We start from the raw sequence: 56,647 nt of genomic DNA on the forward strand, positions 1-56,647 counted from the left end.
TCCGCCCCGATGGCCGTAAACGTGGGCATCGCCTGCCTGTTGCCAGTGCCCTCGGGGCGCAACGCCCTGCGCACCTGCCGGGCTGAAACCCGACCCGCGGCCATCTGCAAAGCTACAGGCGCTGGCGTGGCAGGTTGTGCAGCAGCAGACGAAAGGCGACGCCGCTGCCATCGGCGAGGTTTGCCGCGCTGGCGGCGCCACCGTGGCGTTCGGCCACCAGGCGCACCACGTACAGGCCGAACCCGAGGTGTGGCGCATCGCCCGGCGTGGCCTTGTCGCGCAGGCTGACCAGCGAGTCGAACAGGCGCCCGGCCATCGCCGCCGGCAGCAGCGGGCCCTGGTTGGCCAGCTCGATTTCCGCGCCACCCTCCACTGCGCGCAGGCTGAGCCGCAGCCAGCCCGCGGCGGGCGTGAACGACAGCGCGTTGTCGAACAGTTTGTCCAGTGCCTGGGCCACCAGTTCGGGCGCGCAGTGCAGGTGCAGCGGTGCCTCCGGCAGCACACAGTCGAAGCGGCGCCCGCCGGCCAGCGCGCGGTACGCCTCGCCGCAACCGTGCACCACATCGCGCAGGTCGACATCTTCCGGCTCCGCGGCGGCGATCGCGCGTTCCATCCGGCTCGATTCGCTCATCGCGCGCACCAGTGCGCCCAGGCGCGTCACGCCGTCGCGCGCACGTTCGAGGTAGGGCTGTGCTTCGGCGTTCAACTCGGCGTGTTCGAGATTGTCGAGCGAGGATTTGACGATCGCGAGCGGCGTATTGAGCTCATGCGACAGCTTGGAGGCCAGGGTGCGCAGGTAATCGGTATAGCCGCCGACGGCCTCGATCAGACGCTCGAAACTGCGCGCGAGGTCGCCGATCTCGTCCGGCGCATCGGTCATCGGAAAGCGCCCGCCCGCCAGCCGGCCATCGGCCAGCTGCGCGCGCTCAGCGGCATTGCGCAGGCGGCCCAGGCGCAGGCTGAGGCGGGTGGCGAACAACAGCAGGATCACGCCGGCCACCAGCAGCACGCCGAAGCTGGTCAACAGCAGCCCGAACAAGGCGCGGTTGGCCAGCAGCGGTACCGCGCGACTGGATTGTTCGAGCACCAGCACGCCAGCAAACTGGTTGCCGCTGCGGATCGGCACCGCCGCCGACAGCACCACGCTGCCACGCGCCTCGCCACTGCGCCACACCGCAACCGGGTGGCCGGCCAGCGCCTGGTCCACTTCGGGGGTGGTGAGCCGCGGCACGTCCTGCGCCCACTGTGCGGCATCCTCCAACTGCGTCGACAACAGCGAGCGATACACCAGCGAAGCGAACCAGCCGGGTTGGCCGTGGGCTCCGGGTGCGCCGTCGAGCTTGCCGCTGCGGGCAAGCAGCCAGCCCTCCGGGGCCAGCACGCGCGCCTGTACGCCGTCGGGCGCGAGGCCGGCGAGCTCGCTCGCCAGTCGCGACGAGTACGCCGCCAGCGGCCGCACCTCGGCCGCCATGCGGTCGCCCCCGCTTTCAGCGACATAGGCACCGATGCCCAGCGCGCGCAGATCCAGCTCCCGCGGCAGGCGCAACTCGACGCGGAAGCCGCTGCCATCCTCCTGCCATTGCGCGGCGAGCGTGGCCGGCAGGCCGGCCACCGGGGTAGCCAATGCGGTGGCGGTGATCGCGCCCGGCGCATCGCTTTCCAGCAGGTAGTGCTGGGTGCCGGCCCCATTGACCAGCACCAGGTTCAGGTGATCGGCAGCCAGCGCATCGCTGCCGTCGAGCGCGTGCGCGCGCGTGCGGTTGGCGTCGCGCACCTCCGCGTACAGATACAGCGCGTTGGCATCGTGTGCGAGCAACAGTTTGCCGCGGGCGCCGAACGTCTGTGCCCACGGCGTGAGCGGCGCCCAGTCGTCGCCATACCCGTCGACCGTGATCGGGCCGGAGGTCGGCTCGACGTACCAGACCGCCGCGCCCTGCACCGGCACCGCGCGGGTCACCACCAGGCTGCGCGCCACCGCGCGCGTCGAGGCCAGCAACGCCTGCGCCTGCCCCTCGCGCAGCAGCGCTTCCATCTGCCGCACGTACAGCCAGCCCGCCACCGGCAGCGCCAGCGTGCACAAGGCCACCAGCAACAGCTTGCGACGCAGGCTCATGGGTCAGCGCGCGGCCGCCTTGGGCGCCACGTAGTGTTGGTAGCGCGCACCTTGCGCCACGCGCATGAAGTCGTCCAGCAACGCACGCTTGATCGTGTCGCCATCGGCAAAACTCATGGACCAGCTCAGGCGCACGCCGCTGGCTGCGCCGGGGTCACAGAACACCACCACGTCGTCGACATGATCGCTGCCGGCATACACCACGCCTTGGCACGGCATGTGCGCGTTGTGCACGGTGATCAGCGTGGCCTTGCCCGCCGGATCGCGCTGCAAATAGCGCTTGCGGTCGGCGGCCAGCTCGGCATCCAGCGTGGCGAGCTTGCGCGGCCAGACATTGAGCACCATCACGCGCTCCGGGTTGCCGGTCCATTCGCCCTGGTAAAGCACGGCGTTGACGCCGATCGCGCGCGCATACAGGCAGCAATCGCGCGTCCAGCCGCCCGGGCTGGCCACCGCCACCGCCCACGCCGGCGCAGCGCCATCCTTCACCCCGTGCGCCAGCACGTCATCGCCCGCCGCCCACGCCGGCAGCGCCAGCGCGCCGGCGAACAGCACGCACCACCACTTGTTCCACTGCATGTCGAGCCCCTTCAGGGTTTCCAGCGATAGCCGACGCCGTGCACGGTTTCGATCGCGTCGAAGTCGGGCGCCACCGCGAGAAACTTCTTGCGGATGCGCTTGATGTGCGAGGTGATGGTGGCATCGTCCACTACCAGCTCGGCTTCGCGCATCAACTGGTCGCGGTTTTTCACATGCCCGGGAAAACGCACCAGCGTGTGCACCATCCAGAATTCGGTGACGGTGAGCGGCACTTCGGCGTCGTGCCAGGTGACGCGCATGCGCTCGGCTTCCAACTTGAGCGCGCCGTGCTCGATCACGGTTTCGGTGGTGGTTGGCGCCTTCAGCGACTCGATGCGGCGGAACAGCGCCGCGATGCGCGCCGCCAGCTGGTGCAGGCTGGTGTCCTTCGAGAGGTAATCGTCGGCACCGAGGCGCAAGCCGGAAATCACGTCGAAATCCGAATCGCGCGCAGTGAGGAAAATGATCGGCAGCGTGGCGGATTTTGCGCGCAGCTCGCGGCACAGGTCGAAGCCGCCCTCCGGCTCGTCACCCAACCCGATGTCGATGATGACCAGCTCCGGCAGCTTGATGGCGAACGCACTGGATGCCTGCTGCCGCGAGCCGTAGCCGCGCGCATCGTAGCCAAAACGGTTCAGCGCCTCGACGTAATTGGCGCGGATCAACGGTTCATCTTCGACGATGGCAATGCTGCGGCCCATGTCCACACCCGGTAGCGAAGACCCGCCAGCGTGCTATGCGCGAACGCATGGCGCAAGCGGCCGCGGTGCGCTGCCCGCGTTTTGCCACAACCGGACACCATCATGGCCGCATCCCGACGCCGCATGGGCCGCGCGCAGGCGTTCCATGTCAGCGTCGTTTTCAGGATCCGTCCATGACTCCCGCCAACCCTGCCGACCGCGACCCCAATGCCGAATTGCGCAGTTTCGAACCGCTGCGCGTGAGCCTGGCGCTGGGCGCGCTGCTGTTGGGCCTGCTGCTGGGTTTGTAACGCCGTTTTGCCGTGGTAGGCCGCGTACGGCGGTGTGCAGGGAAGCGCACCGCCGTGGCACCTGCCCCGCCCGACTCGTCGGTTCCTTCATCCCCTCCGTGCGAGGGGATTTTTTTTCGGGAACCATTTGCGGCGGCCGCAGTCAGAGATTGCGACTGGCATCGCCATTGCCGTGGAGACGCCAGCGCGACAATGTATCTCTCCCCGGTTGCCGCGCTGGTGTCACGACGCCAGTCATGGTGTCTCCTCGCACGTCATGCAATGACGTTTGCCCCGGCGCTTGCTCCAGCACGCCGGGGCTTTTTGTGGTGCACGTGGGTCGGGCTTCATCCCGACCGGTTTGTCACCAGCCGTGAAAGTCAGCCGATGGCCGCGCGCATGGCGGCGATCTCGGCGCGGTAATCCGGCGCACGGAAGATGGCCGAACCGGCAACGAAGGTGTCGGCGCCGGCCGCGGCGATCGCGCCGATGTTGGCCGCGGTGACGCCACCATCCACTTCCAGCCGCACTGCACAGCCACTTGCATCGATGCGGCGGCGCACCTCGCGCAGCTTCTCCAGCGTGCCAGGGATGAATTTCTGCCCGCCAAAGCCGGGATTGACCGACATCAGCAGCACCAGGTCGAGCTTGTCCAGCGTGTAGTCGAGCCAGCTGAGCGGCGTGGCGGGGTTCAGCACCAGCCCGGCGCGACAGCCGGCGTCGTGGATCAGGCCGATGGTGCGGTCGACGTGCTCGCTGGCCTCCGGGTGGAAGCTGATCGAGCTGGCCCCGGCCTTGGCGAAATCCGGCACGATGGCATCCACCGGCTTCACCATCAGATGCACGTCGACCGGTGCCGCAATGCCGTACTTGCGCAACGCCGCCAGCACCATCGGCCCCATCGTGAGATTGGGCACGTAATGGTTGTCCATCACGTCGAAATGCACCCAATCCGCCCCCGCCGCCAACGCCGCCGCCGTGTCCTCCCCGAGCCGCGCAAAGTCGGCCGCAAGGATGGAGGGGGCGATGAGCGGTGGTTGGTGTGACATGCCGGGATTCGCAATTTGAGATTCGGGATTCGCCGCATTATGCGGCCTCGCGACGGCCGCTGCTTTTCGAATCCCGAATCCCGTATCCCCAATCCCGGCTATTTGAACCCCCGCTCCGCCTTGATCCGCTCGTACGCCGCGTTGATCTCGCTGGCGCGGGCTTCGGCCTGCTGGCGCATGGCTTCAGGCAAGTCACCCAGGCGGTCGGGGTGATGTTCGGAAATCAGCTTGCGATAGGCGCGTTTTACCGCGCGGTCGTCGACGTTGCGGCCGATACCGAGCACAACGTAGGGGTCGGGGCCACCGGTGTTGCGTTGCGGCGGCACGTAGCCGCCGGACGAACCCTGGCCGCGGCTGCCGCGCTGGCCGGCGCCAGCCGCGTTCCACACGTAGCCTTTCATGGCCAGCAGCGCCATGAGCTCCATGTCGCTCACGCGCAGCGCGAAGGCAAGCTGGCGCAGGATTACCATTTTTTCCGGCGGCGGCTCGCCTTCCGCCAGCGCGGTATCGATCACCACGTCCAGGATCGGAAAAGCGTGATCGCGGCGCGGGCCAGCCCAGCGGCGCAGAGCGTCGATCGTGGACGCCACGTCGAAGTTCGGCCGCTTGCCGAGGTTGAAACTGGTGATCGCTTGCTGACGTTGCGTTGCGTTGAGGCCCATGCGGGTCATCACCCGCTCGGCCACCGCAATCTCGGCCTCGGACACCCGGCCATCGGCTTTCGCCACCGCACCCAGCAGGGTGTACAGCGGCGCGATGAAGCCACCGACATCGGGCACCGTGCGCGCGCGCTGGCTGCGACGCAGGTTGTCCAGCACGAACCCGATGATGCCGCCCACCGCGGCACCCACCAGCCCGTGGCCGAGCAGCAAGCCGCCGAGAGCGAACCAGATCGTGAACGAGTAGCCCATGTTCAGGCGATACTTTCGCAGCGGGCAGCGATGCCGGACACGCCACGCGTGCGCCGTACCGTGGCCGGCGGCGACATGCCGGCCACGCCCGATCCGCCAGCCGCCTCGCGCGGCGCCGCAATCCGCAGGGTATGCATCAACACCAGACCGGGTTCAAAGGCGTTGATTCTAGCAGCGGCTGGCCGTTTCCATCCGGCCGACGGCACGCGCTGCCGCTACAATAGGCGCTTCCTTCAACGTCACGGGACGCCGTCGTGCCTACCACTTTGCCGCAATCGAACCTGCCCGGCCTTGAGCTGCTCCACCGTGGCAAAGTGCGCGACGTGTATGCCTTGGACGGCCAACGGTTGCTGATGGTGGCGAGCGACCGGCTGTCGGCGTTCGACGTGGTGATGCCCAACCCGATCCCGGGCAAAGGCGAAATGCTCACCCAGATCTCCAACTTCTGGTTCGGCAAGACCGCGCATCTGATGCCCAATCACCTGCTCGACGTGCCGCTCGCCGAGGTGCTGCCTCCCGGCACCGACCTTGCGCTGTACGCCAAGCGTTCGGTGGTGACCCGTCGGCTCAAGCCGATCCCGGTGGAGGCGATTGCGCGCGGTTATCTCATCGGCTCGGGCTGGAAGGATTACCAGGCCACCGGCGCGGTGTGCGGCATCCAGTTGCCGGCGGGGCTCAAACAGGCGCAACAGTTGCCGGAAGCGATCTTCACCCCGTCCACCAAGGAAACCGTCGGCACCCACGACCAGAACGTCAGCTTCGAGGTGATGGCCGGCAAGGTGGGCCGCGAGCTGGCCGGCAAGGTGCGCGACGCCACGCTGGCGATCTACCGCTGGGCGGCGGCATACGCTGCCGCGCGCGGCATCATCATTGCCGATACCAAGCTGGAATTCGGTACCGACGAGAACGGCAAGCTGTATGTGATGGACGAGATGCTGACGCCGGATTCCTCACGCTTCTGGCCGGCGGAAAGCTACCAGGTGGGTATCAGCCCGCCGAGCTACGACAAGCAGTTCGTGCGCGACTGGCTGGAAACCCAGCCGTGGGGCAAGACCGCGCCGGGCCCGGTGATTCCGGACGAGATCATCGCCCGCACATCGGCCAAGTATGCCGAGGCGCTGGATCGCCTGGCCGGCATCCACCTCGGATGAGCGCATGAAGGCACGGCGACGGCTGGCGACAGCGAACGCCGCGGCCGTGGTCGGCACGGACGCGCCAAAGGCCAACTTCGAGCCCCATCGCGCGGCACCCAGCCTGGCGGTCATGCCGGGCGACGGCCGCGCTGCATTCCGTCTCTTGAGCCTGGCGCCGCAACGGTTTTCGGCGGGTGGCGCGTATGGCGCGCGGTCGCATGCTGGCACGGTACTGGCCGCCCGGTCTCGGCCAAACATCGATGCCGTTCGCATCGTCGGCATCGAGCGCCACGTCGCTGGCGTTCGGGCACTCCATTTGCGGTCGCGCGGCGGCCTGCACGGATGACGCTGCCGCCACCTCCCGATGCCCAGCGCATGCGCGACTGGCTTGATCACTGCGAGCGCGAGCACACGCACCCGATCAACCGTGCACTGCACGCCGTGTGCATGCCGCTTGGAGCGTGGGCGGTGCTGGCCCTGCTGTGGGCGATCCCGGTACCGCAGCGCTGGCTGCAGCCGGGGGCGTGGGCGGTGCTTGCCACCGTGCTGGCGTTCTACTGGTACTGGAAACGCTCACGGGTGCTGGCCGCCGCCGTGCTCGCCGGTTTCGCCGTGCTGCTGCTGCTCGCCCGTTATGCGGCGTTGGCGTTCGGCCACGACCAACTGATCCTGCTGGCGGCTACCGCACTAGTGCTGGCGCTCATCGGCCGATTCATCGGCCAACGGTTTGAAGGTCACCGTACCGGTTTCCCGCTTGACCCCGTCCACTGGCTGATCGGCCCCGCGTGGTTGATGGCCCGTCTGCTGCAACGCTTCGGAATCCACTGCCCATGAACGCTCTCGCTCTCGTCAGCACGCTGGTGTGGTGGGTACTGTTCGGCAGCATCGGGGCCGCCGCGATCGCCTTGCTCGCCTGGGTCGTGCTGCGCATCTCCGAACGCGCCAACGTGGTGTTCAATCGCGTCTATCTGGCCAGCCTGGTGTGGACGCTTTTCAGTGGCGTCCTGATCGTCGCCGTCGCCGCCCACGTCGGCCACCTGCATCCACCCTTCCGTCCGTTGCTCGGCATGCGCTTGCTGCAATGGGCGCTGGTGCTCGACATGCTGCTCGGTGCCGTTCTCCTCTGGCGCCTGACGCCACGCGTCGACGCCCACCGCATCCGCCTCGGCAGCGCGTGTCTGGCCGCTGCGGTCATCATCGCGATCGGCTTTGGCGCAGCCACTGCCCTGCTTTAGGCCCGCGGTGCCGTAATGCCTGCATTTCTGCCGCTTGCGCTCGATGCCCTCCCTTCAGGGCGGGATTCAGCCTGACGGCCCCGTACCGACCTTGTCGGACGGAAGTCCGCCCCACGCGGTACGGGCTCTACGCCGGCCGAGTTTCGGTGCAGCCGGAAACGGCTTGTGCTTCCCGGCAGGCGCCGCCCACACAAAAAAGCCCGCCTTGCGGCGGGCTTTTGGGGGTTTTGGCAGCCCCGGAAGGATTCGAACCTCCGAATGCCTGAGTCAGAGTCAGGTGCCTTACCGCTTGGCGACGGGGCTGTAAACGAAGTTTAGCGCTTGGAGAACTGGGTCGCACGGCGAGCCTTGTGCAGGCCGACCTTCTTGCGCTCGACCTCGCGGGCGTCGCGGGTGACGAAACCAGCCTTGCGCAACGTGACCTTGAGGCTCTCATCGTACTCGACCAGGGCACGGGCAATGCCGAGGCGGATCGCGCCAGCCTGGCCGGTGATGCCACCGCCCTCGACCGTGACCTTGATGTCGAACTTGTCGGTGTTCTCGGTCAGCGCGAGCGGCTGGCGCACGATCATGCGCGAGGTTTCGCGGCCGAAGAACTGGTCGAGCGGCTTGCCGTTGACTTCGATGGCACCCTTGCCCTTGCGCAGGAACACGCGGGCGGCGGAAGTCTTGCGGCGGCCGGTGCCGTAATTTTGTTGGATCGCCATGATGATTCCTTAGATTTCCAGCGCCTGCGGCTGTTGCGCGGCGTGCGGATGCTCGGCACCGCCGTACACCTTGAGCTTGCGATACATCTCGCGGCCCAGCGCGTTCTTCGGCAGCATGCCCTTGACCGCGATCTCGATCACGCGCTCGGGATGGGTGGCCAGCAGATCCTTGAGGCTGGTGGTCTTCAGGTTGCCGACGTAGCCGGTGACGTGGTGGTACATCTTGTCGTCCAGCTTGGCGCCGGTAACCGCCACCTTCTGCGCATTGACCACGACGACATAATCGCCAGTGTCGACGTGCGGGGTGAACTCGGGCTTGTGCTTGCCGCGCAGACGGCGGGCGATTTCGGTGGACAGACGACCAAGCGTCTTGTCCGTGGCGTCAACCACGAACCAGTCGCGCTTGACGCTCTCTGCCTTGGCGCTGAAAGTTTTCATTGCGGGATACCTGTCTGCCGCCAAGCAAGGGCGGGCGTACATTGATCGGTGAAGCAAAGGCGCGAGATGATAGCGGAGCTGTCATCAACCGCGCAAGCCCGTCGACCGACGGGTTGCGAGCTGCCAAGCATAACACACGCGCCCACGCGGCTGTGGCGCGCGCGGTTCGTCATCGAGGAAACCCCATGGATACCCGTACGCTCACCCCACTGGATCGCCTGCTCGCCGGGCTGCAACGCGCGCTGGAAACCGTGGCCGGTGCGCCATTGGCGAACCGGCCTTCGCCTGCCGCCGGCATTGCCGAGGCAGAGCTGGACGCGGGCGAGCGCCGGCGCGTGGCCGGGCTGATGCGCGTCAACCACACCGGCGAGGTGTGCGCACAAGCGCTGTACGACGGCCAGGCCGCGTTGGCGCGCAACGAAGCCAACCGCGAGCATCTGCTACATGCCGCGGCGGAGGAAACCGACCACCTGGCCTGGTGCGCGGCCCGCCTCGCCGAGATCGACGCCCGCCCGAGCCTGCTGAACCCGCTGTGGTACGCCGGCAGCTATGTGATCGGCGCCACCGCGGCGCTGGCCGGCGACGCCATCAGCCTCGGCTTCGTGGTCGAGACCGAACGCCAGGTCGAAGCCCACCTCGCCGAGCACCTGGAAAAACTGCCCGCGCAGGACGAGCGCTCGCGCGCCGTGCTGACGCAAATGAAGGCGGACGAAACCCGCCATGCCGAAAACGCCCGCGCCCGCGGCGGCATCGACCTGCCGTTCCCGCTGCCGCCGCTGATGCGGATGGCGTCGCGCGCGATGAAGGTTGTTGCGTATCGGGTGTAGCGACGGGATGGGGGATACGGGATTGGGATCCGTCAGAGCAGCGTCGGCGCGAGCTTGCCGCTTTTGCGAATCCCCAATCCCCAATCCCGAATCCCGAATCCCGGCTACATCAAATTCCGCCCATGAAACAGCTCTTCGATCTCGCGGCGCAGGAGCTGTTCGATCTTCTGGCGTTCCTTGAATGACAGGTCGTCAGCGTGGGCTTCGAACAGGTAGCTGTCGAGGTCGAAGTCCTTGATGTGCATCTTCGTGTGGAAGATGTTTTCCTGATACACGTTGACGTCGAACATCTCGTACTTCTGACGGATGTGGCGCGCCAGGTAGTCCTGCACCGAGTTGATCTTGTGGTCGATGAAGTGCTTCTTGCCGGTGACGTCGCGGGTGAAGCCGCGCACGCGGTAGTCGCACACCACGATGTCCGACTCGAAGCTGTCGATCAGGTAGTTCAGTGCCTTCAACGGCGAGATCACGCCGCAGGTGGCCACGTCGATGTCGGCGCGGAACGTGGCGATGCCGTTGTGCGGGTGGGTCTCCGGGTAGGTGTGGACGGTGATGTGGCTCTTGTCCATGTGCGCCACCATCGCGCCGGCAATGGTGTCGCGCCCGAGCTTTTCGACCACCGGCTCCTCGGAGATGAGGATGGTCACCGACGCTCCCTGCGGGTCGTAATCCTGGCGCGCCACGTTCAGGATGTTGGCGCCGATGATCTCGGCCACATCGGTGAGGATCTGGGTCAGGCGGTCGGCGTCGTATTGCTCGTCGATATACTCGATGTAGCGCTGGCGCTGGTCTTCCGACACCGCGTAGCAGATGTCGTAGATGTTGAAGCTCAGGGCCTTGGTGAGGTTGTTGAACCCCTGCAGGCGCAAACGGGGAAGCGGCTTGACCACGACGACTCTCCATGACTGCATGGCAGTCAGCAGATGAGGCGGGTTAGCACCAAGGGTCCCCGCGGAAAACCGGTCGACGGAGACCCTTGTCGCCCGTCGACCGACAAACACCCCGGCAAAACCGCGGCGAAGGACTGCGGAGTATGCGGCAAACGAGGGGAAAATTGAAACTGCGGCAGGCACTGCAGGTTTGCCATAATGGCGGGGATCGGCGGCGATCCAGGGGGTGGCGGGCGTCGATGTCACCTGCTGCTGCGACCAGGGCCTTGTCACCCTGGCTGGCCCGGTTTGCGCGACCAGCGCGAATCGGTGACCGACGAGGGCATATGACTGACCATCGACCGGCGGACGACGCCAAAGTACGGAAGGCTCCACGAGCCAACCGGAAGGAGAGCAAAACCGTGGCGCTACTCAAGTACCAGCTGCAGCAGGCGTTCGAGCAATCCAACGCGCCCCTGGCGTTCGCGCCCGACCCGGCGTCAATGGAACGCTTTCTCGGCATGTGCCACCGCCGCCGTTACCCGAGCAAGACCGCGATCATTCGCCCTGGCGATCCGGCGAACACTCTGTATTACGTGATTGACGGCTCACTCGTGGTGTGCAACGAAGACGAGCAGGGGCGCGAGCTGATCCTGGCCTACATCAACCGTGGCCAGTTCATCGGCGAAATGGGCCTGTTCGTCGAGCAGGCCCAGCGCGAATCGGTGGTGCGCACCCGCACCGTGTGCGAAATGGCCGAGGTGAGTTACGAGCGGCTGTTCCAACTGATGAAGGGCCCGCTGCAGGAAGAGTGCCCGAAGATTCTCGTGGCGATCGGTGCCCAACTCACCAACCGCCTGCTGCGCACCTCGCGCCAGGTAAGCCGGATGGCGTTCATGGATGTCACCAACCGCATCTCGCGCACCCTGCTCGACCTGTGCGAGGAGCCGGGTGCAATGACCCACCCCGACGGCACCCAGATCCGCATCTCCCGCCAGGAAGTGAGCCGGATCGTCGGCTGCTCGCGCGAAATGGTTGGCCGCGTGCTCAAGCAGCTCGAAGAACAAGGCATGATCGGCGTGTCCGGCAAGACCATCGTGGTGCGCGGCACGCGCTGAGTGTCACCCCAGCGCTGACGACATGGACACTGGGCAGGCCAACAAAAAGCCCTGCGCGTAGTCACACCCCATGGTATGCAGCGCATCGCGCTGCGCCTGCGTTTCAATGCCTTCGGCAATCACCTCGATGCCCAGTGCGCGCGCCAGCGCAAGGATGGCCACCACCACGCTGTTGGCGCCGAGCGCGCCGGGGCGATCCAGCTCGACGACGAACGCGCGGTCGATCTTGAGCATGCGCAGCGGCAGTGAGTGCAGGTAGCTCAGCGAGGAATACCCGGTGCCGAAATCGTCCAGCGCGGCTTGCACGCCGACATCGCGCAGACGTTCCAAGGTATCGCGCACGCGCAACGGGTCGTCGAGCAGCGCGCCCTCGGTGATCTCGATCACCAGCCGCCCGGGCGCCAGGCCGCTGCGTTCCACCAGTTGCAGCAACCGGCGCTCGAAATCGGCACGCCGCAAGTGCTGGGGCGACACGTTGATGGTGACGAACGTGGCTCCGGTGTCGGCCTGCGCCATGCGCCGGCAAACGCGTTCATAAAGCTGCCAGTCGATCGCTTCGAGCTGCCCGCTGTCCTGCGCCACCCGCAGGAACTCGCCCGGCAACAACAGCCCGCGACGCGGGTGATGCCAGCGCAGCAAGGCTTCGTAGCCAGCGACCGTGCCATCGGCGAGCCGATAGACCGGCTGGAAGAATGGCTCGAACTCGGCATGCGACAGCGCATGACGCAGCTCGGTTTCCTGCGTCAGCTCGTCGACGGCGCTGCGCGCCAGGCTGTCGTCGAACAACACGTAGCGGCCACGCCCCAGCTCTTTGGCGCGGTACAACGCGCGGTCGGCGTCGCGCAGCAGCGCATCCGCGCGCGTCCGGCCACCGCCCAGCGCCACACCGATGCTGGCGGATGGCTCCAGCTCGCGGCCGCCCACGGTCAGCGGCTGGTGCAAGGTCGCCAGCACGCGGCTCGCCACCTGCTCCGCCTCGGTCGCGTCGGTAACCGCGTCGAGCAAAATGGCGAACTCGTCGCCGGCCAGGCGCGCCACCACGTCGGGCGCACGCACACAGGCACGCAGACGACTGGCGATAACCTGCAGGAACGCGTCGCCGGCCAGGTGGCCGAGGCTGTCGTTGATCACCTTGAAGCGGTCCACGTCCAGATACAGCAGCGCGCTCTGGCCCGCCGGGCGCTGCTGCGCCAACCGCAAGTCGAGGCGCTCGCGCAGGTAACCGCGGTTGGGCAGGCCGGTCAGCGCGTCATGGGTGACATCGTGCTTGAGCCGCGCCTGGATGCGTTCGCGCTCTTCGATTTCCCGCCGCAACTCGCGCGTGCGGTTGGCCACGCGCTGTTCGAGATCGGCATACGCCCGTTGCAATTTTTCCGCCGCGCGCCGGCGATGGATGCTGCTGGCGATCTGCAGCGCGGCAAAGCCGAGCAACTCCTCGTCGGCCTCGTCGTAGCGCACGTCGGCGGTGTAGCTTTGCACCGCCACCAACCCGATCGCGGCGTCGTCCACCCGCAGTGGCATCCCCAGCCAGCACTGGGACGCCGGCCCGAAATGGTCGTGGTCGATTTCGCCACGCTGCGCCAGCGCCCGCATGTCATCGGGTCCACCCAGCAGCGGCTTGCCGGTGCGCAGCACATACTCGGACAGGCCGCGCGACAGCTCGCGCTCCTCTTGTTGCCGCACGCCGCCATCCACGTAATACGGAAACTGCAGGCGCGTGCCGTCGTCAGTCAGCAGGGCTATGAAAAAATTGTCGGCATTGATGAGCTCGCCCACCACGGCGTGCACGCGCTGGTAAAACTTCGCCTCGTCGATGTCAGCGGTGGCAAGCTGCGCCAAGTGGTACAGCGCGGCCTGCAGGCGCTCGGCGCGCTTGCGCTCGGCAACCTCCTGCTGCAGATCGGCATTGGCCGTGGCAAGCTCCGCCGTGCGCAGGCGCACGCGCTCTTCGAGCTCGTCGCGGCTCTCCTTGCGTTCGAGCGCGGTGAGCACGTGGCTGCCGACGAATTGCAACAGCGCGCGGTCCTCTTCGGTAAAGCGGATGCCGGCGCGGTAGCTTTGCACCACCAACGCGCCGAGCACCTCACCCTCGCGCCGCATCGGCACGCCAAGCCAGTCGACCGCACCGGGGCCCATCGGCACCAAGCCGCCGCGCAGCCGTTTGCCGATCGAAGCCAGGTCGCCCATCAACGAACGGCCGCCGGTCAAGAGGTGCCAGGTCAGCGTGTCGCGCATCGCATCCAGCGGCTCGTCGACGTTGAGCACCGGTGCATCGGTGTCTTCGCTGTCGGCGTAATACAAAAAACGCACGGTCTGCCGCTGCGGGTTGCAGCGCACGATGAAGAAGTTTTCCGCATACATCAACGTGCCGACGATGGCGTGCAGGCGCTCCAGCACCTCGCCCATGTCGAGCTCGGAGCCGGCAAGGTCGGAGATCGCAAACAGTGCGCGTTGCAGCGCCTCCGAGCGCTCCATCTGGCGTTGCGTCGCTTCGAGATCGTGCATGCGCAAGGCGCGTTCGAGCTTTTCGGTCACCAGCGGCAACCACGCTTCGATCGCGGCAAGCAGTCCGGCATGCCGGCCGGCGTGTTCCAGCTCGATCAGCAAGGTGGCGCGCCCGCGCGACAACAGCCGCACTGCCATCACCTCGCCAAACACCACCGAGGCTTCGCCGCTGCGTTCAAGCCGACCACGTACCATGGCCAGCGGCGCCGACAACGGCGCCGCCGCGTCGTCACGCAACGCGGCAGAGAACGGTGACCACACGACGCGCGCCGAGGCGCAACCCGGTTGCGCACACACCCGCTCACTCGCCAGCGCCGCAATGTCGCGCGGATCGGAGGCACTCACGAGACGCCTCAGCCACACAGCCGGTTCGACGCGCCCTGCAACTGGCACGACAGCAGGTGTCGCTTTCATGCTGCCTTCCTCGAAACCCATGTGCTTTGCGTACCCTTGCACGCGTTGAGCCCTATGTCACTGGAGACGCGGACGGCGACGCCGATTCAGCCATCCTCTGCGCCGGCTTTGGGCCGATGCAACCGCCAACCACCACGCAAACGACCTGAAAACGGCTTTGCCCCGCCTGCCTCGTTCCCACCCCGTACGCTCTCAATCGGTTGTCCCGCCCCATCCTGCATCGGCAAACCGACCACAGGCTTGAGATTCGGTCACGGTTTTGCACCTACCCGCGGGCTTGGCACCACCAGTGGTGCCAAGCAAAGACCGGGCCGAAAACCACGTGCCGGTAGAATGATGTGATGCTTGCCGACACCACCAAGGACGCGATCCGCGCCGCCTACGCGCGCCTCAAGGAAGGCCTGCCCGGCTTTCGCGCGCGTCCGGCGCAGACGCGGATGATCGCCGCGGTGGCCAACGCGCTGGCGGCGCCGCATGGCGTTGCGGCGATCGAGGCACCCACCGGCACCGGCAAGTCGATGGCCTACCTGATCGCTGGCCACGCCGCCGCCCGCGCACAGAAGAAGCGCCTGCTGATCGCCACCGCCACCGTGGCGCTGCAGGAGCAACTGGTCGAGCGCGACATCCCGCTGTACCTCAAGCTTTCCGGCCACAGCGCCAAGGTGGCGCTGGCCAAGGGTCGCAGCCGTTACCTGTGCCCACGCAACCTGGCCATGGCGCGCCAGGGGCTGGACGGCCCCACGCAAGCCGGGTTCGGCTTCGACCCCGAGCTGGCGTTGTGGCAAAAGCCGCCGAGTGAGCGCGACAAACGCGCGCTCGGCAAGCTCGCCAAAGCGTGGGACGCCGGCAGCTGGAACGGCGACATGGATGCCGCGCCGGAGCCGATCGGCGACGCGCTGCGCCCGCTGCTCACCACCAGCGCCGGCGGCTGCACCAACCGCAAGTGCGTGTATTTCATGCAGTGCCCATTCTTCACTGCACGGCGCGCGGTGGACGACGCCGAGATCATCGTCGCCAACCAGGACCTGGTGCTGGCCGACCTCACCATGCCGGCGGACGACGAAAGCTTCGGTGGCGTGATCCTGCCGCGCCCGGACGAAACGCTGTACATCCTCGACGAAGCGCACCACCTGCCGGCCAAGGCGATCGACCGCGGTGCCGCGGAGGTTCACCTGGCTGCCACGCTGCGTCACCTGAACCGCCTCGGGCGGCAAGTGCACGCGGCCTACTCGCTCACCGACAAGGAAAACCTCGGCCGCCTCACGCTGGATGCCGGCGACGCCAAGCTGCAGCAACTGAGCGATGGCCTGGAAGCGCTGGAGAAGGAAATCCGCCTGGGTTGGGTACCCGACCCCGGCGAGCTGGAACCGATGTACCGCGGCTCGCTCGGCTGCCTGCCCGCGGCATGGGTGGACCACGCGCACGCGCTGAGCCTCCTGACCGGCGAAGTGCAGCGCTGGCTCACGGCCGTGCGCCGTGCGGTGGTGGAAATGACCGATGGTGGGCCCACGCAGGATGCGCTCGCGCGCGAACTTGGCATCGGCCTCGAACGCGTCGCGCGGCAAGCCGCCTGCTGGCAGGCGTGGGCGGCGGAAGACGGCGAGGCCGCGCCGCCGCTCGCGCGCTGGGTCAGCCTGAACGGCGAGCAGCAACTCACCTGTCACGCCTCGGCAGTGTCGGCCTCCAGCCTCCTGCGCCACGTGCTGTGGGGCAACGCCAGCGGCGTGGTGCTGACCTCGGCCACACTCAGCAGCGGCGGCAATTTCCGCGGCTATGCCGACGCCGTCGGCCTGCCGAGCGACGCCGCCACCGTCAGCCTGCCCTCGCCGTTCGACCTGGCTGCGCAAGCACGGCTCGAAGTGCCCGCGCTCGATGTGCTGCCCACCGCGCGCGAGGAACATGCGCAAGCCATCAGCGACTGGCTCGACGCCCACCTCGACTGGGCCGCCGGCAACCTCGTACTGTTCACCTCGCGCGCCAAGCTCGACCGCGTGCTGCAATGCCTGCCACTGGACAAGGTGCGCAAGGTGCGCGCGCAAGGCTCGCTCGGCAAGGCGCAACTGATTGCCGAGCACGGCGCCGACATCGGCGCTGGCAAGGGCAGCACGTTGTTCGGCCTGGCCAGCTTCGGCGAGGGCCTGGATCTCCCCGGCAAGCTGTGCGAAACCGTGGTCATCACCCAATTGCCGTTTGCGGTGCCCACCGACCCGGTGGGGGCGACCTATGCCGAATGGCTCGAGTCGCGCGGGCGCAACCCGTTCATGGAAGTCTCCGTGCCTGACGCCACGCGCCTGCTCACTCAATACTGCGGCCGCCTGATCCGCACCGAAACCGACCACGGCCGGGTCGTCATCCTCGACCGCCGCATCGTCAGCAAACGCTACGGCGCCGGCATGCTGCGCGCGCTGCCGCCATTCCAGCGGGTGATCGAGCGGTGAGCATCCTGCACCTCGCCGAGTGCCCGCCGCGGCCGTGGAAAAACGGACTGGGGCGCACGCGCGAATTGGCCGTCCATCCGCCAGGTGCCGGCATGGACGATTTCGACTGGCGGGTAAGCGTGGCCGAGGTGAGCGCGGCGGCGCCGTTTTCGGCGTACCCCGGCGTGGATCGCGTGATCGCCCTGCTCGATGGCGACGGTTTCACCATGCACCTGGGTGATGGTCGCGAGCATGCGCTGACCATACCGTGCGCACCATTTGCGTTTGCCGGCGAGGCGCCGGTGACGATGACGCTGGCCGGCCAGCCGGGGCGAGACTTCAACCTGATGCTGCGCCGCGACCACGTGCGTGGCGGCGTCGAGGTGTGGCGTGGCGCCGGCACGCACGTGCCAAACGCCGATACCGTGCTGGTGTATTGCGCGCGCGGCCGCATCGACAGCACGGAGGGCGCGCTCGACGCGGGTGACGCCTGGCGGCCAGGTCGCGGCGCGCTCGTGCTGGATGCGGACGCCGTCGCGCTGGTCGTCCAAGTGATGCCCGCGGGTTGATCGCGGCACAATGGTGCCCCCTCACCGCGAGACGCCGCGATGGTCGCCTTCCTGCTCTGGCTGCTGCTGTTCCTGTTGTGCTGGCCGCTGGCGCTGCTCGCGCTGGTGCTCTACCCCGTCGTGTGGCTCGTTTGCCTGCCGCTGCGGCTGGTCGGCATCACCGTGGGCGCGGTGTTCGCCTTCCTTGGTGCACTGCTGATGCTGCCGGCGCGGTTGCTGCGCGGACGGCCGACGTGAAAGCAGGTGCCGCGCCCTGCCCGTGCGGCAATCCGGCGGGCTACGCCGCGTGCTGCGGGCCGCTGATCGAAGGCGAGCATCCCGCTGCCAGTGCCGAGGCCTTGATGCGTTCGCGCTATACCGCCTATGCGTTGGGCCGCGAGGATTACCTGCTCGCCACCTGGCACCCGCGCACGCGCCCGGCCGCACTCGGTCTTGCTGCCCAGCACCCCGCGCCCACCTGGCTCGGGCTGACGGTGAAACGCAACACCACGCGCGACGCCGACCACGCCACCGTCGAGTTCATCGCCCGCTACCGCGTTGGCGGTGCCAGCGCGCAACGCCAGCACGAAGTCAGCCGCTTCGTGCGCGAAGACGGCCGCTGGTATTACCTGGATGGCGTGGTGGATTGAGTGCTTGGAGCCGGGATTTGAGATTCGGGATTTGGGATTCACAAAGGCTGCCTGGTGCCGCGCGATCTTCCAAAACCCGATTCCCTATTCCCGATTCCCGGCTCCAAACCGCATCGTCGTTTCCCCCAGCGCCACGCCACCCGGGCCGAAACGGCGCTCGACGATGATGCCGTGTCCGGCGTGGTCGATCGCCACCACGGTGCTGGCGCGGGTGCCGTATTCGCGGGCACGGATGAAAGCCGGCGACAGGCGGCGTTCCAACTCGATGCCGACGCCGGTGTCGGGCAGCGCCACATCGGGTGCGGGGCGTTCGTCGGCCAGCGCCGCAAACAGCGGCGTGAAGTCGTCGCTGCCGGCAGCAACCCACGCTTCGACGCAGGCGGACAACGCGCAGGTCTTGGGCCACGGGGTGTCGAACGCGGCGTTGGAGAGTGCATGCACGCCGGGCGTCACGGCCTGCGCGCGCGGGCCGGGGCGGTTGCCGAGGTAGTAGCCGGCGCGGGCGTCGAAGGTCAAAAGGTTGAACGGGCGGTATTCGGCCGCGTGCACGGCGAGCGTTTGCGCGTGCGTCGCGGCATCGTCGTTGCCGGCGAGGAAATCACTCACCAGCAACCCGCGCGAGGCGCCGAGCTGCGGGTCGCGTGGGTCGCGCACGTTGGTCACCACACTCACGCGGCCGCCGTCGGTCACGCCCAGCCAAGTACCGCCGGCCTTGAGGTCGCGGCCGGCGAGGATCGGCAGGTCAGCCCAGCGCGCCAGCGGCGCACTGGGGCGCGCATGCTGCTCGTCGCGGTTGCCGGCCAGCACCAGCCGCCAGCGCGGATGAACCCGCCAGGCCACGGCAATCAGACACATCTCGGCACCTCGCGGGGAATGGCCTTCAGCATAGCCACTGTGCCGTTCAATGCCGCACGGCAGCGTTCGCCTTGCGCACCGCCTCCACGAAGCCCCTGAACGGAATGTCGGTAATGCCGACCAGGCCGAAATGCGAGTTCTCGCCATCGAGCAAGCGGCCGGTCACCGGCTCGTCCACGTACTCGAACCAGTGCACGCCCACGATGTCCGGGTCGCTCGCCGCCGCCTGCAGGTAACGCGCATAGGCCACGCCGCGCTGCGCCTCGGTCTCCACCGACACCACGCCGTTGCCGAACGGGCCGCGGTCATCCGAGCCGAAGCTGAACTCCGAGATCAGCACCGGCTTGTCGAGTTGCCGCATCGCCGCCGCATCGAAGCCGTGCTGAGGCAGGTCGGCATACACGTTGAAGCTCACCACGTCGCAGTACTTCGCGCACATCGCGATGGCCTCGGACGTTTTCATCGCGAACCGGCTGCCGAGGTAGAGATGGTGCGGGTCGTGGCGATGGATGGCCGCGGCGACGATGCGGAAGAACTGCCCGGCGTAGCGGCTCAGCCACGCGCTGTAATCGGCGGCAATGGCGGGATGCGCCGCATCCGGTTCAGGCGCCGGAAAATTGGTGGCGGCCAGTGCCTGCCACGTCGGGAGCGCGATGCCCCAAGCTGCGGCGAGCCGATCGGGCGTGCCGTACTTGGCCCTCAGATCGGCGATGAACGCCTGCTTGGCCGCGCTGCGCGCCTCGCCCCGCAGCGTGCCAATGGCCAGCGCCCAGCGCCCACCCGGGCCCCACGCCGCCCACGACAACTCGTTGCCGGCAAAGTAACCGAGCAGCCACGGGTCATCGCGCACGCCCTGGGCGGCCTTTGCCGCAGCGGCTTCCACTGCCGGTGCGAAGCGCGGGTCGAAGGGATCGGGCATGCGCCCCCACAGGTCGTGACCGGTGCTGACGTTGCCGAAGTCGCCGCGGAGCTCCAGCTCGCGCGTGTACGGCAATTGGTGCATCGCGCCCAGCGCAGGATCACTCCAATTGCCCAGCGTGTTGAAGCCCCACGCTTTCAACCGCGCCAGCGTGCGTGTGCGCCAGGCGGCGAGCCAGTTCTTGCCATCGACGCGGTACAGGTTGGCGGCGTAGAAATCGAACCAGCGACCGTGCTCGCAACAGCGGCCGGCACCCGCGCCGCGTTGCGGATCGCGGCTGTCGCCCGTGCCCCAGAACGCGGCCCACGCGCCAGTGTCCGGCGGCAGGTCGCGGAACATGGCTTCGCGGCCCTCGACGTAGGTGCGGGTGCCATCCGCCACCGTCGCATCCACACCCAGCGAGAAGAAGCCATGGCCATCCGGCGTGACCAGCCACCAGCGGCCGTCGGCCTTTTGCGCATGGAACCATCCGGTGCCGTTCAATTGGACGTCCAGACGTCCGCCGTAGCGATCCATGCGTGCCGTGGCGGCTGCGGGCAGCCGCTGATTCACGGCGGCGCGCAGTGCGGCGTCATCGGCGATCTTCTCCGGCCACTGCCCGCGTGTGTACTGGCCGTAGCGGTCCACGATGCCGGTGTAGGCCGCCTGCAGCAGCGGCGTGCCGCGCACCACGTCGAGTCGCCCCAGCAGGATGGATTGCGGTGCCTGCGGCGCCGGCATCGACACGCGCACCGCATGCACCGCAGCCGGATCGAGCTGGCCGCTGACGGCGGTAGCCAGCAGGATGCGCTGGCCGTCGTCGTCGAACGGCCGTGCCGGCCCCTTCTGCATGCCGAACGCCAGCGGCGAGGTGGCGGCCAGCGGCAGCACCAGCGTCTGTGCCGGGCCGGCCGGCAGGCCCACCGTCGCCTGCAGATGCTGGCCCTGGCCGCTGTCCACCACGAGGTCGAGCGTCACCGCCCACGGCATGGCGTTCTGCACGCGCAGGTGCAGCTCGCCCTGACTGCGCCAGTCCCAGGCGCCGTGCGCGGGTGCCAGCGTCAAGGCTGGTGCGGGCGATGGCGTGAAGGTGTAGCGACGCTGCGCAACGCCATCGGCGGCGGTTTCCGCCGCCGGTGCGGCGGTCACGTGCTGCGTCCCGACGCGCACGCCGGCAGCCGGCGCCGTCAGGTCGGCCACCTGCGTTGCGCCCGCGCCCATCGGCACCGCGAGGCCGAGCCCCGCCACCAGCCACCACGCCCATCGTTTCATCGCCGCCTCCGAGTCCCCGGCCAGTATGCGGCCGGTACGTCACGCCGCGCCGTGCTTCTGCCAACGTCGCCACACCGCGTACACCGGCACGCCGAGCGCAATGATCACCAGGCTCATGCCGGCATCTCCCGGCGTGGCGATGGCGGTCGCGGCGATCACGCCGAGCACGGTCACCACGAACACCAGCGGCAGCAACGGATACAGCGGCACCCGGAACGGAGCCGGCTCATCGACGAATTTCCAGCGGTACCAGAACAGCGTGCCGATGCCGAACGCATGGCCCAGCCACTCGCCCACCGTGGTGTAGTCCACCAATTGGCCGAAGTTGCCCCACAGCATCAGCACGATGGTCCAGCCGCCCAGGAGCGCCAGCGCCACGCGCGGCGCGCGGCTTTGCTCGTGGATGCGGCCCACCGCGGAGAACAGCGCGCCATCGGCGCCCATCGTCTGCAGCACGCGCGCGCCGCCGGCAATGGCGATGCTGCAATAGCCGAAGGTGGAACACGCAATGCCCACCGCCATCACGCGTTGCCCGGCGGTGCCGAACAACCGCCCCATGAGGTCGGCGGCCGGCGCGGAGCTGGCGGCGAGGCCGGCGTGGCCGAGGCCCGCCAGGTAGGCGACGTTGGCCAGCACGTAGGCGGCGACCACACCGAGCATGCCCAGCAGCAGGGCACGCGGCAGCGTGCGTTGCGGGTCGCGCACCTCGCCGGCAAGGTCGTTCAGATAATGGAAGCCGCCGTAGGTGAACAGCACCGGCAGCAGCGCGCCGACGAACGCGCCGTTCGACACGTGGTGCGCCGGATCGGGCGCCAGCACGCCGCCCAGATGGCCATGCGCCAGCACCAGTCCCACCGCCACCAGCATCGCCACCGCGGCCAGCTTCAGCACCGCGAACACGTTCTGCAGCAGCGCGCCGGCGCGGATGCCGCTGAAGTTCACGCCGACGATGAACACGATGGCCGCGATGCCCACCGGCGTCACCCACGGCAAGCCGAGCCCCAGCGCCTTGCAGAAATAATCGGCAAAGGTGATCGCCACCGCCGCCACGCTGCCGGGGTAGTTGATCAGCGCCATCGTCCAGCCGAACAGGAACGCCGGCAGCATGCCGAACGCTTCGCGCAGATAGAGGTAGATGCCGCCCGCCTGCGGCCGCCGTGAGCCAAGCTCGGCGTAGCACAGCACGCCGGTGAGCGTCAGCAGGCCGCCGAGCACCCACAGCACGAGCAGCGGCAGGCCGGAAGCCGTGCGCTCGGCGACCGTGGCCGGGGTGCGGAAAATGCCGGCGCCAATCACGCCGCCGACCACGATCATCGCGCCATCCCACACCCCAAGGCGGCGCAGGTAGCTGGCCTGGTTCGAACTCGTCATCGCGCCACCTTAGCGGCCGCCACCGGACCCGGCCAGCCTTGCCGCGCAGGCGCCGAGGCTTCACGCTGCGCTGCCGCCCATTTCCGCGGGAACCGCGCATGACGATCCACCCGGCCACCCGGCTGTTCCCGCTGCTGATCGTCGGCATCGGCCTCCTCGCGCTGCGCCAATACCGCAGCGCGCAAACCCTGCTGCAAGACTGGGCCCGTGCCAACCACCTGCGCATCCTGCGCAAGCGCCGCGGCATCCCGCCGCTCTCCATGTGGTTCACCACCTCGCGCAACCAGTACCTCTACCGCGTGGAAGTGCTCGACGAAACCACCCGCCGCATCCGCAAGGGCTGGATCAAGCTCGGCACGTTCTGGTGGGGCACGATGTCGCCCGACGCAGTCGAGGCGACGTGGGACGAGGAGTGAAACCCGGCGCCTGATGCGCCACACCCTTATGGGTCGGGCTTCAACCCGACTGGTGCGTGAGCCGCCGAATTGCCGAACGCCTGCCGGGCTGAAGCCCGACCCACAGGGCACCTGGGCGGCGCGGCGCCGCGCGCAGTCTAGAATTCCGGCGTGATGCCTACGCTGCGGAAAATCATCCACGTCGACATGGACGCGTTCTACGCGTCGGTGGAGCAGCGCGACGCGCCGGAGCTGCGCGGCAGGCCGGTGGTGGTGGCGTGGCGCGGCAGCCGTTCGGTGGTATGCGCGGCGAGCTACGAGGCGCGCAAGTTCGGCATCCATTCCGCGATGCCTGCGGCGCGCGCCGAGCGGCTGTGCCCGCAGGCGGTCTTCGTGCCGCCGGATTTCAGCCGCTACAAGGCCGTGTCGCGCCAGGTGCACGCGATCTTCGCGCGGCACACCGCGCTGATCGAACCGCTGTCGCTGGACGAGGCCTACCTCGACGTGACGCACGCGGAGAACGGCCTGCCTTCGGCCACGGCCATCGCGCAGGCGATCCGCGCGGCGATCCTCGAGGAAACCGGGCTCACCGCCTCGGCGGGCGTCGCGCCCAACAAGTTCATCGCCAAGATCGCCTCGGATTTCAACAAGCCGAACGGCCTGTGCGTGGTGCGCCCGCGCGACGCGCTCGCGTTCCTCGCGCCGCTCGCCGTGAACCGTCTGCCCGGTGTGGGCAAGGTGATGGAGCGCAAGCTCGCGGAGCTCGGCGTGCGCACGGTGATGGCGCTGCGCGGCGTGCCGGCGGACGCGCTGGAAGCGCGCTTCGGCCGCTGGGGCCTGCGCCTGCACGAGCTGGCGTTCGGCATCGACGAGCACCCGGTGGAACCAGACCGTCCCACGCTGCAGATCTCCTCCGAAGACACCTTCGAACACGACCTGCACCTGGACGAGCTGGAGCCCGCCATTCGTGCGCTCGCCGCGCACACCTGGGCCGCGCACGAGCGCGAGGCCCGCGGCCGCCACGGCCGCGTCGCGCGCACCGTGGTGCTGAAACTCAAGACCGCCGATTTCCACACCCTCACCCGCAGCCTCACGCCGGCGCAGCGCCCGGCTTCCGAAACCGAACTGGCCGACATCGCCTGTGCGCTGCGCGACCGCGTGCAACGCTCTCCCGGAGAACGCTACCGCCTCGTCGGCGTCGGCCTCAGCGGCTTCGTGGAGGTCGACAGCTATCAGGCGCAGGGGGAGTTGTTTGCCTGAAACCTCAAAACCGAAGCTTCCGGTACCCCCCCGGAGGTGCGTCGCCACTTCCAAAGGAAATTGACTCCGACTCCACGCAGCGCGGACACTGACTTTTACCCTGCCCATGGCCACGGGGATTGACTCCGGTCTCGTGCGTTGAAGAGGGCGACACGCGATGGCTTGAGACAGCACGGCGAAACGGAGAGCTTCGTTGACAGAGATGACGTCATCCGCCACCAGAGTTGCCCACTTGCTTCGCGAGGCTGGCAACGCACTTGGCCACGGTCAGGCCAACCTTGCCGACCGTGGTCTGAGCCAAGTGCTGGCACTCGATCCAGGCAACGTGGAGGCCCAACGCCTTTTGGGCATTGCCGCACTGGTGCGCGGCGACTACCGACGCGCCATTGCCCATCTACGCAGCGTTGTCGCCGCACACCCTGACGATCCCTCCATCAACATGACCCTGGGCAATGCCCTGGTTGAGACTGGCGAAACCAAAGCTGGACTGGATAGCCTGCGGCGTGCCTGTGAGCTCGCCCCGGGGATGGCTGCTGCGTGGTACAACCTTGGCCGCGCGCTGCAAATGTCGGCTCAGGTGGAGCAGGCTCATGGTGCCCTGCAACGTGCCGTGGCAATCGAGCCGGGCTACGTCCGAGCACGCAACGCACTGGCTACCGTACTGACCAACTTGGGTAATATCCCGGCCGCCGTGACGCTGCTGCGGGAAACCCTGCGCGATCATCCCGACAACGCCGACGCATGGTTTGCCCTGGGCAGTATCAAAACCGAACGCCTGACCCGCGGCGACACCGCACACCTGCAGCGACTGTTCCGCCAATCGGGTTCACCCGACGACACACGTATTCTGCTTGGCTTCACCCTGGCCAAGGCCTTGGAGGATCAATCCGATTACGCCGCAGCCTTCGACATGGTGCACGAAGCCAACGCGCTGAAACGCCAATCGCTGTACTGGAGCCGCAGCGAAGAACGGGCGCGTGTCGAGGCCATTTCGGAGGCATTCTCCACCCCGATCGCAAATCCACTGGACGCCGAGCTGGGGCGGGAAATCATCTTCGTGGTGAGTCTGCCGCGTTCCGGCTCCACTCTCGTCGAGCAAATCCTGGCCGCCCATCCGGAAGTGACCGGCGGAGATGAGTTCCAGGCGTTGCCCGAAATACTCGACGAGGAATCCGCGCGCCGCGGTACGCCCTTCCCGCAATGGGTGTCATCAACGACTGCGGACAACTGGCACCGAATGGGCACTGCGTATCTGGCCCGCGCGCGACGTTGGCGGCCGCAACACGTGCGACTCACCGACAAGAACATCAGCAATTGGGCCTTCGTGGGGGCCGCGCTGGCCATGCTGCCCGGAGCCCGCGTGATCAACGCGCGCCGCGATCTCGTGGAAACCTGCTTCGCCAGCTACCGCCAGCTGTTCGCCACTGGCGTCCACTTCAGCTATGACCTGGACGACATGGTGGATTACTGCGCCGGCTACGAGCGCCTGAGTGCCCTCTGGCAACGACAATTTCCACAGCGCTACTTCGACCACCACTACGAGTTGCTGCAGCAGGATCCAGAAGGACAGATCCATCGCGTACTGGATTTCTGCGCGCTGCCGTTCGATACCGCCTGCCTCTCCTTCCACCAGACGCCACGTACCGTACTCACCTTCAGCTCGGCCCAGGTACGCCAGCCGTTGCGTCTGGACACTGCACGCGCCGCGCTCTACGGCAACAGGCTTGATCCGCTGCGTGCCCGGCTCCATGCGGCCGGCCTGCTGTCAACCAGCCCCTGAGGCACGGGCCGCCGGCCCGTTACCGACGCGTCGCCCGGTTGTCCGAAGCCAAATCGGCCGACATCGGCTACGCCCTGCACAACCGCAAACGACACGCGCAGGCAGCACATCACAAAAACCGGGATCGGCGTCGATACCCCTGACTAGGTAGCGCCCCCGAAAGCGCCTGCCGGGGATCGGCCCCGACCTCGTGCCCGTCCACAAAAAAACCGCCGGCCCGAAGGCCGGCGGCGCAAGTGCATCAGATGAATCCCGGATCAGTAGTCGTACGTGACCGAGAACCGCATCGTGCGCGGCGGGTTGGTGAACAGCGGCTGCTGGTAGTACGAGTCGACGAAGATCGTGTTGCTGGTCGGATCGAACGACGCCGGGTACGACGGGCTGGTCTGGGTGGCACGCTGCTGGTTGAAGACGTTGAACACGTCGAAGTTGAAGCCCAGCTTGTGGTCGGCAAACGCCGGCTTGTAGTGCACGCCCATGTTCAGCAGCTCGGTCCACGGGGTGTGGCCATTCGACCCCGGGGTCACGCGCTGACCGGCGCACCAGTGGTAGTTGCCCGAACCATAGCCGTTGTAACCGGTCGGATCCGCCGCACCACCCTGAGCGTACTCGTCCGGACCCTGCACCAGCGGGCCGTAGTAACCCAGGCACTCTTTCGGCACACCCGACTGCACCAAGAGCACCGCGGACACCATCCATTCCGGCGTGATCTGGTAGTCGCCACGCGCGCGGATCTGGTGCTTGCGCACGTTGATCAGGTCGCCGTACTGGCCGTCCATCAGCTGCCAGCTATCCCAGTCCTCGGTCTTGGACACGTCGCCCTGGCCGAAGTCCGAACGCACCTGGCCTTCGGTATTGCCGAAGCCACGCGAGAAGGTGTAGTCGATGCGGCCGAACCACTTGCCGTCGAACGGATGCTCCAAGTACATGTTCAAGGCGCCGTACTTGCGCACCGCACCACGCTGGAAGCCCCAATCCTTGGTCGTCATCGGCACCAGGTGGCTCTGGGTGCCGTCGTCGGACACCACCAGCATGGTGTTGGTGCGGCCCGGGTTGAACAGACGGCAGTACGACGCGCCATACAGCGAATCCCCGTACTGGCTCGGGTCAAGGCCCATCGTGGTCATCTTGGCGGCGATCTGGCCCGGCGAGCATTCGTCGTCGATCGCAGCCTTGAGGTCACGCCACATGGCCTTGGCGCCATACACCCAGTTGTCGCCCAGCTTCTTGTCAAAGCCGACGATGAACTCGTCGAGGTATTCCGGCTTCAGGTTGCGCGCGGCGACCTGAAGTGGATCCTTCGGTGCACCGGTTTCGCCGTCCGGCGAAGAAGTCGGCGCGAGCTGCGTCAGGCCCTGCGGCACGCCCGTGACCGGATCGATCGAGGTGTAGGAATACAGCGTCGTCAGGTAGGTCGAACGGTTGGCCGCACGCTCGGCCGCATTGCTCGGCAAGGCGAGGTAGTAACGGCCGAAGTTGCCGTACACCTTGAACGAGGAATCGCCGAACACGTCCCAGCTGGCACCCAGACGCGGCTCCCACTGGTTCTTCTCTTCCACGAACGGCTTGGACAAGTCGTTGTAGTTGGTGAAGTGGTCGTTGCGGACGCCGATGTTCAGCAGCAGGTTGGGCAGCACCTGCCAGGTATCCTGCACGTACCACGCCTTCTGTGTCGTGGTCATGCTGGTCGCCCAGCCGATGTGGCGCTTCTGCACGATGTTGCCCGCAAAATAGCGCCAGTAGTAGTCAATCGACGGATTGAACGGGTTGGTGAAGCTCGGGCCCTGATCGGTCGCGCGGTAGGACATGTTGTCGATACCGACGGCGAGGTCATGGTCACCCAGGCGATAGTCCAAGTCCGCGCGCAGGCCGTGCGAGGCGTTCTTGGCGCCCGGCATGGTCCACGTGGTGTTGGTCTGGGCATTGTGCGGATGACTGCCATCCGGCAGGGTCGCGTTGCTGCCACGGGAAATGAACGGCAGTGGGCTGTTGTTGCCGTAGTTTACCGGGTCCTGGAACCGGCCCTGGCCGTACACGATGCTCAGGGTCAGGGCATCGGTGATGTAGCTGGTGAAGTGGCCGATGTAGAACTGGGCGTTGTCCTTGGCGATGTCGTTGCGGCTGGAGAACGCGCCCTTCTTCAGGGTGTCGTAGTCGAACAAGTACGTGTTGCCGGCACCGTTGCTGGTGTTGTTGCGCAGCGCGGTCAGCTCGAGGATGTTGCTGTCGGTGATGTTCCAGTCCAACTTGCCGTAGAACTTCTTCTGGTCGTCCTTGTACTCCACGACCTTGCCGCTATCCACGTTCTGGACACTGGTGCCCTTGGTCTTGGTCTGCTCGCCAGCCAAGAAGATGAACAACTTGTCCTTGATCAGCGGGCCACCAATGTACGCAGAGTAGATGGTCTCCCACGACTTGTTGTCGTTGCGGTAGCGCTGCAGCGAACCCGGCTTGGTCGGATCGTCGATGGCGAAGTTGACCAGACTGCTCGACGGCGCAATGTTCGGGTGGCCGTAACGGTAGTTGGTCGGGTCGCTTTCCAGCGCACGCGGCTGCCACAGCACCTGGCCACCGAAGTGCCAGTCGTTGGTGCCGCGCTTGCCGACCTGGTTGATCACGCCGCCATCGGAGCGGCCGTACTTGGCGTCGTAGCCGCCAGTCAGGGTCTCTTGCTGTTCAATGGCACCATACGGCAGCTGGAAGCCGCCGAGGTTCTTGTACGGCTCGCCGACGTTGTAGCCGTTCACGTAGTACGAGTTCTCGGACACGCTGGAACCGCCGAAGGACACCAGCGACTTCCCGGACGGGCCGGAGAAGAAGCTGCTGCCAGGCGTGGTATTCGGCGCCAGGAGGGCGATCGCCTCGGCACTGTGTGCCACCGGCAGGCGCTGCAGGTCGGCGGAGGTGATGACGGTGCTGGAGTTGACGCTGGTGACGTCAATCGCCGGCAACGCATTGGCGGTGACCGTGACCGAGGACAGCTCCTTGGCGTTGGAGCTGCTTGCCGCCGCGCCAGCGCTGCTGGTGAAGTCGACACCGGCGGCGCCGCCGCTGGATACGAAGGTGTTGTCACGCGAGCTGACCACCTTGCCGTTCTGCTTCAAGGTGATGGTGTAGGTACCCACCGGCAGGTGGTCAACGCGATAGCGGCCCGTGCTGTCGACTGGCACTTCGCGCGAAAAGCCGCCGGCATTGGTGACGACTACCGTCTCACCGGAGCCGGCTGGCGCCTGACCGAAAACGCTACCGACCGTGCTCTGTGCCAGTGCGATGCCGGTGAAGCTCAAGCCGAGCGCCACCGCCAGTGCGGTGCGGCGCCAATGGGTGCGGCCGACACCCGCGTGGTATGGCTGATTCATGTGGTATCTCCCCAGATGATTGCAAATGACGTGGGCCGACGCCCGTGCCGACGTCACGCCAAACCGGCCATCCGCCGAAAACGTCCCGCCGCTCTTTGTTACAAGAACTCGCGAACCGGGCTCGACTCTGATGGGCCTCGGCACAGAAAGTAAGCCCATGAAAATGCCGCCGTCAACAAAAACTTCATGAACGCCGCACACAAACGTTAACAATGCACGTGCCCATCGGGGCGCCCTTTTGTGCTAGCCACGCGCAAAACACGGCGCGGGCAAGCGTCATCGCAGGCTCGAATTGAGCCGCGCACGCCGGCCGCAATACCATCCAACAATGACCTCGACACCGCTGCCCCCCTCTTCGGTTGCATCCTCGCCAGCGCAGGAAACCAGGACCGCGATCGCACGCCTCGAGCACGTCATTGCGGGCACGCCGGATGATGCAGCGACGCTGATCGAACTGGCGAACTTGCGATTTGCGGCCGGGCAATTTCGGGCATCCGTGCCGTTGCTGTTGCGCGCGGCGCAGCACCTGCCGCGCAATGCGCCGTTGATCGTGGCGCTGGTGCAGCGCCTGGTCGCGTGTGGCGAGGTCAACGCCGCACGCGCCTGCCTCGACCTGCTCGCCGGTGCACCACAGGCGCCGCCCGATCTGCTGGCGACCCAGGCGCATCTGCGCTTCTCGCTGGGCGAAATCCCCACCGCGCTGAACCTCATCGAGCGCGCCATCCGCGCCGGTGGCGACGCGCCAGGCATTGCCCACATGCACGCCATGCTGCTGCAGTTCAATGGCCGCATTGATGCCGCAACCGCCACCCTCGACGCCAGCCTTGCCCGTTGGCCCAGCTTCGGCGATGCCGCCGTGATGCTGGTCAATCTGCACAAGCAGACGCCGACGGCAAACCGCCTTGCCGCATGGCGCGAGCAACTGCAGCAGTTGCCATCGGACGAGCAGCAACCGGATCGCGCGTTCGTGCGCGCCGAGTTCGAGTACGCCTGTTTCAAGACGCTGGACGACCTCGGCCAGCCGGAAGACGCCTGGCCGGCACTGGCGCGTTGCAATGCGCTGATGCACCAACTGAATCCCTACGACGCCGACGGCGAAGCCGCCGTGGTGCGCGCCATGCAGGCCTTGTCGCCTACTGCAGCGACGCATGCGGCGCCACCCGACGGCCCGTGCCCAATCTTCATCGTCGGCATGCCACGTTCCGGCACCACGCTGCTCGACCGCATCCTGTCCAGCCACCCGCAGGTGGAGTCGGCCGGGGAAATCATCGATTTTTGGCGCCAATTGCACTGGGCCGCCGACGTCACGCCGAACAAGACCCGCAGCCTGCTGCGCATCATCGAGCGCAGCGACGCTATCGACTACCACGAACTGGGCGCGCGCTACCTGCGGCAAACCCAATGGCGCGCCCACGGCAAGCGCTGGTACGTGGACAAGCTGCCGGCCAACATCCAGATGGTGGCATTCATCCGGCGGGCGTTGCCGCATGCGCCCATCCTGCACATGGTGCGCGACCCGATGGACACCTGCTTTTCCAACTACAAGGCGATGTTCGGCAACGTATCGGCGTACAGCTACGACTTCGACGCGCTTGCCCACTACTACCGCGGCTATCAGGAGCTCGTGCGCCATTGGCACCACAGCCTACCGGACGCCATGTTCGATGTGGACTATGCCGCGCTGGTGCAAGACACCGCCGCCGTGGTGGCCAAGGTGCTGGCATGGTGCGGCTTGCCGCCCAGCGACGCCTGCCTGCATCCCGACCGCAACCCGCAACCGGTCGCCACGCCGAGCAGCGCGCAGGTGCGCGAGCCGATCCATCGCCGGGGCGTGGATCAATGGCGCCGTTACGCCGCCCAGCTGGCACCCTTGCAGGCAGCACTGAACGTCGAGCGTTGAGGTGGCGCTGAGCCAAGGCCAGAGTCAACGCCTCCGACCGGCCGTCACGTCGGAAGGGCCTGCGGGAAATCAATGCTGGCCCTGCGCCGCGTGACTCCACGGCGCGCCGCGCGGAGTCTGCACGGTGTAGTTTTCGATCATGGAAATTGCGTACTGACTGCGGTTCGTCGTCATGCCCCCCTCTCCCGCCCTCCTTGCCGAAGCGGCGCAGGCACTCAACCGCCGTCAGCCCGAAGCGGCGATGCCCCTGCTCGAACGTTTCCTGGTGGGTAGCCCAAGCGCACCGGATGCCCTGTTCATGCTTGGCCTTGCACACGTGATGCGTGGCACGAGCAGCAACGCCATCCCGTTGCTGCGCCAAGTCGTGGCGCAGCAACCACAGCACGCCGACGCCCACATGTACCTCGGCTGCGCACTACAGGAGATCGGCGGCTTCGACGAGGCGCTGCGCCATTTGGGCGCGGCCTGCGAGCTGACGCCGCAGCGGCCGGCCGTCTGGTACAACCTGGGCAAGGCGCTGAAGGAACAAGCCCGGCTCGATGACGCAGCCGGGGCTTTCGAGCGTGCGCTCGCACAGGACGCGAACCACGCGCTGGCCCGCATCGGCCGGGCCGACGTCGCCACCATGCGTGGCGATTTCGAGCGCGCGGTGGCCGACTACCGGCACGTGCTCCAACTGCAACCCGACCGCGCCGAGGCTTGGCACGGGCTGGCCAACCTCAAGACCCGAGCACTGGACGCGACCGATGCCGAACAGATCCGGCACGCCCTGCAGCGCCCCGGCATCCCGCCGGATGCGCGGGTGCTGCTGGGCTTCAGCCTGTATCGCGCGCTCGAGGATCAACACGATTACGCCGACGCCTTCGCGGCGCTCCGCCAGGCCAACGACGACCAGCGGCGGCTGGTGACATGGGACGCCACTGCCGAGCACGCGACGGTCGATCGCATCATGGCGGCCTTTCGCGGCGTGCAGCCCGCCCCGGTGGAGCCGGAGCTGGGCTGCGAGGTCATTTTCATCGTCAGCATGCCGCGCTCGGGCTCGACGCTGGTGGAACACATCCTTGCCTCGCACCCCGAGGTCGAAGGCGCCAACGAGATCCCCGATCTGGCCCAGGTCATCGCGGACGAATCGCAGCGTCGCGGCCAGCCGTTTCCGGGTTGGGCCGGCGCGGCCACTCCCGCCGACTGGCATCGGCTGGGCCGCGACTACCTGGCCCGCACCACGCGCTGGCGTGAGCAGCGTCCGCGTTTCACCGACAAGAACGTCGCCAACTGGCCGCTGCTGGGCGCCGCACGCCGCATGCTGCCCGGCGCAAAAATCATCCACTGCCACCGCGACCCGGTGGAGACCTGCTTTTCCTGCTACCGGCAATTGTTCCGGCACGGCCTGCACTACAGCTACAACCTGGACGAGATGGCCGAGCGCTACCGCGACTACGAACGGCTCAGCACGTTCTGGCTGGCACGCCATCCGCAGCACATCCTCGATTTTCCGTACGAAACCCTGGTGCAGGAACCCGAAACCCAGATCCGCCGGCTGCTCGCCTTCTGTGAACTGCCGTTCGATGCCGCTTGCCTCACACCCCACCGCACCCGGCGCGAGGTGCTCAGTACGGCCAGCGCGGCGCAGGTGCGGCAGCCGATCCACGCCGATACGACCCACAGCGCTCCGTATCAGGAATGGCTGCAACCCCTTCGCGAGAAATTGGCGCACTGAAAACAATCAAGCCGCCGGATGACCGGCGGCTTGATTTCCTGAAACCTTCCCAAGTCCACGCCACCCGTCTTGCCGGTGACGTGGAATGGGGGAGACAAGTGGCTCAGAAGTCGTACTTGACGTTGAATTCCATGTAACGCGGGGCCTCGGTGGAGGCAGCGGTGTGGTACACGGGGTTGTACAGGAACGTACCCGAATTGTTGCCACTGGCGCCGCCGCCATTACCGATCGCGTACTGGGTGTAGTACAGCGTCGCCTTCTGCTCGTTGAACACGTTGTGCACTTCCGCCTGCAGGGTAAGGTGCTTGTTTGCCCAGTCTGGCGTGTAGGTCACGCTCAAGTTGAGCTGGTGGGTCCACGGGGTGTGGCCGCTGGTGCCCGGAGGCGACCCTGCACCGCCATAACCCACGCCGGTGGCCGACATGGCGCTCGGTACGCCACCGCAGAAGTGCTGATACGGGCCGTTGTACGCATCCGCAAAGATGGTGTTGCCGAAACCGCTCAGGCAGACATTCGGCGCCCCCGACTGCATGATGAAGGTGCCACTGAGCGTCCACTCCGGCGTAACGGCATACGAGCCGAAGGCCTTGATGGTGTGACGATGACTATTGGCCTGCTCACCGTTGGCGTAGGCCATGAGGTCCGGGAAATCCCACTGCGCCGTGGTCGAGCCGGAGAACCCGCCATTCCGCTGGTTGGTGATCTGCCCGATCGGCGTGTCAGTCGGGCCTTCGGTGCTGCCGTACGACTTGGAGAACAGGTAGTCGATCTTGCCGAACCACTTGCCGTCCCAGGTGTGCTGCAGATAGGAATCCAGGGCGTAATACCTGCGCGACGGCTTCGGGAACCCGATGAACGGCTGGCCCTGCGTGTAAACACCATTGCCCGTGTTCGGATTCCACGTGATCGGGCCGCCGGGCTGCGGGATGTAGTTGGTCTTGCCGGGATTGACCAAGCCTGCGATCGCATTGCCGTCGGCGCAACCACTGTATCCCTCGACGCAGACATCGGTGTCGTCAACGAGGTTGCCTGCCTTTTCGAAGGTTGCCTGCTCGCCCCACACCAGACCGGTATCGCCGAGCATCTTCTGGAAGCCCAACACATACTCGTCCTGATACTGCGGCTTGAGGTTGGTCGAGGCGTAATCCTTGATGTTGCCGGGGACGCCGTTCTCGCCGTCAGACGAGAAGTACCCCGCCGGCGTACCTGGCGCCTGGTTGGTGATGGGAAGCGCGGCCAACCCGGTCGGGATGCCGGTCGGCGTCATGCCGCTATAGGTGTAGACGATGGTGCCGTTGATCGAGCCAAACGCCGAGTTGCGTGCCGCCAGGCCCGCCGGCAGCGCCAAGTAGTAACGCCCCGCGTTACCGAAGACCTTGAACGTGCTGTCACCAAACACATCCCAGCTGAAGCCCAGACGCGGCGCCCATTGCGGGCTGGTTTCCTTCACGTAGGCAACGCCACCCGGGCCGGTGTTCTTGAACTGGTCATTGCGCAGGCCAAGGTCAAGCAACAGGTTGGGGGTAACCTGCCATTTGTCTTCCACGTATTGCGCCTTCTGGCGCGCCGCAATCGAAACGTTCTGGCTTACCAGGCTCTCGACGACGTAGTTGCCATAGCCCGGGTTGCCAGCGAAGGGCGAGTTGGAGAACTCGGACGGGATGCCCTGCACGTAGTTGTAAGAGCCGCCGCCAAGGATCGACGTGCCATCGTCGTCGTCGCGGTACTGCACGTTGTCGATACCGAACTTGAGATCGTGGTCGGCCGTAACCCGCCAGTCGAAGTCGAGGCGCATGTTGGCGGTCTTCGTGGTGTGGCCAGGGTTGCCGATGGTGGTGTCGACAAGGTTCGGGACCGAGACGCCCGCCGGTACGGCCACACCCGGACCGAAGGTCACGGGCGCCGCGGCCGCACCACTCAAGCTGCTGTAGTACTGCCCGCTCATCAAGCCGTACATCGCTTCGAGCGTAAGGTTGTCAGTGATGTAGGAGGTGTACTTCAGGATGCCGATCTTGAACGTATCCTTGGTCACCACACCCGGGCCATACAGGTTTGCAACCTTCTGGTTCGTGTAATCGTAGTTGTAGAAATTGTTGCTGAGCTCCTCGTCCTTGGTCTGGACGCCGGTGAGCTCCAACACGTTGTTGTCGTTGATGTTCCAGTCCAGCTTGCCGTACATCTTCGGACTCTTGTTGCTGGTCGACTCGAAGAAACCCTGCGGTGACGTTATGCCGTAGTTTTGCAACCCGGCCTTGTCGCTGTTGTGCTGCCACTCGGCCGTAATGAAGAAGAACAGCTTGTCCTTGATCAGCGGGCCACTGACGTAGGCGTCATATACCGCCTCCCAGTTGCTGTTCTGCTTCTTGCCCGCCTGGATCTTGCGATAGCCAGGCGCATAAGCCGTGGTGCCCTGGCTGGGCGCGAGGAATGGCGTGCCAGTGTTGTCCACGGCACCCACCGGCGTCCGCGGATTGTTGTAGTACACGTTATCGAAGTTGCCCTGCGCCCACGACGGGCGGTACGACACGTACACGCCAGCATGGAAGTCATTGCTGCCGCGCTGACCGATCTGACTGATGACGCCACCGGTCGAACGGCCAAATTCGGGGCCGTAACCGGAAGTGATGGTTTGCTGCTCGGCAATGGCAAAGAACGGCAACGCAACACCGCCGGCACCACCGATGGGATCGGTCGTATTGAAACCGTTGAGATAATAGGCATTTTCCACGACGCTGTTGCCGCCCATGGAAACCAGTGGCGTACCCGTCGGACCGGTGCCGAGGGTGGAGCCGCCCATGTTCACGCCCGGCGCCAGCAAGGCGATCGCCTCAGCGCTGTGGGCCAGCGGCAAGGTCTTCAACTGCTGTGCCGTGATGACCGATGTCTGGCGCGTGGACGACACGTCGATCGCCGGCAGCGAGTTGGCGGTGACCGTCACGCTGGACAGGTTTTCGACGTTCTTGCCCCCGGTAGCGGTGGCGAACGGCACTTGCGTACCGCCGCTCACGCTCACCGTGACGTTGTTGCGCGTGGCAACTGCATTGCCCTTCTGCATCAACGACACGGTGTATTGACCCACCGGCAACTGGTTGGCGCCGTAACGACCATCGCTGCCAACCGCCACCTCGCGGGTCAGGCCGGTCTGGTTGTTGACGATGCGTACCGTCTCGCCGGCGGTGACCGGCGCGGTGCCGAACACCGAACCGGTGGTGGCCTGGCCATAGGCCAAACCGGTGAACCCCAGACCCACGGCCAGTGCGGTGGCCAGGGCGTTGCGGCGGTAATGGTTATCCCGCGTTAAATGCCTGCTCATTATTTGCTCCCCGGGAACGTCCCGATAAGTTGCATGAAGACCGGCTACACCGCTTGCCTTTGAACTGTCGCCGCATCTGCCCGCGTTCCCGTTACGCGCCCAGGCGTTCGATCAGTCATGTGCTACGCGATGCATTACCTGCCGCCACCGAGTCTTCGACGCAATCAAGCTAGTTTCTTGAAAATCACTGGTCAACACTTTTTTATCATATTGCCTTTATTAAGTATTCATATAATCCGCAACCTAATTCGATTTACAAGTTAATGCGTTCCTCTTTCGCAAGTTCCCTATTTCAATGTGTTTTATCTTGCGCAACAAAGCGTGCCTTGTTGCGCGAAAAAAGAAGGGGTCGGGATGCGTATTCCACCTACGGAAAACGCATCCCGACCCCGGTTTTCAGCCCGGTTTTTTTCGGTTTTACTCGTCCTCGTCGATATCCCCGAACCGCAAATGCTTGACGCTGCGACCATTGCGGCGCACGAGCTTGAGGGCTTCGATGCCGATGCGGACGTGGGCATCGACAAATTTTTCGGTCACCTTGCGATCGCTTGCCGTGGTCTTCACCCCCTCGGGAATCATCGGCTGGTCGGACACCAAGAGCAGCGCGCCGGAAGGAATGCCGTTGGCAAAGCCGGCGGAGAACAAGGTGGCGGTCTCCATGTCCACCGCCATGCAGCGCGTGCGGCGCAGGTAGGCCTTGAACTTCTCGTCGTGCTCCCACACCCGGCGGTTGGTGGTGTAGACGGTGCCGGTCCAGTAGTCGTGCCCCAGGTCACGGATCATGGTGGAGACCGCGCGCTGCAGCTGGAACGCCGGCAGCGCCGGCACCTCGGGCGGCAGGTAGTCGTTCGACGTGCCTTCGCCGCGGATCGCGGCGATCGGCAGGATGAGGTCGCCGATCTGGTTCTTTTTCTTGAGCCCGCCGCATTTGCCCAGAAACAGCGCAGCCTTGGGCGCGATGGCACTCAAGAGATCCATCGCCGTGGCCGCATTGGGACTGCCCATGCCGAAGTTGATGAGGGTGATGCCGTCGGCGGTGGCGTTGGGCATCGGGTGCTCGCGGCCACGCACCTCCACCCCGTGCCACTCGGCAAACAGATCCACGTAGTGGGCAAAGTTGGTCAGGAGGATGTAGTCCCCGAACGCTTCCAGCGGGGTGTCGGTGTAGCGCGGCAGCCAGTTGGTGACGATTTCCTGCTTGTCTTTCATGAAGGACGCCTGGTTCGATGGGCCTCCGCGCACGGAGGATGCCGGCGACGCCACGTCGGCGGGGAACGGATATGGCTTCCCATTATGTCTGCTTGCCGCAGGCGGTCGGAACCTGCCGCGTGCATGCTATGTTGGAGGCGTTACGAGGGGGGGGAGGAAAACACATGCGCATGGGAGTCACCATGGACGCCGCCTGCGACCTGCCGCAGGCGTTCATTGCCGAGCACGGCATCACCGTGTTGCCGATCGCGGTCAAGATCGATAGCGACACGTTCATGGACAACCGTGACCCGGCCGAGATCCAGCGCTTCATCAACCGCCGGCTGGGCAACCGCAGCCACGCGGCGGAAACCGAGCCGACCTCGGCCGAGGACGTGCAGAAGCTGTTTCTGGACAAGCTGGTGCTCGAACGGGACTGCGTGTTCTGCCTGACGATGACCGCCACGCGCAGCCCGATCCACGACAACGTGGTGCGCGCGAGTTTCGCGATCCTGCGCGAGTACCGCGAGCGGCGCGGCGCGGGCGGCAGTACCGCACCGTTCCTGATGCGCGTGATCGACACCCGCAACATCTTTGCGGGCGCTGCGCCGGCCATCTGGGAAGCGGCGCGCCTGATCGCCAGCGATCAGCCGCCGGCCACGATCCGCGAGCGCCTGAACAATGTGGCCAACCACAGTTACGGCTACCTGGTGCCACGCGACCTGTACTATCTGCGCGCCCGCGCCAAAAAGAAGAACGACCGCAGCGTGGGCCTGTTCAGCGCCATGCTGGGCTCGGCGCTGGACATCAAGCCGATCCTGCGCTGTTTCCAGGGCGAAACCGGGCCGGTGGGCAAGGCGCGCGGCTTCGAGCAAGGCGCGCAAATGCTGTTCGACTACGCCGCCCGCCGCGTCCGCGCCGGCCTGCTGGTGCCGATGGTGTGCGTGAGCTACGGCGGCGACCTCGCCGTACTCGAGCACCTGCCCGGCTACGACGGCCTGCGCACCGCCTGCGCCGACACCGGCGTGACGCTGCTGGAAGCGGCGATGAGCATCACCGGCATGGTCAACGTCGGCGAAGGCGCGGTGTCGCTCGGGCTGGCTGCCGAGGAGCACGTGGCGGATTTCTGATCGGGATTTTTATCGGAATCTGGGATTGGGGATTCGGGATTGGGGATTCGCAAAAGCGGGCCCGCTCGTCTGCCGACGGCTGGCCCAATCCCGAATCCCGTATCCCCAATCCCGGCTCCTAGAATCCGAAATTGAGAAACCCGCCGTCCACGCCGACGACCTGGCCGGTGATGTAGCTCGCCGCCGGCAGACACAGAAAGGCGATGGCAGCGGCGACTTCCTCCGGCTCGCCGACGCGTTTGAGCGGGGTGCGGTCGAGCACTTCCTCGAGGTAGTCCTCGTCGGCCAGTGCCTCGTCGGTGCGCCGGGTGCGGATGTACCACGGCGCCACCGCGTTGACGCGGATGCCGTCCACCGCCCACTCCGCGGCAAGGTTGCGCGTGAGCTGGTGCAGCGCCGCCTTGCTCATGCCGTAGGCCGCGCCGGTGCGCACGTGGGTGATGCCGGAGACCGAGCCGACGTTGACGATGGCGGCGTGCGCATGCTGCACCAGGTGCGGATGCGCGAGCCGGCACATCTCGAAGGCGGCAAACAGGTTCAGCTCGAACACCTCGCGGTACTCCTCGCCGGTGTAATCGAGCGCCGCGCGCGGGAGGTTGCCGCCGGCGTTGTTGACCAACAGCGACAACGGCAGCCCGAGATCGCTGACCCAGTCGAACACGGCAAGCCGGTCCTCACCGTCGGCGAGGTCGGCGGCCAGCGCATAGACCCCCACCTGCGGATACTCGTCGGCCAGCTCGCCGCGCATCTCCTCCAGCCAGGCCTCGTCGCGTGCCACCATCAGCACGTTGGCGCCGCGGCCGGCAAGCTCCTGCGCGGTCGCGTGTCCGATGCCGCGGCTGGCGCCGGTAACCAGTGCGGTGTGGCCGGCAAGCTGCCAGGCTTCGCTGCGAGCGTTCATGCCGTGACTCTACACGATGCGCTTGCGGCCGCACCGGGGCCGCACGACACTTTCCGCCTGCCTGCGTCGGGGATCGCCATGAAGACACTGCCGTTGTTGATCTGCGTCGGCCTGCTGGCCGCCTGCTCCGGCAAGGCGCCGACACCGCAATCCACGCCGCCGCCCGCCACCAACGCCGCGCGCGTCGCCACCCCGTGGGATGCGATGAAGGCGGACGAACAACGCGCGAAGGATGTGCAGAAGGTGGTCGACAAGCAGGCCGAAGCACAGCGCAAGGCGATCGACGCGCAAACGCAATGACCCGCGATGGCCACCGGAGAGGCGCAGCGACGCGCGGTTTTCCATCCACACGGCGGCCATCGAATCCAGACCCGGCGTGAAGGATGACGAGGGCAGCGCAACGGCAAGCGTTGGCGTCGTTATCGTCTTTGTCGTTTAGCCGCCTTGACGGCCAAACGGCTTGCACATCGTGCACCATGCCGGCATCGTGCACGGCATGCCCACACCCGCCACGCCTCTGCTTGATATCGACGCCGCCACCGTGATGCGCGGCCAGCAGGTTGCGCTCGATCATTTCAGCCTGCGCATGGCCGCCGGCGAACACACCGTCATCCTCGGCCCAAACGGCGCCGGCAAATCGACGCTGGTGCAACTCATCGCCCGCCAGCTCTACCCACTGGCCGAGCACGATGGCCGCTGCACGGTGCGTGTATTCGACCGCGAACGCTGGAACGTGTCCGAGCTACGCGGCTTGATCGGCATCGTGTCGCCGACGCTGCAGCGCGACTACACCAGCGACGACCCGGTGGAAGTGTTCGATGCCGTGGTCTCCGGCTTTTTCGCCGCGCGCGGGCTGGCGCTCGACCTGCATGCCACCGCCCCGCAGCGCGAACGCGCGCGCGCCGCGCTCGACCAACTGGGCGCCAGCCACCTGATCGGCCGGCCGATGGCCAGCCTGTCCACCGGCGAGGCGCGCCGCGTGCTGATTGCCCGCGCGCTGGTGCACCAGCCACGCGCGCTGCTGCTGGACGAGCCCTGCGCCGGCCTCGACCTCGCCAGCCGCCGGCGCTTTCTCGAACACCTGCGCACGCTCGCCCGCGGCGGCACCACGTTGCTGCTGGTCACCCACCACGTGGAGGAAATCCTCCCCGAGATCGATCGCGTGCTGGTGCTGAAAGCCGGCCGCGTGCTGCACGAAGGCCGCAAGGCCGCGACGCTCACCGACGCCGTACTCGGCGATGCCTTCGGCATGTCGGTACGGGTGCGCGAGCGGGATGGGTGGTATGGGGCGTCGTTGGCGTGAAGCCGGCCCAGCCGCCTCAACGCACCTCGCACAAACAATACGCATACACGTTCGGCACGCCGGCCTTGGCCTCGCGCAGCAGTGACCATTCGGGCACCAGAGCGTGCACTTGCGCGAACCACGGCGGCAGGCGCACGCCCCAGGATTGCAAGAGCCGCACACCGGCGTTCTGGCTGAAGCCGACGAGGAAGCGCTCGAAGCGGCCAAGCGGCGCCTGCTGGTAGCGCACCGGATACCCGACGGGGAGTTTCGCCAGGCCGGCGGCGTCGGTCACTGCATCGCCGAGGCCACCGAGTTGATCGACGAGGCCGCGGTCCTTCGCCTGCGCGCCGGTCCACACGCGGCCCTGGGCAATCGCATCGATCGCCGCAAAATCCTTGCCGCGCGCCTTGGCCACGCCGCCGACGAAATCGCGATAGCCCTTGTTGATGATGGCCTGGATCACGCCGCCCACTTTCGGATCGAGCGGGCGACTGATGTCGAAGGCGCCGGCCATCGGGCCAGTGGCGATGCCGTCGCTCTTGACGCCGAGCTTGGCCAGCGTGCCGGGCACCGTGTAGTACATGCCGAAGATGCCGATCGAGCCGGTGATGGTGTTGGGCTCGGCGACGATGCGGTTCGCATTCATCGAGATCCAGTAGCCGCCACTGGCTGCCACGTCGCCCATCGAAACCACCACCGGGATGCCCGCGGCGCGGGTCAGCGCCACCTCGCGGCGAATCTGCTCGGCGGCATACACCTCGCCGCCGGGCGAGTTGACGCGCAGCACCAGCGCCTTCGTGTGCTTGTTCTCGCGCGCCGCCCGGATCAGCGCCGCGGTGGATTCACCGCCAATCGCGCCCGGCCCGCGCTTGCCGCCGACGATGTCGCCCTCGGCCACCACCACCGTCACCCCGGACTTGAGCGGTTGCACCTGCGCGGGCTGGTCGGCGAGGTAGCGCGTCATGTCGACGGAGCGGAAACCGTGACCATCCTTGCCCGCCGGCACCCCGGCCTTGCGCAGCTCGGCGATCAGCTCGGCACGGGTCGCGGTGCCGTCGATCAGGTGTTCGTTCTGCGCCAGCTGCGCGAGGTCGCCCTGAGTGCTGGCAATGGTCTGCGGCAGATCGTCGACGTCGGCGCGCAGCGTGGCCGGGTCGACTTTGCGCAGCGTCGCCACCTCGCTGAGCCAAGTGCCCCAGATGCCGCCCATCCAGTAGCTATCGGCCTGCTTGGCGGCATCCGAGGCGTGGTCGAGGATGTATGGCTCGGCAGCGCTCTTGAATTCGCCCACGCGGAACAGGTGCACGTCGACGCCGAGCTTGTCGAGCAGGTCCTTGTAGAACAATCGATAGTTGGCGAGCCCGGTCAGCATCAGGCTGCCCTGAGGATCAAGCAGCACGCGGTCGGCATGCGCCGCGAGGTAGTACTGGCTCTGGTCGAAACTCGCCGCCCAGGCAAGCACCGGCTTGCCGGTGGCGCGAAAGCGGTCGAGCGCCGCGCCCACCTCGCGCAACGCCGCATAACCGCCAGCCTGCAGGTCCTCCGGCAACAGCAGGATGCGGCTGATGCGCTGGTCCTTGGCGGCCGCGTCGATTGCGGCAACGAGGTCGCGCATGCGCACCTGCTTGGCCTCGTCGCCCGACAGCCGCGCCAGCGTGCGCTGCATCGGGTCGATGCTGTACTGCTCCACCAGACGGCCCTGGGGTTTCAGCACCAGCACGCTGTTGGCCGCAACCTCCCCTGCAGTCCGGTTGCCGGCGATGCCAGCGGCGATCAGCAACACGAACAGCAGCAAAAAGCCGAAAAACACCACGTTGATGATGGTCAGCCGCAGCAGGTTCAAACCGTGGCCGATGCCAAGCAACATGCGCCAGAAACCACGCCGGGACGGCGGTGCATGCGGCGAGGAGGAACGCGGCGGCAGGGGTGGCACGGGCATGGGCGGCATCCGGAGAAACAGCCGCTAGCGTAGCGGCTTGCGCCGCCGTGCGTCAGGCGTGGACAACCACGCTGGTGGTGTCGTGCGAACGCCGCCAGCGCTCGCGCCACGCGCTGCGCCAGAACCGCGTGAACAGCATCACCGCCGCGACGGTCAACCCCGCGATCAGGCCGATCCACACCCCGCGCGCGCCGAGGTCGTCGCGGAAACCGAGCACCCAGCCGATCGGCATGCCCACGCCCCAATAGGCGAACAGGGTGATCGCCATGGGCACGCGGGTATCTTTCAGCCCGCGCAGCGCACCGTTGGCGGCGACCTGGATGCCGTCGGAGAACTGGAACACCCCGGCCAGCACGATGAGCTGCGCCGCCAGCGCGATCACCTTCGGGTCGCGGGTGTAAAGCGCGGCGATCAGGTGCGGAATGCCGAGCATCAATGCCGAAGACAAAAACTGCGTCGCCAGCCCGAGCCCGATGCCGCAGAAGCCGGCGTAGCGCACGCCTTCCGCATCGCCGCGCCCCACCGCGTTGCCGACGCGCACGGTGATCGCCATCGCCAGCCCGAGCGGAATCATGAAAAACAGCGAGGCGACGTTGATCGCCACCTGGTGGCTGGCCACTGCGTCCTCGCCCAGCGTGCTGATGATGAGCGTGGCGGCGACGAACAAGCCGGCTTCGGCCAGCAGCGTCACCGCCATCGGTGCGCCGATGTGCAGCAGCGCGCGGATGCGCGGCCAGCGCGGCCACTCGAAGCGCGCCATGAGGTTCAGCCCGCGATAGTTGCGGTGCTTGCCGACGTAGATTGCAAACCCCGCCATTTCCAGCCACAGCACGGTGGCAGTGGCGATACCGCAGCCGTGCGCGCCCTGCGGCGGAATGCCAAGCTTGCCGAACATCAGCACGTAGCCCAGCGGGACCAGCACCAGCAGCCCGCCAAACCCGAAATACATCGACGGCCGCGTGAGCGACAGGCCTTCGGACAGCCCGCGCAGCGCAAAGTAGGTGGTCAGCGCCGGTGCACCCCAGCTGATCGCCAGCAAAAACCGCTCCACGTCGTGGCGCAGGCTGGGCGCCACGCCGATCATGTCCAGCAGCGGCCCGGCATGGCGTACCGCAAACCACAGCAGCGCGCCCATCGCCAACGCGAGCCACAACGCCTGGCGAAACACCGCGCCCACCTCGCCGCGGCGCCCGGCACCATCGAGCTGGGCGATGGACGGCGGCACCGCCATCATCACCCCGATGCCGGCAACGATCGCCAGCGACCACACGCTGGCACCGACCGCCACCGCGCCCAGCACATGCGCGCCGACGTGCCCCGAGAGCACGGCGTCGACGACATTGCTGCCGACGGCGGCCAGCTGGGCAAGGATGAGCGGGATCGCAAGGCGCACGGTGGCGCCGATCTCGCGGCGCACGCGCGCGCGATCGGGGTGCAACGACTTCATGGAAACGAGAACTCCGGCAGGCCCTCATTCTAGCGGAAACGCCCTTCGCCACCGGTCCCCAGGCGGCTTGCGGTGCGGCGTTTTGCACAGCACCAAATACTTGTCAAGCAATTGAAGCGACGAACTTGGAATACCGTATGCGCTCCTTTTTTGAAACGTAACGTACTGATGCGAAACAACATTTCAGATTGATGAATTCCTGCCCACTGCGTCAAGAAGGGCGATTGCATGCGCTTGGCGCGTCGTCGTCAACGCGTCATCCACAGACTTGTCCACCGGTTCTGTGGATAAGCGGAAAAACCTGCGCGGGGGCAAGACTTGCGCAGCTTTCCTCAAGCTTTCGGCAGCACTGTGCTGCAAGTCGTCATCCGCAGCCGCGCAGCGCGACGCCGGTACACTGGTCGGCATGATGCCCGCCGTCCTGCGCGTCGCACTACCGGTGCCGTTGCCCACGTTGTTCGATTACCTGCCGCCTCTTGGCGGCGAGTCGCCGGCGCCCGGTTGCCGCGTGCTGGTGCCGTTTGGGCGCGGCACCGCCGTGGGGGTGGTCGTCGCCAGCCAGGTCGCCCCCAGCGTGGGCGCGGCAAAACTGAAACCCGTGCACAAGCTGCTGGACCAAGCCCCGCTGCTCGACGCCGAACTGATGCGCACCTTGGCATGGGCCGCCGATTACTGGCTGGCAGCACCCGGCGAGGCGTATGCGAATGCACTGCCGCTCGCGCTGCGCGAGGATCGCCCGCTGCCACCGTTGGGCGAGCCGTGTTGGGCGCTGACACCGGCCGGACAAAGCGCACTCGATGCCGGCAGTCGCCGCGGCGGCAGCCGCGCGTTGCTCGCGGAGCTGGTCGCCGGCGCGCTTGGCGCCGGCGAGCTGGACGCCTGCCTGCCCGGCTGGCGCGCGGCGGCACGGCGGCTGGTCGCCGCCGGCCTGATCACCCGTGCGGAGCGCGCGGCCACCCAGGCACTGCCGCGCCACCCCGGCCCGATACTGGGTGCCGAACAAACCGCCGCGGTGGCGGCCGTCGGCGCCAGCCTCGGACGCTTCCAGCCATTCCTGCTCGACGGCGTGACCGGCAGCGGCAAGACCGAGGTGTATCTCGCGCTGATCGAACAGGCGCTGGCGCAAGGCCGGCAAAGCCTGCTACTGGTGCCGGAGATCGGGCTGGCACCGCAAACCCTGCACCGCCTGCGCAACCGGCTCGGCATACCGGTCGAAGTGCTGCATTCGAACCTGCCCGACGGCGAGCGCGCGCAAGCTTGGCTGCGCGCCCGTGCCGGCACCGCCAAGGTCATCCTCGGCACCCGTTCGGCGATCTTCACGCCGCTGCCGCACGCCGGGTTGATCCTGGTCGACGAAGAACACGACGCCGCCTACAAGCAGCAGGACGGGTTTCGCTACCACGCGCGCGACCTGGCCGTGGTGCGCGCGCGCGCGCTCGGAGTGCCGGTGGTGCTCGGCTCGGGCACGCCTTCGCTGGAGTCGCTGGCCAACGCGCAAGCCGGCCGCTATCAGTTGCTGCGCCTGCGCGCCCGCCCCGCCGCGGTTGGGCCGCCGCAGGTCGAGATCGTGGACATGCGCGCGCAGCGCCTGGAACATGGCCTGTCGCCGGCACTGCTTGCCGCGGTTGGCGCCACCGTGGCGCGCGGCGAGCAGGCGCTGGTGTTCAAGAACCGCCGCGGCTATGCGCCGGTGCTGCTGTGCCACGCCTGCGGCTGGCACGCCGATTGCCCGCACTGCGAGCGGCCCCTGACCTTGCACGCGACCCGCCGCCTGCTCATGTGCCACCACTGCGATTACCGCACGCGGGTGCCGCCAGCCTGCCCCGCCTGCGGCGCCGCCGGCCTCAAGCCGCTGGGACAAGGCACCGAGCGGCTGGAAGAGGCGCTGGCCACGCACTTCCCTACCGTGCCGGTGCTGCGCATCGACCGCGAGACCACGCGTCGGCGTGATGCGTTCGAGCACCTCCTGGGCAAGCTGCAGCGCGAAGACGGGCCCGCGATCCTCGTCGGCACCCAGATGCTGGCGAAGGGCCATGACCTGCCGAATCTGACCCTGGTCGCCATCGTCGGCGTCGACGAGGGTTTGCTCAGCGTCGATTTCCACGCCAGCGAGCGGCTTGCGCAGCAACTGGTGCAGGTGGCCGGGCGCGCCGGGCGCGCAGCCAAACCCGGCCATGTGTTGTTGCAGACCCACCACCCGCAGCACCCGCTGCTGCGCCAGTTGCTGGCCGAAGGCTACGCCGCCGCGGCACACGCACTGCTCGATGAGCGCCGCCGCGGCGCCTTGCCGCCCTATGCGAGCCAGGTGCTGCTGCGTGCCGAAGGCCGCACCTGGGTCGAGGTGGACGCATTTCTTGCCGCCGCCCGCGCCACCCTGCCGGCCGGCAAAACGATCACCGTAGCCGGACCGATGCCGGCGCCGATGCCGCTGCGCGGCGGGCGCCAGCGCGGGCAGTTGCTGCTCGAAGCCGCCACGCGCGCGGCCTTGCATGGGCCGCTGCGACCATGGGCCAGCGCACTGGGCAAGTTGCCGACTGCACGCAAGGTACGCTGGTCGCTCGACGTCGACCCGATCGACTTGTATTAGGCGCGTGGGCACCGCTGCGCGCGTCGCTCCACAAAGCGCCCGGCGATGTCCAGTTCCCTGTTGTCGGACTGAACTCCGACCCACGAAGGCGCTGTTTCCCGGTGGGTCGAGCTCCAGCCCGACACGCGATTGACTGGCGGGTACAGCGGTATGCGCCCCGCGCCCGTCCGACCTTGACGCAAGTCGATGCTGCGGCGCGTCACGCACCTTACACTCGATCCGATTCTTGCGATCGGAGCACCGGCATGCCTGCGCAGTTGCCTCACGTCCTGGTCCTCGGCGGCGGTTTTGCCGGGCTTTCCACCGTGCGCACGCTGGCTGGTGCGCCGACGCGGATAACCTTGGTCGACCGGCGCAACCACCACCTGTTCCAACCGCTGCTGTATCAAGTCGCCACGGCCGGCCTGGCGGCGCCGTCGATTGCGGCGCCGCTGCGCCAGATCCTGCGCGGCCAGCGCAACGTCACCGTGCTGATGGACGAGGTCGTCGGCATCGATCTCGCCACGCGGCAAGTGCGGCTCACGCGCGAAACGCTGGACTACGACTATCTGGTAGTGGCCACCGGCGCCACCCACGCCTACTTCGGGCACGATGACTGGGCACCCTTCGCGCCAGGCCTGAAATCGCTCGACGACGCACTGGCGATCCGCCGCCGCGTACTGACCGCTTTCGAGCGCGCCGAGCAGGCGCCCGACCCCGTGCGCAGGCGTGCGTTGCTGAGCTTCGTCGTGGTCGGCGGCGGCGCCACCGGCGTCGAGCTTGCCGGCACCCTGGCGGAAATCGCGCGGCATACGCTCACCGGCGAGTTCCGCCGCGCCGACCCGCGACAAGCATGCGTATTGCTGGTCGAAGCCGGGCCGCGCCTGCTGACCGCGTTCGACCCGGCCCTCTCGGCCAAGGCGCAACGCCAGCTCGAACGTCTCGGCGTACAGGTGCGGCTCGGCCAGGCGGTCACCAGCGTCGACGCGGATGGCGTGCGCGTGGGCAACGAACAGATCGCCGCACGCACGGTGCTGTGGGCCGCCGGCGTCGCCGCCTCGCCGCTGGGCCAGTGGCTGGATGCGCCGCGCGACCGTGCCGGCCGGGTGCTGGTCGAAGCCGACCTCAGTTTGCCTGGACACCCCGAGGTGCTGGTGGCCGGCGACCTCGCCAGCATCCGCTGCGACGACCGTCCGGTGCCCGGCGTCGCCCCAGCAGCCAAGCAGATGGGCGTGCATGCCGGTCGCCTGATCGCCGCGCGCCTGCACGGCGAGCGCACACCGCAACCGTTTCGTTACCGCGATGCCGGCGCGCTGGCGACGATCGGCCGGATGGCGGCGGTGGCGCAGTTCGGCCGCGTGCGGTTCTCCGGCCTCGTCGCGTGGTGGGTGTGGCTGGGCGCGCACATCTGGTTTTTGATCGGCTTTCGCAACCGCATGGTGGTGATGCTCGACTGGGCTACGGCGTACTGGACGCAGGCGCGCCATGCGCGCATCGTCACCGGGCGCGGCGAGCACGAAAAAGGCGATTAAGGGCTGCGGAAACGCGACGGCCCGCACAGGGCGGGCCGTCGGTCATACCCGGGCAAGCGGTTCAGGCCGCGAACGCGCCGCGCATCTTCTTCATGGCGTTGGCTTCCACCTGACGAATGCGCTCGGCCGAGACGCCGTATTCGTCCGCCAGTTCCTGCAGTGTGGCCTTGGTCTCGTCCAGCCAGCGCCGCTGGATGATGCGGCGCGAACGCGCATCGAGCTTGTCCATCGCCGTCGCCAGGGAGGCCAGCTGGTTTTCAGTCTGGTCCTCGTCGGCCACGTTCTGATACGGATCGGCGCCGTCGTCGATCAGAAACGCCTCGGGCGCGGGCTTCGCATCGTCGTCGGCCTCCGCCGGCGCCTCGAAACCGATGTCGCGACCGGACAGCCGCGATTCCATCTCGCGCACGGTGGCCTCGGGCACGCCGAGATCCTTGGCAACCGCCGTAACCTCGGCCGCGTTCATCCAGCCCAGGCGCTTCTTGCTCTTGCGCAGGTTGAAGAACAGCTTGCGCTGCGCCTTGGTGGTGGCCACCTTGACGATGCGCCAGTTCTTCAGGATGAACTCGTGCATTTCGGCACGGATCCAGTGCACGGCGAAGCTCACCAGGCGCACGCCCTGGTCCGGGTCGAAACGCTTGACCGCCTTCATCAGGCCGATGTTGCCTTCCTGGATCAGGTCGGCGAGCTGCAGGCCATAACCGGAGTAGCCGCGCGCCACGTGCACCACGAAGCGCAGGTGCGACATCACCAGCTTGCGCGCGGACGCGAGGTCGTCTTCGGCGAGATAGCGCCGCGACAAGGCCTGCTCTTCTTCCTGGCTCAACACCGGAATGCGGTGCACGGCCGCGATGTACGCGTCCAGACTGCCGACGACGCTCGGCAACGACAGGTTGGCGGCAACCAAAGCTTGCGACATGGATCAAACCTCCCGGTGAAACCTCAGATTAGCACTCGGCATCTTGGAGTGCTAAGGCGGGTTGAAGTTCCGCTGTATTTGGTAAACCGAATAGTACAGGAAACACCCTTGCCTGTCCATAGCTGCGCATCTCATGCGCCCTCTACAATGCCCGCAACACAGGCGGCGCGCCATGTACCGGGTCAATGCGCCGCAGCCATGCCACGGGGAGACGCTACGTGATTGTCTGCATACCCAACGTGTTGAGCGCCGAGGAACTGGGGGTGATCAACGCCGAAATCCGCTCGGCCAACTACGTCGATGGTTCCGCCACCGCCGGCTGGTCGGCGAAGGACGTCAAGCGCAACCAGCAGCTGGCGCTGGACTCGCCGCATTACGCACAACTGGCGGACATCGTGCGCAAGGCATTCCAGCGCAACGGCATGCTGCAGGCGGCATTGCTGCCCGCCGCCACCACCCAGGTGCTGTTCAACCGCTACGCCGGCGGCCAGACCTACGGCCCGCACGTGGATGCGCCGATCATGGGCGGAATGGGCGGGGCGGTGCGCACCGACATCGCCATCACCATCTTCCTGCACGAGCCGCAGAGCTACACCGGCGGCGAGCTGGTGACCCACGCCGGCGGCGGCATGGAGTACCAGTTCAAGCTGGATGCCGGCGCCGCGATCGCCTACCCGGCCAATACCCTGCACCACGTCAACCCGGTCACCCAAGGCGTGCGCGACGCGGCCATCATCTGGGTGCAAAGCATGGTGCGCGACCCGGCCCGGCGCGAGCTGCTGTGGGATCTCGAATGCGCCAAGCGCGACATCTACGGCCACGAAGGCAAGAGCACCGCGTTCGACGCCGTCAGCCGCTCGCACGCGAACCTCTTGCGGATGTGGGCCGAGGTGGCATGAACCGCTGGGCGCCGCTTGACAGCGGCGCGCCGGCAATTCCATCCTGAAAAGGCGTTTCCGAGGGGAGCCCTGCAACCGGGCTGAGAAAGCGAAAGCTGACCCTTGAACCTGATCCGGGTCGTACCGGCGTAGGAACGGAAGTCGTCATGTGCCTCCCGACAGGAGGCGCGCCGTTTGTTCGTCTGCCCGGATCTCCCGCGTTTTCACGAGGAGAGATCCATGCCGCAATCCACCACTGTCCCCAGCACGGTCACCTGTGGCCCCTTGCGCGGCTCGCGCAAGGTCTGGCGTGCCGCGCCCGGGCACCCCGACGTCACCGTGCCGTTCCGCAGCATCGCGCTGCGCGATCCGCTGCAGCCGGAGCTGCTGCTGTACGACACCTCCGGGCCGTACACCGCGGATGCCGCCGCGCCCGACCTCGCCCGCGGCCTTGCGCCGGTGCGCATGGCCTGGCTCGCGGCGCGCGGGCTGGAGTGCATCGCCGGCCGGGCGGTGCATCCGGCGGACAACGGCAACGTGGCCGACGCGCAGCAGATCCCGCCATGCCCGGCCCCGCAACAGGTGCTGGCCGGACGCAACGGCGCGCCGGTCACCCAGCTCGAATGGGCGCGCGCCGGCATCGTCACCCCAGAGATGGTCTACGCCGCGCACCGCGAAAACCTCGCCCGCGCGGCGGTGGCATCTGCCGCCGCGGTGCCGGCGGAAGACGCCGCCACGCCGCCGGTCATCACCCCCGAGTTCGTGCGCGCGGAGATCGCCCGCGGCCACGCGATCCTGCCGGCCAACATCAACCACCCCGAGCTCGAACCGATGGTGATCGGGCGCCGCTTCCTGGTGAAGGTGAACGCCAACATCGGCAACTCGGCGCTGTCCTCGGGTGCCGCCGAGGAAGTGGAAAAGCTGGTGTGGGCGATCCGCTGGGGCGCCGACACCGTGATGGACCTGTCCACCGGGCGCAACATCCACAACCTGCGCTCGTGGATCCTGCGCAACGCGCCGGTGCCGATCGGCACCGTGCCGCTGTACCAGGCGTTGGAAAAGGTGGGCGGCAACCCGGCGCGGCTCGACTGGGAGGTGTTCCGCGATACCCTGGTCGAGCAGGCCGAACAGGGCGTGGACTACTTCACGATCCACGCCGGCGTGCGCCGCGACCACGTACCGCTGGCCAGCCGCCGGATCACCGGCATCGTCTCGCGCGGCGGCTCGATCATGGCGCGCTGGTGCCAGGTGCATCGCCGCGAGAGCTTCCTGTACGAGCACTTCGCGGACATCTGCGCGATCCTGCGCCGCTACGACGTCGCCTTTTCGCTGGGCGACGGCCTGCGCCCCGGCTGCATCGCCGACGCCAACGACGCCGCGCAATTCGCCGAGCTGGACACCCTGGGCGAGCTGGTGCACACGGCGCGCGCGCACGGCTGCCAGGCGATGGTGGAAGGCCCGGGCCACGTGCCGTTGCACCGCATCGCGGAAAACGTGACCCGCCAGCAAGCCGCGTGCGACGGCGCGCCGTTCTACACGCTGGGGCCGCTGGTCACCGACGCGGCGGCCGGGCACGACCATCTGGCGTCGGCCATCGGCGCGGCGTTCATCGGTTGGCAGGGCACCGCGATGCTGTGCTACGTGACCCCGAGGAACACCTCGGCCTGCCCGACCGCGACGACGTGAAGGCCGGGGTGATCGCCTACCGGATCGCCGCCCACGCGGCCGACCTCGCCAAGGGCCACCCGACGGCCCGCGCACGCGACGACGCAATGTCGCGCGCGCGTTTCGGGTTCCGCTGGGACGACCAGTTCGCGCTGGCGTTCGACCCCGACACCGCCCGTGATTTCCACGACGCCACGCTGCCCGCGGACGTGCACAAGAGCGCGCATTTCTGCTCGATGTGCGGGCCGGCGTTCTGCGCGATGGAGCTGAACCGCGGTCTGGCCGGCCGCAGCACGGATACCGAGGCGTTGCCGATCGCCGCCGACGGAACCTCGGCATGAACCGGCCGGTGACCATCCTTGGCGCCGGCGTGGCCGGCCTGTGCGCGGCCGCCGAACTGGTCACAGCCGGGATCGACGTGACCGTGATCGAGCGCGGGGCGAAGGCCGGCGAGCTGGGCACCAACCGCTACGCCGGCGGCATGCTGGCGCCATGGTGCGAGGCTGCCGACACCGAGCCACTGGTCGCCACGCTCGGCGGCGAGGCACTCACCTGGTGGCCGCGGCATTTCCCCGGTACGCAGCGCGCCGGCACGCTAGCGGTCGCGGCCGCGCGCGACCGCGGCGAGCTCGAACGTCTGGCCGCACGCAGCCGTCACGGCGAGTGGCTGGATGCCGACCACATTGCCGAACTCGAACCCGTACTTGCCGGGCGCTTCCAGCACGGGCTTTATTTCGCCGACGAGGGCCACCTCGATCCGCGCGCGGCGATCCCCGCGCTGGCCCATTGGCTGGCCGCCCGCGGCGTCGTATTTCGCTACGACACCGACGCCGGCGACTGGCCCGACCACCGCGGCACCGTGCTCGATTGCCGCGGCATCGGCGCCCGCGATCGCCTGCCCGAACTGCGCTGCGTGCGCGGCGAAATGCTGCTGCTCGAAAGCGCCGACATCACCCTGTCGCGCCCGGTGCGGCTCGTCCACCCACGCGGTCTGGTGTACCTCGTGCCACGTGGCGGCGGGCGCTGCATGCTTGGTGGCACCGCGCTGGAAAGCACGGATGCTGGACCGATCAGCGCGCGTTCCGCGATGACGCTGCTGAACGGCGCCTACGCGCTGCATCCGGCATTCGCGGAAGCACGCATCACCGAACTCGGTGCCGGGCTGCGACCGGCATTCCCCGACAACCTGCCGCGCCTGTTCCAGCGCGACGGCCGCTGGCATCTGAACGGGTTGTATCGCCACGGCTTCCTGCTGGCGCCGGCCATGGCCCGCCAGGCGCGCATCGCCCTCACCGGAGATTGATCATGGAACTGTTCCTCAACGGCGAACCTCGCCAGACCCGTGCGGCCGATCTCGCCGCATTGCTGACCGAACTCGGCTACGCCGAGCAAGGCGTCGCCACCGCAGTGAACGGCCGCTTTGTCCCGCGCCCGGAACGCGCCGCCGTGTGCCTGGCCCCACGCGACCGGGTGGAAATCCTCGCCCCGATGCAGGGAGGCTGAAATGCGCGTCTTCGACATGGAGATCCACTCCCGGCTGTGGCTGGGCAGCGCGCGCTATCCATCGCCGGCGGTACTGGCCGCCGCCGTGCGTGCTGCCCGCTGCGACGTGGTGACGGTGTCGCTGCGCCGCGAGAATGCGGTGGCCGGGGCCGGTGCGCCGTTCCACGCGCTGATCCGCGAACTGGGCGTCAACCTGCTGCCGAACACCGCCGGCTGCCACAGCGTGCGCGAGGCGGTGACCACCGCCCACATGGCACGCGAACTGTTCGGTACGCCTTGGATCAAGCTCGAAGTGATCGGCGAGGGCGAGTTGCTGCAGCCGGACGTGTTTGGCCTGGTGGAAGCCGCGCGTTTGTTGTGCGCGGAGGGCTTCCAGGTGTTTCCCTACACCACGACCGACCTGGGCGTCGCCGAGCGCCTGCTGGCCGCCGGATGCGAGGTGCTGATGCCTTGGGCCGGGCCGATCGGCAGCGGCCGCGGGCTCACCGATCCGTTCGCGCTGCGCGCCTTGCGGGCGCACTTTCCCGCGGCGACGCTGGTGGTCGACGCCGGCATCGGCCGCCCCTCGCACGCGGCCCAGGCCATGGAGCTGGGCTTCGATGCCGTGCTTGCCAATACCGCCGTCGCGTTGGCCGGCAACCCTGAAACCATGGCCGGGGCGTTCGCCGCCAGCACCGCGGCCGGACGCGCGGGGTGGGAAGCCGGGCTGATGTCCGCCCGCGATTTTGCCGAGGCGTCCACGCCCGTGGTCGGGCAGGCGTGGCTCGCATGACGCGCCTGCTGCCGGACCGCTTCTACCCGGTAGTGGACAGCGCCGCATGGGTGCAGCGCCTCGCCGCACACGGCGTCCGCTTTGCGCAACTGCGGATCAAATCGGCAGACCCGGCATGGCTGCGCGCCGAAATCGCGGCCGCGCTTGTCGTGGCGGCGGCAGCGCGGCTGACGCTGGTGGTCAACGACCACTGGCGGCTCGCACTCGAACTCGGGGCGACCTGGGTGCACTTGGGTCAGGAGGATCTCCGGCACGCCGATCTGTCGGCCGTGCGCCACGCCGGCATGCACTTCGGGCTGAGCACGCACAGCGCGGACGAGCTGGACGCGGCGCTCGCGTGCGCACCCGACTACATCGCGCTCGGTCCGATCTATCCGACCCAACTCAAGGTGATGCCGTGGGCGCCCCACGGCACCGCGCGGCTGGCCACGTGGAAACGCCGCATCGGCACCCTGCCGCTGGTGGCCATTGGCGGCATCACCCTGGAACGCGCCGCCGGCTGCTTCGCCGCCGGTGCGGACGCGCTCGCAATGGTGGGCGATATCGTGCGCCACGCCACGCCCGATCCCCGCATCGAGGCGTGGCTGCGCGCCACCCGGGAGCCGACATGAACGAGATACGCTACGCGCGGCAGACCGCCTTGCCCGGCATTGGGCCCGCGGGCCAGGCCCGGCTCGGCGCCGCGGCGGTGCTCGTCGTCGGCGCCGGCGGCATCGGCTGCCCGGCGCTTGCCTGCCTTGTCGGCGCCGGGGTCGGCCACTTGCTGATCGTCGATCCGGACCGCGTTTCGCTGGCCAACCTGCATCGCCAATACCTCTATGCCCCCGGCGACGTTGGCCAACCCAAAGTGCAGGTCGCGCGCGCAGCGTTGCACCGTTTCAACCCGGAGGCCCGGATCTCAGCCATCGCCTCCACCCTGACGCCCACCAACGCGCCGGGGCTGGTCGCGCAGGCCACGCTGGTGCTCGACGCCAGCGACAACCGCGCGGTGACCTACATGCTGGACGAAGCGGCGAGCCACTGCGGCAAGCCGCTGGTGGCGGCCGCAGCGCTTGGTTTCGATGGCTACGTCGGTTGCTACGGCGCCGACGCACCGGATTACCGGACGATCTTTCCCGACATGCCGCATGCGGCGGGCAACTGCACGCGCAACGGGGTGCTCGGCAGCGTCACCGGCGTGATCGGCCACCTCGCCGCGCACCTCGCGCTGCGCTGGCTGCTCGGCATGCATCCCTCGCCAGCCGGTGACCTGTTGCGCTTCGACGGCTGCCACGGCACGACCACCCGCACCGACTTCCGCACGGCGCCGCCGGCAACCGCACCCCCCTTGCGCTTCATTGCGCGCGAAGCCGTGCAACCGGAGGACTGCGTCATCGACCTGCGCAGCGTGGACGAGGCCCCGGCCCCCGCGTTCCCGCACGCACGGCGGCTCCTGCCCGCAGCCCTGCCAGCCGCCCTCAGTGCGCCGACCGGCGCGCGGATCGTGCTGTGCTGTCGGTCAGGCCTGCGGGCGTGGCATGCCGGGCGGCGGCTGCAGCACGCGGGGTTTCCGCACGTCGCGCTGCTCGCGCTCGGCCCGTGAGCGCTCCGCTCAGGCGGTCGCCAACGCGGCGCGCGGCGGCAGCGACCAGTCGATCGGCGGCTGGCCGTGCGCTTCGAGGTAGCGGTTGGCGGCGGAGAAGTGGCCGCAACCGATGAAGCCGCGGTGGGCGGAAAGCGGCGAGGGGTGCACGCTTTTCAGCACGCAATGGCGGGTGGTGTCGATCAATTGCCCCTTGCGCTGCGCGTAGCTGCCCCAGAGCAGGAACACCAGGCCCTCGCGCTCGCGATTGAGTGCGTCGATGGCGGCGTCGGTGAAGCCTTCCCAACCCTTGCCTTGATGCGACGCGGCATGCCCGCGCTCGACGGTGAGCACGCTGTTGAGCAGCAGCACGCCGCGGTCAGCCCACGGCGTCAAGCAGCCGTGTCCGGGTGGCGCAATGCCGAGATCGCGCTGGATCTCGTGGAAGATATTGATCAGCGATGGCGGCACCGGCACGCCGGGGCGCACGGAAAAGCACAGGCCATGCGCCTGTCCGGGGCCGTGGTAGGGATCCTGGCCGAGGATCACCACCCGCACGGCATCGAACGGCGTGTGCGCAAAGGCAGCGAATATCTCGTGACCGGGCGGGTAGATCACCTTGCCCGCCTGTTTCTCGGCGCGCAGGAAAGCGGCCAGCGCGCGCATTTCCGGGCGCTCGAAATAGCCGCCCAAACGCGCCTTCCACGAAGCTTCGAGCCGCAGTTCGCTCATGCGTCGACACTGCGTGTACGCAGGTG

At 67.4% G+C, this 56,647-nt stretch carries 47 protein-coding genes, 1 tRNA gene, 1 pseudogene and 1 riboswitch (1 of these 50 running past the window's edge); of the genes and pseudogenes, 26 read left to right on the plus strand and 23 right to left on the minus strand.

Annotated elements, in window-relative coordinates; all coding sequences use genetic code 11:
• Nucleotides 1-112: 112 nt before the first annotated feature.
• The 6 genes from AC3WP6_RS14325 to AC3WP6_RS14350 all read right to left on the minus strand — a co-directional run bounded on the left by AC3WP6_RS14325 (nucleotide 113) and on the right by AC3WP6_RS14350 (nucleotide 5,759).
• Nucleotides 113-2,113, minus strand: coding sequence for a histidine kinase dimerization/phospho-acceptor domain-containing protein (locus AC3WP6_RS14325; protein WP_492628286.1), 2,001 nt, complete (start codon nucleotides 2,111-2,113; stop codon nucleotides 113-115).
• 3 nt (nucleotides 2,114-2,116) lie between these two features.
• On the minus strand, nucleotides 2,117-2,692 hold the full coding sequence (locus tag AC3WP6_RS14330) for a hypothetical protein (protein WP_492628287.1): 576 nt from the start codon (nucleotides 2,690-2,692) through the stop codon (nucleotides 2,117-2,119).
• Nucleotides 2,693-2,703: 11 nt separating this feature from the next.
• Complete coding sequence (gene pdsR / locus AC3WP6_RS14335; protein ID WP_492628288.1) at nucleotides 2,704-3,393, minus strand: proteobacterial dedicated sortase system response regulator; 690 nt, start codon at nucleotides 3,391-3,393, stop codon at nucleotides 2,704-2,706.
• 649 nt (nucleotides 3,394-4,042) lie between these two features.
• Nucleotides 4,043-4,711 (minus strand): ribulose-phosphate 3-epimerase, encoded by a 669-nt coding sequence (gene rpe, locus AC3WP6_RS14340; protein WP_492628289.1) that lies wholly within the window; start codon nucleotides 4,709-4,711, stop codon nucleotides 4,043-4,045.
• 98 nt (nucleotides 4,712-4,809) lie between these two features.
• Entirely contained in the window at nucleotides 4,810-5,622 is an 813-nt protein-coding gene (gene djlA / locus AC3WP6_RS14345; protein WP_492628290.1) for a co-chaperone DjlA, read from the minus strand.
• Between the two features lie 2 nt (nucleotides 5,623-5,624).
• Complete coding sequence (locus AC3WP6_RS14350) at nucleotides 5,625-5,759, minus strand: hypothetical protein (RefSeq protein WP_492628291.1); 135 nt, start codon at nucleotides 5,757-5,759, stop codon at nucleotides 5,625-5,627.
• Between the two features lie 117 nt (nucleotides 5,760-5,876).
• Between AC3WP6_RS14350 and AC3WP6_RS14355 the strand changes: the two genes are divergently transcribed.
• The 3 genes from AC3WP6_RS14355 to AC3WP6_RS14365 all read left to right on the plus strand — a co-directional run bounded on the left by AC3WP6_RS14355 (nucleotide 5,877) and on the right by AC3WP6_RS14365 (nucleotide 7,990).
• Nucleotides 5,877-6,773 (plus strand): phosphoribosylaminoimidazolesuccinocarboxamide synthase, encoded by an 897-nt coding sequence (locus AC3WP6_RS14355; protein ID WP_492628292.1) that lies wholly within the window; start codon nucleotides 5,877-5,879, stop codon nucleotides 6,771-6,773.
• A gap of 357 nt (nucleotides 6,774-7,130) precedes the next feature.
• On the plus strand, nucleotides 7,131-7,589 hold the full coding sequence (locus AC3WP6_RS14360) for an Mpo1-like protein (protein WP_492628293.1): 459 nt from the start codon (nucleotides 7,131-7,133) through the stop codon (nucleotides 7,587-7,589).
• On the plus strand, nucleotides 7,586-7,990 hold the full coding sequence (locus AC3WP6_RS14365) for a hypothetical protein (protein ID WP_492628294.1): 405 nt from the start codon (nucleotides 7,586-7,588) through the stop codon (nucleotides 7,988-7,990). The genes AC3WP6_RS14360 and AC3WP6_RS14365 overlap by 4 nt, the downstream gene beginning before the upstream one ends.
• Before the next feature lie 228 nt (nucleotides 7,991-8,218).
• Here AC3WP6_RS14365 and AC3WP6_RS14370 read toward each other — a convergent pair.
• From AC3WP6_RS14370 to rplM, 3 genes are all read right to left on the minus strand, one after another.
• A tRNA-Gln gene (locus AC3WP6_RS14370) sits at nucleotides 8,219-8,293 on the minus strand.
• A gap of 11 nt (nucleotides 8,294-8,304) precedes the next feature.
• On the minus strand, nucleotides 8,305-8,697 hold the full coding sequence (gene rpsI, locus AC3WP6_RS14375; RefSeq protein ID WP_492628295.1) for a 30S ribosomal protein S9: 393 nt from the start codon (nucleotides 8,695-8,697) through the stop codon (nucleotides 8,305-8,307).
• A 9-nt stretch (nucleotides 8,698-8,706) separates the two neighbouring features.
• On the minus strand, nucleotides 8,707-9,135 hold the full coding sequence (gene rplM / locus AC3WP6_RS14380; protein WP_492628296.1) for a 50S ribosomal protein L13: 429 nt from the start codon (nucleotides 9,133-9,135) through the stop codon (nucleotides 8,707-8,709).
• A 185-nt stretch (nucleotides 9,136-9,320) separates the two neighbouring features.
• Between rplM and coq7 the strand changes: the two genes are divergently transcribed.
• On the plus strand, nucleotides 9,321-9,962 hold the full coding sequence (coq7, locus tag AC3WP6_RS14385; protein ID WP_492628297.1) for a 2-polyprenyl-3-methyl-6-methoxy-1,4-benzoquinone monooxygenase: 642 nt from the start codon (nucleotides 9,321-9,323) through the stop codon (nucleotides 9,960-9,962).
• A gap of 104 nt (nucleotides 9,963-10,066) precedes the next feature.
• On the opposite strand, the gene speD is transcribed toward coq7, so the two are convergent.
• Nucleotides 10,067-10,852 carry an adenosylmethionine decarboxylase gene (speD, locus tag AC3WP6_RS14390; protein WP_492628298.1) on the minus strand — a complete coding sequence of 262 codons (786 nt, stop codon included), beginning with the start codon at nucleotides 10,850-10,852 and terminating at the stop codon, nucleotides 10,067-10,069.
• A 401-nt stretch (nucleotides 10,853-11,253) separates the two neighbouring features.
• Between speD and crp the strand changes: the two genes are divergently transcribed.
• On the plus strand, nucleotides 11,254-11,949 hold the full coding sequence (gene crp, locus AC3WP6_RS14395; RefSeq protein WP_492628299.1) for a cAMP-activated global transcriptional regulator CRP: 696 nt from the start codon (nucleotides 11,254-11,256) through the stop codon (nucleotides 11,947-11,949).
• A 3-nt stretch (nucleotides 11,950-11,952) separates the two neighbouring features.
• Here the strand turns inward: crp and AC3WP6_RS14400 are convergent, their stop codons facing one another.
• Nucleotides 11,953-14,799: a bifunctional diguanylate cyclase/phosphodiesterase gene (locus AC3WP6_RS14400; RefSeq protein ID WP_492628300.1), complete on the minus strand. Its 2,847-nt coding sequence runs from the start codon at nucleotides 14,797-14,799 to the stop codon at nucleotides 11,953-11,955.
• A 410-nt stretch (nucleotides 14,800-15,209) separates the two neighbouring features.
• On the opposite strand from AC3WP6_RS14400, the gene dinG reads away from it, so the two are divergent.
• The 4 genes from dinG to AC3WP6_RS14420 are packed head-to-tail and all read left to right on the plus strand — an operon-like array spanning nucleotide 15,210 to nucleotide 18,483.
• On the plus strand, nucleotides 15,210-17,306 hold the full coding sequence (dinG, locus tag AC3WP6_RS14405) for an ATP-dependent DNA helicase DinG (protein ID WP_492628301.1): 2,097 nt from the start codon (nucleotides 15,210-15,212) through the stop codon (nucleotides 17,304-17,306).
• Nucleotides 17,303-17,854, plus strand: coding sequence for a HutD/Ves family protein (locus tag AC3WP6_RS14410; protein ID WP_492628302.1), 552 nt, complete (start codon nucleotides 17,303-17,305; stop codon nucleotides 17,852-17,854). The genes dinG and AC3WP6_RS14410 overlap by 4 nt, the downstream gene beginning before the upstream one ends.
• 39 nt (nucleotides 17,855-17,893) lie before the next feature.
• Entirely contained in the window at nucleotides 17,894-18,091 is a 198-nt protein-coding gene (locus AC3WP6_RS14415; RefSeq protein WP_492628303.1) for a hypothetical protein, read from the plus strand.
• Complete coding sequence (locus tag AC3WP6_RS14420; RefSeq protein ID WP_492628304.1) at nucleotides 18,088-18,483, plus strand: YchJ family protein; 396 nt, start codon at nucleotides 18,088-18,090, stop codon at nucleotides 18,481-18,483. The genes AC3WP6_RS14415 and AC3WP6_RS14420 overlap by 4 nt, the downstream gene beginning before the upstream one ends.
• An 84-nt stretch (nucleotides 18,484-18,567) precedes the next feature.
• On the opposite strand, the gene AC3WP6_RS14425 is transcribed toward AC3WP6_RS14420, so the two are convergent.
• From AC3WP6_RS14425 to AC3WP6_RS14435, 3 genes are read right to left on the minus strand one after another with little or no spacing between them, the layout of a single operon-like run.
• The gene (locus AC3WP6_RS14425; RefSeq protein WP_492628305.1) at nucleotides 18,568-19,338 is read right to left on the minus strand and encodes an NRDE family protein; all 771 of its coding nucleotides are present in this window, start codon (nucleotides 19,336-19,338) and stop codon (nucleotides 18,568-18,570) included.
• 46 nt (nucleotides 19,339-19,384) lie between these two features.
• On the minus strand, nucleotides 19,385-21,508 hold the full coding sequence (locus AC3WP6_RS14430) for a beta-galactosidase (RefSeq protein WP_492628306.1): 2,124 nt from the start codon (nucleotides 21,506-21,508) through the stop codon (nucleotides 19,385-19,387).
• Between the two features lie 39 nt (nucleotides 21,509-21,547).
• Nucleotides 21,548-22,879 carry an APC family permease gene (locus AC3WP6_RS14435; protein ID WP_492628307.1) on the minus strand — a complete coding sequence of 444 codons (1,332 nt, stop codon included), beginning with the start codon at nucleotides 22,877-22,879 and terminating at the stop codon, nucleotides 21,548-21,550.
• Nucleotides 22,880-22,977: 98 nt separating this feature from the next.
• Here AC3WP6_RS14435 and AC3WP6_RS14440 point away from each other — a divergent pair, with 98 nt between their 5' ends.
• From AC3WP6_RS14440 to AC3WP6_RS14450, 3 genes are all read left to right on the plus strand, one after another.
• Nucleotides 22,978-23,295 (plus strand): hypothetical protein, encoded by a 318-nt coding sequence (locus tag AC3WP6_RS14440; protein WP_492628308.1) that lies wholly within the window; start codon nucleotides 22,978-22,980, stop codon nucleotides 23,293-23,295.
• 153 nt (nucleotides 23,296-23,448) lie between these two features.
• Nucleotides 23,449-24,534, plus strand: a complete 1,086-nt coding sequence (gene dinB / locus AC3WP6_RS14445) for a DNA polymerase IV (protein ID WP_492628309.1) — start codon at nucleotides 23,449-23,451, stop codon at nucleotides 24,532-24,534.
• 202 nt (nucleotides 24,535-24,736) lie between these two features.
• Nucleotides 24,737-26,314 carry a tetratricopeptide repeat-containing sulfotransferase family protein gene (locus AC3WP6_RS14450; RefSeq protein ID WP_492628310.1) on the plus strand — a complete coding sequence of 526 codons (1,578 nt, stop codon included), beginning with the start codon at nucleotides 24,737-24,739 and terminating at the stop codon, nucleotides 26,312-26,314.
• Nucleotides 26,315-26,571: 257 nt separating this feature from the next.
• Here the strand turns inward: AC3WP6_RS14450 and AC3WP6_RS14455 are convergent, their stop codons facing one another.
• Nucleotides 26,572-29,673, minus strand: a complete 3,102-nt coding sequence (locus tag AC3WP6_RS14455; RefSeq protein WP_492628311.1) for a TonB-dependent receptor — start codon at nucleotides 29,671-29,673, stop codon at nucleotides 26,572-26,574.
• A 328-nt stretch (nucleotides 29,674-30,001) separates the two neighbouring features.
• Between AC3WP6_RS14455 and AC3WP6_RS14460 the strand changes: the two genes are divergently transcribed.
• Together AC3WP6_RS14460 and AC3WP6_RS14465 are read left to right on the plus strand one after the other, a co-directional pair.
• Nucleotides 30,002-31,573 carry a tetratricopeptide repeat-containing sulfotransferase family protein gene (locus AC3WP6_RS14460; RefSeq protein ID WP_492628312.1) on the plus strand — a complete coding sequence of 524 codons (1,572 nt, stop codon included), beginning with the start codon at nucleotides 30,002-30,004 and terminating at the stop codon, nucleotides 31,571-31,573.
• 172 nt (nucleotides 31,574-31,745) lie between these two features.
• Nucleotides 31,746-33,290 carry a tetratricopeptide repeat-containing sulfotransferase family protein gene (locus AC3WP6_RS14465; protein WP_492628313.1) on the plus strand — a complete coding sequence of 515 codons (1,545 nt, stop codon included), beginning with the start codon at nucleotides 31,746-31,748 and terminating at the stop codon, nucleotides 33,288-33,290.
• 103 nt (nucleotides 33,291-33,393) lie between these two features.
• Here AC3WP6_RS14465 and AC3WP6_RS14470 read toward each other — a convergent pair whose 3' ends face one another.
• Entirely contained in the window at nucleotides 33,394-36,603 is a 3,210-nt protein-coding gene (locus tag AC3WP6_RS14470) for a TonB-dependent receptor (protein WP_492628314.1), read from the minus strand.
• 417 nt (nucleotides 36,604-37,020) lie between these two features.
• Nucleotides 37,021-37,812 carry an AMP nucleosidase gene (locus AC3WP6_RS14475; RefSeq protein WP_492628315.1) on the minus strand — a complete coding sequence of 264 codons (792 nt, stop codon included), beginning with the start codon at nucleotides 37,810-37,812 and terminating at the stop codon, nucleotides 37,021-37,023.
• A gap of 164 nt (nucleotides 37,813-37,976) precedes the next feature.
• On the opposite strand from AC3WP6_RS14475, the gene AC3WP6_RS14480 reads away from it, so the two are divergent.
• A complete protein-coding gene (locus AC3WP6_RS14480; RefSeq protein ID WP_492628316.1) occupies nucleotides 37,977-38,921 on the plus strand; it encodes a DegV family protein in 945 nt (314 codons plus the stop codon).
• A gap of 118 nt (nucleotides 38,922-39,039) precedes the next feature.
• Here AC3WP6_RS14480 and AC3WP6_RS14485 read toward each other — a convergent pair whose 3' ends face one another.
• A complete protein-coding gene (locus AC3WP6_RS14485) occupies nucleotides 39,040-39,822 on the minus strand; it encodes an SDR family oxidoreductase (protein ID WP_492628317.1) in 783 nt (260 codons plus the stop codon).
• A gap of 78 nt (nucleotides 39,823-39,900) precedes the next feature.
• Between AC3WP6_RS14485 and AC3WP6_RS14490 the strand changes: the two genes are divergently transcribed.
• A complete protein-coding gene (locus tag AC3WP6_RS14490; RefSeq protein ID WP_492628318.1) occupies nucleotides 39,901-40,122 on the plus strand; it encodes a hypothetical protein in 222 nt (73 codons plus the stop codon).
• A 196-nt stretch (nucleotides 40,123-40,318) separates the two neighbouring features.
• The gene (locus AC3WP6_RS14495; RefSeq protein ID WP_492628713.1) at nucleotides 40,319-41,125 is read left to right on the plus strand and encodes an ABC transporter ATP-binding protein; all 807 of its coding nucleotides are present in this window, start codon (nucleotides 40,319-40,321) and stop codon (nucleotides 41,123-41,125) included.
• A 16-nt stretch (nucleotides 41,126-41,141) separates the two neighbouring features.
• Here AC3WP6_RS14495 and sppA read toward each other — a convergent pair whose 3' ends face one another.
• The gene (gene sppA, locus AC3WP6_RS14500; protein WP_492628319.1) at nucleotides 41,142-43,046 is read right to left on the minus strand and encodes a signal peptide peptidase SppA; all 1,905 of its coding nucleotides are present in this window, start codon (nucleotides 43,044-43,046) and stop codon (nucleotides 41,142-41,144) included.
• 52 nt (nucleotides 43,047-43,098) lie between these two features.
• Nucleotides 43,099-44,493: an MATE family efflux transporter gene (locus tag AC3WP6_RS14505; RefSeq protein WP_492628320.1), complete on the minus strand. Its 1,395-nt coding sequence runs from the start codon at nucleotides 44,491-44,493 to the stop codon at nucleotides 43,099-43,101.
• A gap of 409 nt (nucleotides 44,494-44,902) precedes the next feature.
• Here AC3WP6_RS14505 and AC3WP6_RS14510 point away from each other — a divergent pair, with 409 nt between their 5' ends.
• Nucleotides 44,903-47,080 carry a primosomal protein N' gene (locus AC3WP6_RS14510; RefSeq protein WP_492628714.1) on the plus strand — a complete coding sequence of 726 codons (2,178 nt, stop codon included), beginning with the start codon at nucleotides 44,903-44,905 and terminating at the stop codon, nucleotides 47,078-47,080.
• A 245-nt stretch (nucleotides 47,081-47,325) separates the two neighbouring features.
• The gene (locus AC3WP6_RS14515) at nucleotides 47,326-48,591 is read left to right on the plus strand and encodes an NAD(P)/FAD-dependent oxidoreductase (protein ID WP_492628321.1); all 1,266 of its coding nucleotides are present in this window, start codon (nucleotides 47,326-47,328) and stop codon (nucleotides 48,589-48,591) included.
• A 61-nt stretch (nucleotides 48,592-48,652) separates the two neighbouring features.
• Here the strand turns inward: AC3WP6_RS14515 and rpoH are convergent, their stop codons facing one another.
• Complete coding sequence (rpoH, locus tag AC3WP6_RS14520) at nucleotides 48,653-49,510, minus strand: RNA polymerase sigma factor RpoH (protein WP_492628322.1); 858 nt, start codon at nucleotides 49,508-49,510, stop codon at nucleotides 48,653-48,655.
• 218 nt (nucleotides 49,511-49,728) lie between these two features.
• Between rpoH and AC3WP6_RS14525 the strand changes: the two genes are divergently transcribed.
• The 7 genes and pseudogenes from AC3WP6_RS14525 (at nucleotide 49,729) to AC3WP6_RS14555 (ending at nucleotide 55,910) form a co-directional block, all read left to right on the plus strand.
• A complete protein-coding gene (locus tag AC3WP6_RS14525) occupies nucleotides 49,729-50,409 on the plus strand; it encodes a Fe2+-dependent dioxygenase (RefSeq protein ID WP_492628323.1) in 681 nt (226 codons plus the stop codon).
• 50 nt (nucleotides 50,410-50,459) lie between these two features.
• Nucleotides 50,460-50,561, plus strand: a riboswitch (TPP riboswitch).
• A 67-nt stretch (nucleotides 50,562-50,628) separates the two neighbouring features.
• Nucleotides 50,629-52,394: pseudogene (gene thiC / locus AC3WP6_RS14530) on the plus strand (phosphomethylpyrimidine synthase ThiC).
• Entirely contained in the window at nucleotides 52,391-53,356 is a 966-nt protein-coding gene (locus tag AC3WP6_RS14535; RefSeq protein WP_492628324.1) for an FAD-dependent oxidoreductase, read from the plus strand. The pseudogene thiC and the gene AC3WP6_RS14535 overlap by 4 nt, the downstream one beginning before the upstream one ends.
• 2 nt (nucleotides 53,357-53,358) lie before the next feature.
• Nucleotides 53,359-53,556 (plus strand): sulfur carrier protein ThiS, encoded by a 198-nt coding sequence (gene thiS / locus AC3WP6_RS14540; RefSeq protein WP_492628325.1) that lies wholly within the window; start codon nucleotides 53,359-53,361, stop codon nucleotides 53,554-53,556.
• 1 nt (nucleotide 53,557) lies between these two features.
• Nucleotides 53,558-54,328 carry a thiazole synthase gene (locus AC3WP6_RS14545; protein ID WP_492628326.1) on the plus strand — a complete coding sequence of 257 codons (771 nt, stop codon included), beginning with the start codon at nucleotides 53,558-53,560 and terminating at the stop codon, nucleotides 54,326-54,328.
• Nucleotides 54,325-54,939 (plus strand): thiamine phosphate synthase, encoded by a 615-nt coding sequence (locus AC3WP6_RS14550; RefSeq protein ID WP_492628327.1) that lies wholly within the window; start codon nucleotides 54,325-54,327, stop codon nucleotides 54,937-54,939. Before AC3WP6_RS14545 ends, AC3WP6_RS14550 begins: the two co-directional genes overlap by 4 nt.
• Nucleotides 54,936-55,910, plus strand: a complete 975-nt coding sequence (locus AC3WP6_RS14555; protein WP_492628328.1) for a ThiF family adenylyltransferase — start codon at nucleotides 54,936-54,938, stop codon at nucleotides 55,908-55,910. The genes AC3WP6_RS14550 and AC3WP6_RS14555 overlap by 4 nt, the downstream gene beginning before the upstream one ends.
• A gap of 9 nt (nucleotides 55,911-55,919) precedes the next feature.
• Here AC3WP6_RS14555 and ung read toward each other — a convergent pair whose 3' ends face one another.
• The gene (gene ung, locus AC3WP6_RS14560) at nucleotides 55,920-56,621 is read right to left on the minus strand and encodes a uracil-DNA glycosylase (RefSeq protein WP_492628329.1); all 702 of its coding nucleotides are present in this window, start codon (nucleotides 56,619-56,621) and stop codon (nucleotides 55,920-55,922) included.
• A protein-coding gene (locus AC3WP6_RS14565) for a response regulator (protein ID WP_492628330.1) crosses the window boundary here: on the minus strand, nucleotides 56,618-56,647 show its end. 813 nt of this gene lie beyond the right edge of the window; only the last 30 of its 843 coding nucleotides appear in the window; the start codon falls outside the window, past its right edge — the gene reads right to left on this strand; the stop codon is at nucleotides 56,618-56,620. The genes ung and AC3WP6_RS14565 overlap by 4 nt, the downstream gene beginning before the upstream one ends.

Source organism: Rhodanobacter sp. FW106-HT46G03 (assembly GCF_058789895.1).

What these genes read in the sequence shown, in the direction of transcription:
- AC3WP6_RS14325 (WP_492628286.1), bottom strand. Translation starts at nt 2,113, where the DNA reads ATGAGCCTGCGTCGCAAGCTGTTGCTGGTGGCCTTGTGCACGCTGGCG.
- AC3WP6_RS14330 (WP_492628287.1), bottom strand. Translation starts at nt 2,692, where the DNA reads ATGCAGTGGAACAAGTGGTGGTGCGTGCTGTTCGCCGGCGCGCTGGCG.
- pdsR (WP_492628288.1), bottom strand. Translation starts at nt 3,393, where the DNA reads ATGGGCCGCAGCATTGCCATCGTCGAAGATGAACCGTTGATCCGCGCC.
- rpe (WP_492628289.1), bottom strand. Translation starts at nt 4,711, where the DNA reads ATGTCACACCAACCACCGCTCATCGCCCCCTCCATCCTTGCGGCCGAC.
- djlA (WP_492628290.1), bottom strand. Translation starts at nt 5,622, where the DNA reads ATGGGCTACTCGTTCACGATCTGGTTCGCTCTCGGCGGCTTGCTGCTC.
- AC3WP6_RS14350 (WP_492628291.1), bottom strand. Translation starts at nt 5,759, where the DNA reads ATGCATACCCTGCGGATTGCGGCGCCGCGCGAGGCGGCTGGCGGATCG.
- AC3WP6_RS14360 (WP_492628293.1), top strand. Translation starts at nt 7,131, where the DNA reads ATGCGCGACTGGCTTGATCACTGCGAGCGCGAGCACACGCACCCGATC.
- AC3WP6_RS14365 (WP_492628294.1), top strand. Translation starts at nt 7,586, where the DNA reads ATGAACGCTCTCGCTCTCGTCAGCACGCTGGTGTGGTGGGTACTGTTC.
- rpsI (WP_492628295.1), bottom strand. Translation starts at nt 8,697, where the DNA reads ATGGCGATCCAACAAAATTACGGCACCGGCCGCCGCAAGACTTCCGCC.
- rplM (WP_492628296.1), bottom strand. Translation starts at nt 9,135, where the DNA reads ATGAAAACTTTCAGCGCCAAGGCAGAGAGCGTCAAGCGCGACTGGTTC.
- coq7 (WP_492628297.1), top strand. Translation starts at nt 9,321, where the DNA reads ATGGATACCCGTACGCTCACCCCACTGGATCGCCTGCTCGCCGGGCTG.
- dinG (WP_492628301.1), top strand. Translation starts at nt 15,210, where the DNA reads ATGCTTGCCGACACCACCAAGGACGCGATCCGCGCCGCCTACGCGCGC.
- AC3WP6_RS14415 (WP_492628303.1), top strand. Translation starts at nt 17,894, where the DNA reads ATGGTCGCCTTCCTGCTCTGGCTGCTGCTGTTCCTGTTGTGCTGGCCG.
- AC3WP6_RS14425 (WP_492628305.1), bottom strand. Translation starts at nt 19,338, where the DNA reads ATGTGTCTGATTGCCGTGGCCTGGCGGGTTCATCCGCGCTGGCGGCTG.
- AC3WP6_RS14430 (WP_492628306.1), bottom strand. Translation starts at nt 21,508, where the DNA reads ATGAAACGATGGGCGTGGTGGCTGGTGGCGGGGCTCGGCCTCGCGGTG.
- AC3WP6_RS14435 (WP_492628307.1), bottom strand. Translation starts at nt 22,879, where the DNA reads ATGACGAGTTCGAACCAGGCCAGCTACCTGCGCCGCCTTGGGGTGTGG.
- AC3WP6_RS14440 (WP_492628308.1), top strand. Translation starts at nt 22,978, where the DNA reads ATGACGATCCACCCGGCCACCCGGCTGTTCCCGCTGCTGATCGTCGGC.
- dinB (WP_492628309.1), top strand. Translation starts at nt 23,449, where the DNA reads ATGCCTACGCTGCGGAAAATCATCCACGTCGACATGGACGCGTTCTAC.
- AC3WP6_RS14450 (WP_492628310.1), top strand. Translation starts at nt 24,737, where the DNA reads ATGACGTCATCCGCCACCAGAGTTGCCCACTTGCTTCGCGAGGCTGGC.
- AC3WP6_RS14455 (WP_492628311.1), bottom strand. Translation starts at nt 29,673, where the DNA reads ATGAATCAGCCATACCACGCGGGTGTCGGCCGCACCCATTGGCGCCGC.
- AC3WP6_RS14460 (WP_492628312.1), top strand. Translation starts at nt 30,002, where the DNA reads ATGACCTCGACACCGCTGCCCCCCTCTTCGGTTGCATCCTCGCCAGCG.
- AC3WP6_RS14465 (WP_492628313.1), top strand. Translation starts at nt 31,746, where the DNA reads ATGCCCCCCTCTCCCGCCCTCCTTGCCGAAGCGGCGCAGGCACTCAAC.
- AC3WP6_RS14470 (WP_492628314.1), bottom strand. Translation starts at nt 36,603, where the DNA reads ATGAGCAGGCATTTAACGCGGGATAACCATTACCGCCGCAACGCCCTG.
- AC3WP6_RS14475 (WP_492628315.1), bottom strand. Translation starts at nt 37,812, where the DNA reads ATGAAAGACAAGCAGGAAATCGTCACCAACTGGCTGCCGCGCTACACC.
- AC3WP6_RS14480 (WP_492628316.1), top strand. Translation starts at nt 37,977, where the DNA reads ATGCGCATGGGAGTCACCATGGACGCCGCCTGCGACCTGCCGCAGGCG.
- AC3WP6_RS14485 (WP_492628317.1), bottom strand. Translation starts at nt 39,822, where the DNA reads ATGAACGCTCGCAGCGAAGCCTGGCAGCTTGCCGGCCACACCGCACTG.
- AC3WP6_RS14490 (WP_492628318.1), top strand. Translation starts at nt 39,901, where the DNA reads ATGAAGACACTGCCGTTGTTGATCTGCGTCGGCCTGCTGGCCGCCTGC.
- AC3WP6_RS14495 (WP_492628713.1), top strand. Translation starts at nt 40,319, where the DNA reads ATGCCCACACCCGCCACGCCTCTGCTTGATATCGACGCCGCCACCGTG.
- sppA (WP_492628319.1), bottom strand. Translation starts at nt 43,046, where the DNA reads ATGCCCGTGCCACCCCTGCCGCCGCGTTCCTCCTCGCCGCATGCACCG.
- AC3WP6_RS14505 (WP_492628320.1), bottom strand. Translation starts at nt 44,493, where the DNA reads ATGAAGTCGTTGCACCCCGATCGCGCGCGCGTGCGCCGCGAGATCGGC.
- AC3WP6_RS14510 (WP_492628714.1), top strand. Translation starts at nt 44,903, where the DNA reads ATGCCCGCCGTCCTGCGCGTCGCACTACCGGTGCCGTTGCCCACGTTG.
- AC3WP6_RS14515 (WP_492628321.1), top strand. Translation starts at nt 47,326, where the DNA reads ATGCCTGCGCAGTTGCCTCACGTCCTGGTCCTCGGCGGCGGTTTTGCC.
- rpoH (WP_492628322.1), bottom strand. Translation starts at nt 49,510, where the DNA reads ATGTCGCAAGCTTTGGTTGCCGCCAACCTGTCGTTGCCGAGCGTCGTC.
- AC3WP6_RS14535 (WP_492628324.1), top strand. Translation starts at nt 52,391, where the DNA reads ATGAACCGGCCGGTGACCATCCTTGGCGCCGGCGTGGCCGGCCTGTGC.
- thiS (WP_492628325.1), top strand. Translation starts at nt 53,359, where the DNA reads ATGGAACTGTTCCTCAACGGCGAACCTCGCCAGACCCGTGCGGCCGAT.
- AC3WP6_RS14545 (WP_492628326.1), top strand. Translation starts at nt 53,558, where the DNA reads ATGCGCGTCTTCGACATGGAGATCCACTCCCGGCTGTGGCTGGGCAGC.
- AC3WP6_RS14550 (WP_492628327.1), top strand. Translation starts at nt 54,325, where the DNA reads ATGACGCGCCTGCTGCCGGACCGCTTCTACCCGGTAGTGGACAGCGCC.
- AC3WP6_RS14555 (WP_492628328.1), top strand. Translation starts at nt 54,936, where the DNA reads ATGAACGAGATACGCTACGCGCGGCAGACCGCCTTGCCCGGCATTGGG.
- ung (WP_492628329.1), bottom strand. Translation starts at nt 56,621, where the DNA reads ATGAGCGAACTGCGGCTCGAAGCTTCGTGGAAGGCGCGTTTGGGCGGC.